Below are 57,201 nucleotides of genomic sequence, written 5' to 3'. Positions count from 1 at the left end.
ACTTGAGGCCCGCGGTATTCCACGCCTTGGACGTGGCGGTGACGGTGATGACGCGGTCGGACAAGGAACCCAGCGGGATGTGGCGGCCCTCGTAGATGAGCGGGGCATGGATCTCATCGGAGAGGATACGGGCATCATACTTATCCGCCAGTTCCACGAGCCCCCGCAGCCAGTCCTCGTCGAAGACGATGCCCAGCGGGTTATAAGGGTGGGAGAGCAGGATAGAGCCGGCGCCAGCCTTAAAGGCACGCTCGATATCGTCTAGCTCCAGCGAGGTCTCTATCTTCTCGCGCCCCGCGGTCTCCGGCAGCTCCAACAGCGGCGGGTAAGACGGAACCGGTACGGCCACCGCGCCCTCAGTAAAGTACTGCACCCCGAGCAGCAGCCCGCGCACGACGTCCCCAATCCAGAAGACGTGCTGTGGGCGCCAGCCGTAGCGCGATTCATAGAAATCCGCCAGGGCCGCGTTGAGCTCGGAGGCCTTGGGGGCTGGGGTGTAGCCGAAGGATTCGGCGTCGACAGCCTCCTGTATTGCTTCCTTCACCGCGGGGGCGGTGAGGAAGTCCGATTCAGCGATCCACAGGGGAATGATGTCCTCGTCATAGACGGTCCACTTGCGGGTGCCGCGGGCACTAAGTTCTTTCAGGCTAGGGAAATGCATGCGCCCCACCTTACTCGTCGTTGGGCTGCACAAATCCGTATTTTTTCAGCCGCTGGCGGTCGGCGGCGGAGGCGGATTGGGTCAAACGCAGCAGCTCGGCGTAGATGCCACCGGACTGCGCCAGCTCGGCCGGCGAACCAATTTCGGAGATGCGTCCGTGGTCGAGGGTGATGATGGTGTCCACGTCCGCGATGGTGGACAGGCGGTGCGCGATGATGAGCGTGGTGCGGTCCTTCATGAGCTCGTCCAGACCGGCCTGGACGGCGCGCTCGGCCTTGGTGTCCAGCGCCGAGGTGGCCTCGTCGAGCACGAGGATGGGGGCGTCCTTCAGCATGGCGCGCGCCACAGCCACGCGCTGCTTCTGCCCGCCGGAGAGCTTGAGGCCGCGCTCACCGATGACGGTGTCGTAACCATCGGGGAATTCCTCGATGAAGTCGTGCGCATTGGCGCGCTTGGCGACGTCTAAGATCTCCTCCATCGTCGCCCCCGGCTTGCCATAAGCGATGTTTTCCTTGATGGTGCCGGAAAAGAGATAGGACTCCTGGAAGACCACGCCGACCGAGGCGCGCAGGCGCTCGGCGGTAAGCTCTGCGGCGTCGTGCCCGAGCACCGTCAGCTTTCCCTCCGTGGGCTGGTACAGGCCCAGCAGCAGGTTGACCAAGGTGGACTTGCCGCCGCCGGATTCGCCGACAAGCGCGACCTTATGGCCCTCTTGGGCGGCGAAGGAAATATCGGCGACGACCGGCTTATCCGACTCATAGGAGAAGGACACGTCCTCGAAGGCAAAGACCGGGCCTTGCGTTGGGCGCAGAGGCTCGGCCGGGGTGAGATCGAGCTCGGGGACGTCGGAGGTGCCAGCGGCGGCGACCAGCTGCGGGTTTACCGTCGGTTCCGGGGTTTCCTCCATGACCTTGAAATAGTCCTTGGATCCGGCGATGGCGCGCTGGCTGACATCCACGATCCAGCTCATCATGAACACCGGCTGCTTGGCCATGTTCACTAGCTGCAGGAGCATGACCATGTCACCGATGGAGAAGTGGCCCTCCAAGGTGCGCCAGAAGATCAGGCCATAGATGCCTAAGAAGATCAGCGCCATGGCCGCGCCGCGCGCGGTATCCATGGAATGCCACCACCGCGATTGCGGCTTCGTCGTGTCCACCACCGTGCGGTAGCGCGAACTGAAGGAGGCCAACTCGCGGGCCTCGGCCACGAAGGACTTGGTCACCTTTACCTGGCCGATGACCTCCGCGAAGCGCCCATTGGCCACGTCGATGTTTTCGTTCTTGATCCCCTCATACTTCTGCCAGCGCTCCGAGGTCAGCGCGGTGAGCCACATATAGATGGGGAAGAGCGCTGCCAGCAAGATAGCCAGCGGCCAGTAGTACACCGCGGTGATGACCAACACCGCCGCGGCCTGGATCAGCATGACGAAGAAGTTATTGGAGAAGGACTGCAGGAACTGCGTGATATTCGCAATCGAGCGATCCAAACGCGCGATGATGGTGCCGGTGACCTGGTTGTCGTAATAGCCCTGCGGCACGGAGAGCAGCTTGGCAAAGTAGCGCGTGGACAGAATCTGGCGCAGGCGCGCCACCATGACATCGCCGATATAGCCGCCGATGTTTTTCACCACGTTGCCCAGCGCATCCGCCACAAAGAGCGCGACGACCCACCAGAGGATGGTGCGCAGCGGGCCTCCTGCGACGACGGTGTCGGTGGCCTCGCGGAGGATGAAGGGAGTCAGCAGCGAGAGAATCGCGGTAACTGACGCGGTGATTAGGACGCCGAGATAGAACTGCCACAACGCAGACGCGCTGCGGACGATGCGGAGAATAGAGTTCATCGTCGGCCGATGTTACGCCCTTAATAGGAATATCCAACCCGTCGACTAAGGTAAGGGAGAAACCGAAGTCGTGATGGAAAAGGATTCGCGGTGAAGAAGTACCTCCCCCTAGCGTGTGCCCCGCTGTGCCTGGCTGCCCTCTCAGGCTGCAGCATCCTCCAGCCGCCGGACGCGGGCCCGCAGGACAACATCGTGGTGTCCAGCTCGGAGCCGCCGACCTTTGAGGCTAAAGACGTGGACGCCGAAGAGGTGACCTCTAACCTGGCGGCACCGGTCAAGGACAAGGGCCTCAACGTGGAGTATGAGCTGCAGGGCCTGTACTCCGGCGGCGGTGGAACGGTGCTCACGGTAAAGATCCACAACCTCAACGAGGTGCCCATGCCTGCCGACGCCCTCCCGGAACCCACCCTCGAGCGCGCCGACGGCAACGGCGGCTGGGCCACCGTGGATTCGATTGATGTTGACCCCGCTGTCCACCCAGATGTAGCCGCGCCGGGCTTGGACCACCCGCTGGGGGCAGGCGCGTCCACCAACCTCCAGTATGTCTATGACGTTGCCCCCGGCAACCTGTGGAACGCGCGCTTTAGCATCGGCAACGTGCGTTTTGTAGGAGACCTCAATCTATGACGGAACTCGTCGTTCTAGCCTCGCCCGAGGGCAAACCCGCAGGCGTAGCTGAGAAGGCCGCCGTCCACACCGCGGATACTCCGCTGCACTTTGCTTTCTCCGCCTGGGTGGTGCGCGGAGGCGAGCTGTTGCTGACTCGCCGCGCCCTGTCCAAGCTGACCTGGCCTGGTGTGTGGACCAATTCCTTCTGCGGGCACCCGGGCCCGGACGAGCCGACTGCCGCCGCCGTCATACGCCGCGCCCAGTTCGAACTTGGCCTCAGCGGCACACCTCACTTAGTGCTGCCGGATTTTGCCTACCGCGCCGTGGATTCCTCCGGCGTGGTGGAAAATGAAATCTGCCCGGTCTATCTCTTCGAAACCGAAGACGATCCGGCTCCCAACCCAGAGGAGGTGGACTCCTTCGCGTGGGTCCCGGTGCGCGATGTCCTCGCTGCCGCCGATGCCACGCCATTCGCCTTTAGCCCGTGGATGGTTGAGGAGCTGGCCCACGAGCCGCTGCGCGAGGCCCTGTTGGCCTAAAGCAGGCTGCCATCCTGGGCGAAGGCCGCCGAGATGTAATCCAGGCTGGAATAGGCCACGCGGTTTTCGCCGTTATCCAGGTTGTATTCCCAGATAGCGTGCTCGGGGCGGTAGGCCTCGAAACCGGGCTCGCCGGTGCGCACGAAGTCCCGCAGCCACTGTGCTAGCTCCGTATCCCCGAAGAGCGGGCGCAGCTCTTCGCAGTGCAAGGCCGGGCCCGAGGAGCGGGTGAACTCCACCATCCAGGTCTTACCCGGTGCCTTCTCTGCCACCTCGGCCGCCCAGCGGCGGATGATGGCATCACCCACCAACCGTCCCATAGGGCGGTCCTTATCCATGTGCTGTGCCACCTGATACCACGGCTTGAAACCGTTGCGGGGAAAGCCAAAGCGCGGGGCCACATAGCGCAGGATGAGGCCGCGGAAAGGGGAGCGGTCGATCTTCTGCGTGGCCGGGATGTTGTAGAACTCGTCTCGGGTGCTGGCGAGGATGAGGGGGACGTCGGCAAGCTGCCCACACTCCAGTGGGGTGGGGCCCAGCGCCATATCGAGGCTGTACTTCTTGCGGAACTTGGCGTAGCCGGCCGCGAGCTCCTCCTTATCCATCGCCGCCAGGGAGGAGCGCGTGATGGGCTTCTTCATCACCTGGCGCAGCGTGGCCTTGCGCTCCTCGAAGCTCTCCCGCGGGAAGCCCGGGGAGAGCGCCACGGCGCGGCGAAAAGCCCCGCGGTAGTGATCGCGCCGACACAACCAGAGAACGGCATTAGCGCCGGCAGACTGGCCCACGACGGTGACGTTGGTGGGGTCGCCGCCGAAGGACTCGATGTTGCGCTGGATCCATTCCAAGCCCAGCTGCAGGTCCTCGATGGCGCGGTAGTGGTTGGGCTCATCATCGCGGAAGCGGGCCAGGCCCGGCAGGCCCACGCGGTAGCCCAGCTGCACGTGGACCATGCCCGCCTCCGCAGTCGGCGTGCCCTCCGCCCGGGGGTCCTCGTGGGAGCCGTGCTCGTAGCGGCCGCCGTGGATGTAGACCAGGGTGGGTGCTAGGGCGGCGGTGCGATTGCCGGGCGCGGGGGCGGTGATGGTCAGCGCGACCTTCTCCGGATGCGGTTCGCGCGCGTCCTGGTCACGCGGCGGGGCGGGCTCGGGGTTGTCGAAATCTCCCGGGATGTGGGAGTACTCGATGGAGTGGAAATGGGCCACGTCCCCATCGAGGTAGCCGGTGATGGTGCCCGCGGGGCAGGTGACGTCGAAAGGTGCACTGCTCATGGACAACAGGCTACCCTGAGGGCATGGAATGGCTCGTGCAGGCGCCAGTGTGGGCGCAGATGGCGGTGCTCGCCGTGACCGCAGTGCCGGCCGCGACCGTCATGGGGTGGGTGCTGATGTGGGGTATCGACCGTGTGAATTCGTGGCTAGCACCCGCGACTAGGATAAAGAAACATGACTGACGATGATCACCGCGAAGGCCTGTGGGACCCCGAGCGCCCGCAGCCTCCCCACCGCAAACGCGCACTGCCTAAGTCCCGAGTGAGCGTGACCCTCTGGCTGATGATCGCGCTCATCGTCGTGGTGGCCATCGTCGGCGTTGTTTTTTAAGGGGGTCTTCCTGAAGGGAAGACGCCGCTAGGGGCGCCGCGCTTGCCGACGCCCCTCCTAGCCCTAGCGCCCGGCACCCGGCCTCGTGGCGGCCTGGGCGAGGCGCTGGTAGAGCTCCTGCTTCGGCAGATCCTCCAACAACACCGGCTTGCCGGCGGTATCGCACAGCGGGATGCACCAGTTGGGGTATTGGTCCTTTGTCGTGCCCGGCTGGTTTTGGGCGCGCACGTCACCGACCATGTCCACCAGGTTGGTCACCGTCAGCGCCGACGGGGTTCCCGCGATGTAGCGGTGCAGGGCAACGAGCATGTCCTTTTCGCTCTCGCGGTTGTCCAACATGCCATAGGCCTGCAGGTTGTCCTTGACCTTTTCCTGCCACGCGCGGTCCTCGGCTTCTTCTTCCGCCACTGGGCGGGTCAGCAGACCCAAGCGGGCGCGCAGCGCGATGTGGTCGCCGCGCAGGAAGGCGAGCGTCGGCGGCAGATCGTGCGTGCCCACCGAGGACATGGCCATCTGGCGGTATTGATCCTGCGGGCGCGGGGTGGGGCCGTCCTCGGCGTGCTCAAACCAGATGATCGTGGTACCCAGCACACCCATATCGCGCAGAGCGTTTTGGACCCACGGCTCCAGGGTGCCCAGGTCCTCGCCCACGAGCACTGCGCCGGCGCGCTCAGCCTCGAGCGCGAGGATGCCGAGCATAGCCTCCCAGTCATAGGACACGTAGGTGCCGTTGAGCGGGGTGGAGTGGCGCGGGATCCAGTACAGGCGGAACAGGCCGAGCACGTGGTCAACGCGCAGGCCGCCGGCGTTGCCCAGCATCGTACGCAGCAAGTCACGCCACGGCTGGTAGCCGGATTCCGCCAGGCGGACCGGGTGCCACGGCGGCTGAGACCAGTCCTGGCCCTGCTGGTTGTAATCATCCGGCGGGGCGCCCACCGAACACTGCGGGGCGAGGTATTCCGCCAGGTTGACGGCGTCGGCACCGGCGGGGTGGATGCCCACGGCCATGTCGGTGATAAGCCCGATGCTCATGCCGGCGTCGAGCGCGCGGCGCTGGGCAGCATCTAGCTGCTCATCGCAGAGGAACTGCAGCCAGGAATAGAACTCAGCCAACTCGCTGACGTCAAGGCTCAGCGCGTGGCGACGGCCGCTGTGGCGTTCGAGCTCGGTCTCGGCGCACCACAGCGCGAAGTTACGCAGGCCACGGCCCTCGCGGCGCTGGTACTCGCTAAAGGCGGTGCGGCGCTCTGGGGTCATCCCCTTGTTGAAGAGCTCCTGGAGGACCTGCAGCTTGGCCTCGAAGATGGAATCACGATCAATCTCTTCTGCAGACAGGTTGCGCTCGCGGAACTCGGCGGCCAGCTCGGCCACGTCATCCTGGAGTTCCGGGCTGAGTAGTTTCAGCTCCGGGACGTCCTCGATGCGGATATAGATCGGATTGATGAATCGCCGCGTGGTGGGCAGGTAGGGCGAGTCTTCCACCGGCGGAATCGGCTCGCCAGCATGCAGCGGATTAATAAGGAGGAAGTCGTAGTCCGGCGCCAGCAGTTCCGCCAGCTCTGCCAAGTCACCGAAATCACCCATGCCCCAGGACTTCTCGGAACGCACTGAGTACAGCTGCGCCATCGCACCCGCCGCGGGGCGCTCAAGGTAGCGATCCGCCGTGCTCAGGTGGTTCGGCACGACGATGAGCGGGCACTCGTGCTCTCCGATGCCGGGAGAGGACAGGAGCAGCTTATGGAATCCGAGAGGCAGGTCGCCGGGGACGTGGAAGCTTGCCTCGCCCCACATGGTTCCGGAGACGTCGGCAGCCGGGGCATCGTTGGGGTCCTGGTAAGTCGGGCGGGTCTCGCCGCTTTCCAATTCGATGGTGACGGAGACCGGATCCCCGTCGTGGACGTGGACGGCGAAGGACTTTTCGGCGCCTTCGCGGGCCACCACGCAGGGCGGCAGCGGGCGGGAAGCCCGAGCGAGGTAGTCCTCGAAGAGGGCTTGGGTTAGCTCCTCATCGTCCGGACGGTCGGAGATAGAGACGCCGAGTGCGCGCAGCGTGTAGGTGATTGTCTCCTCGCTGACGTACACAGGCTGTCCGTTCTGGGCGGTGTACTCGCAGGCCACACCGTGGCGTTGGGCAAGTTCTTGAAGCAGATCACGGGTAGTCACATCCCCCAATTGTGCCACGCCCTCCCCACGCGCGTAATAAATCAGGTTGGTAGAGTGGGCTGGAATTTAGTTTTTGTGGGAAAGGACACAACTGTGACTTTGAATGAAGCGCACACCAAAGCGGAATTCGAGATCAAGGACGGCGAAACGTGCCTTACCGCCATGATGGCTACGGCGCACGCCCGCCCACATGGCGTGCTGTTTACCCGCCCGGCGAATTACGAGTGGGTCAACGTCACCGCCAAGGAATTCGTCGAGGAAGTCTACGCGGTGGCCAAGGGGCTCATCGCCTTCGGCGTGGAGCAGGGTGACCGCGTGGCGCTCATTTCCACCACCCGCTATGAGTGGTCCCTGCTGGACTACGCCATCTGGGCCGCCGGTGCGGTTTCCGTTCCGGTGTACCCCTCGTCGTCGATGTCCCAGGTTCAGTGGATTATCGAGGACTCCGGCGCAATCCTCGCCATCACGGAAACCCGCGAGCACTCCGAGCTGGTCAAGCACCTGAAGCTGCAGGAGGACGGCACCCCGCAGCTGCACGGTTCCCCCTCCCAGCTGCGCCGTGTTCTGGAAATCAACTCTTCGGCCGTCGATACGCTGAAGTTTGAGGGACGCGACATCAGCGACGACACCGTCAACCAGCGCATCGAAGCCACGCACACTGACGACGTCGCCTCCCTGGTGTACACCTCCGGCACCACCGGGCGCCCCAAGGGCTGCATGCTGACCCACCGCAACTGGCTGGCGGAAGCCCGCGGGTTGCTGACCAACCCGATTGGCGCCATCGCCGTGCCGGGCGCACACGTCCTGACCTTCCTGCCGCTGGCGCACGTCTTCAGCCGTGCGGTGTCACTGGCCGTCACCATCGGTGGTGCGTCCCAGAACCACTGGGCGGACTTCAGCACCATCACCGTTGAGTTCGCTCGTTCCCGCCCGAACCTGATTCTCGGCGTTCCGCGCGTGTTTGAAAAGGTGCGCAACGGTGCCTCCGCCAAGGCACATGGTTCCTCCGCGTTCAAGGGCGCGATCTTCGACAGCGCGGAGAAGGTCGCCATCGAATACTCCAAGGCACTGGACACCCCGGAGGGTCCCAACCGAGTCCTCAAGGCCAAGCACAAGGCCTTTGACAAGCTGGTCTATTCCGCCATCCGCCAGGCAATGGGCGGCGAGGTCAAGTACTGCATCTCCGGTGGCTCGGCCATCTCGCAGGATCTGCTGCACTGGTACCGCGGCATCGGCGTGACCATCTACGAGGGCTATGGACTTACGGAGACCGCAGCGGCTGCCGCCGTGGACTTCGTGGATCAGTCCATCGGCACCGTCGGCCCGCCGCTGGGCGGAACGACGATGCGCATTAACGAGGACGGCGAGATCCTGATCAAGGGCGATATCGTCTTCAAGGGCTACTGGCAGAACCCGGAAGCCACCGAGAATGCCCTGCAGGATGGCTGGTACAACACCGGCGACCTCGGTGAGATCAACGAAGAAGGCAAGCTCGTTATCACCGGCCGCAAGAAGGACCTCATTGTGACTGCGGGCGGCAAGAATGTCTCGCCCGGCCCGATGGAAGATATCCTGCGCTCCCACCCGCTGATCTCCCAGGCCATGGTGGTCGGTGACGGCAAGCCCTTCGTCGGCGTGCTGCTCACCCTGGATGAGGACGCGCTCAAGCGCTGGAAGGCGGACCACAACATCGCCGCGACCAAGGGGATGCGTGAGGTAGCTGCCGATCCGGCGCTGCGCGCGGATATTCAGGACGCCATCAACCAGGTCAACGCCACCGTCTCCCACGCGGAGGGTATTAAGAAGTTCGTCATCCTGGATCAGGACCTCACCGAGGAAAGCAACGAGCTCACCCCAACCCTGAAGGTCAAGCGCTATGTGGTGGCCCAGCGCTATGCGGCCGACATCGAGCGCCTCTACGCCGGCAAGAAATAAGGCTGGACGGAGTCTGTGAATTCCTTCGGAGTGTCGCGCAGCCGAATGCGAGGATCTCTAATAGAGTCAGCGGGGTCAGAAAAACTCTAAACCTCAACTAGAGGTTCTCACGGGAAGGGCGGCCTATGCACAAGATCGCAGCCGAGCTGCGCCACCGTGAGCTGACCCAAGAAATCTATAACATCGGCGATGAAGTCGTCGACTACATCGAGCACCTCATCGAGGCCATCGAGGACTGGGACGATGAACTCTCCCTCGACTGCTTGGCCGAGCTGGGGGATATCGTCGAAGACGCCCGCGTGGATTCCGGGCGCTGCGTCGGCGAGCTCATCGGCCTGCGCCAGGCGCTGGTCTCCGGCCTGAAGTCCGGCACTATCTCGGCTGCCTCCTCCGGCGACAATGACGTCGAGGAACCGAAACAGCTCACCGCCCGCGCGCTCGCTGAGGGCCTGCCCATCTCCGGCCCGCCTGTCGTGGTCTCCGAGCTGGCAGAAACCCTGCGCGGCCGTACCGCCGCGGTGGCTGCCTACCTGCGCGAGCTGGTGGAGTACGTGCTGGCGCAAACCGACGCGGTGGCCCGCAACCTCGACGTGGTCTCCCTGCCGAACCTGTACAAGCGCGCGGGAGAATCCTCTCTTATTGCCGTGCAGGCCTGGCGCCACACCGTCGTCGAGGCGCACCCCGCCTTCGTGCGCACCATGCGCGGGCACAATCCGCCGCCCTTCCTCGAGGAGCGCGCGCGTATCGACGCCGTCGTCGCCCGCGTCCGGGCTAAGCGCCAGAAGCAGGCCGCCACGACCGCTTAAGGAGCCGCATCACAGACTTCCTTGTTGCCAACACACAAGGACAAAAGGAAAGCGCCACCGAGATTCCCTCTCTCGGTGGCGCTTTTCGTTGCTTGGCGTGGCGCCTAGCGCGTACGCGCTAGGCCCCCGGGTTCTTGGCGGCCGGCGCGGCCTGGTCCAGCTGCTCCGTAATCTGCGGCCACAGCTGGCCCATGATGTCATCCCAGGTCAGGATCCACACGGTCTTGTCCTTGGTGGGCTTGCCCACCATGACGAGCTGCTCGTTGCGGGCGCGCATCTGATCCAGAGTCTTCTGCACGGTCGAGGAGGAGCTCACCGCCAACGCGGGGCGGGAGAACTCCAGCACCGGGGTTTCCGGATCCGCCAGCAGGGTATCGCGGACGTGGACGATGCGCGGAATGCGCGAGGCGCGAGGGTAGACCAGCACGCGCATGATGGACTTGTTTACGACGAGGTCGTGCAGCTCAGCCACCGTGGCATCGGAAGACAGAGGCAAGATTTCCGAGCCGTGCTCGCGGGCCAATTGTGCGGCGGTGGACGCTTCTAGCTCGATGACGCCGGTGATCTGGTTCGCGGAGTCGTCGTCAAGCGTGCCCGTCTGCCGCGAGTGCTCGACGAGGTGGCGCAGGGTCTCCGCGTCATAGCCGGCCGCACCGGCGCGGTCGACGGGTTCCTCGCCGGTCATGAGCACCAGCTTGTTCGCCATCTTGTTAATCCAGATCAGCAGCGGGCGGAAGAGCCAGATGAAGCCGCGGGCAGGAACCGCAATGAGCTGCAGGGCCGTCTCCGGGTGGGCGATGGCCCAGGACTTCGGCGCCATCTCACCGATGACCAGGTGTAGGAAGGTCACGACGAAAAGTGCGAGGAGGAAGGAGACGACGTCAGCAACGCCCAGCGGCAAGCCGAGGGCCTCCAACGGACTCATGAGCAGGTGATGGACCCACGGCTTGGTCACGGCACCGAGGACGAAGGTTGCGGCGGTAATGCCCAGCTGGGCGCCGGCCAACATGATGGTCAGCTCGTTGAGCGAGCGAAGGCCCGCGCGCGAGGCAGCGGAGGATTCCGCGGTTTCCTCCAGACGGTTGCGGCGCGCACCCATGAGGGAGAACTCGATGACCACGAAGAAGCCGGAGGCAGCAATGATGAGAATGGTGATGAGGGGGTTGAACCACCAGGTATCAGTCATTAGTCATCGTCTCCTTCCGGGAATTCCTCCACCAGCTCGAGGGCTAGGACGGAGGGCACGTGGCGGTCGATTTCCTCGACGCGCACGTTAAGCGTGCGGGTGGGGGCTTCGTCGCCGTCGACCCAGTCTTCCGGCTCGGCCTCCAACTCGATGGCGAGCTCTTCGCCTTCCTCCGGCAGCGTGCCGGACTGCGCGATGAGCAGGCCGGCGACGGTTTCGAAATCACCCTCGGGCAGGTCGTGGCCGATGGCGCGCTCGATCTCGTCAATGGGGGTGTCACCGTCGACGATCCAGTGCGTTTCGTCTTGCTCGGTGATCTCTTCGGTCTCTTCGAGGTCGTGCTCATCGGTGACATCGCCGAGGATCTCCTCGGCCAAGTCCTCCATGGTCACAATCCCGACGAAGCCGCCGTATTCGTCGATGACGCAGGCGAGTTTCTCGTCGGCGTCGCGAAGCTCTGTGACGACGTCGGGAAGCGGCATGAGCTCCGGCACTACCACGGGTTCCTTCATGATTTCGCGGGCCGGGGTGGCCACGGGCAGCTCGGTGCCCAGCACGTCGTAGAGGTGCACCACGCCGATGGGATTGTGCTCATCGTCGATGATGGGGTAGCGGGTGTGGTTCTCCGACATCATCTCGCGCACCTCGCCGATGGTGGTCTCCGGCTCAATGACATCCACGCGCGAGCGCGGAATCATGGCGTGTCCCACGTCGTGTTCGGGGAAGTCGAGGAGGCGGTCGAGCACCAGGTAGGTGTCCTCATCCAAGTCGCCGGCCTCGTGGGAGGCATCCACGATGGACTCCAGGTCATCGGTGGTGGCAGAGGAATCGACATCCTCCACCGGTTCGATGCCGAAGACCTTGAGGATGGCGTTGGAGGAATACTCGAAGAAGTGGATCAACCAGCCGAAGATCTTGAGGTACCACATCGTGGACGCGGACAGCCACAGCGCTGTCTTCATGGGGGCGGCGATGGTGTAGTTCTTCGGGAAGAGCTCGGCAAAGAGCATCGTGAGAACCGTCGACACGGCCAGCGCGGTCACCGTACCGATGGCAACGGACACGCCCGTGGGCACGCCCACGCCGCCGAGCAGCTGGCCCAGGCCTTGGCCCACGAGGGGCTCGGCCACATAACCAATAAGCAGGCCCGTAATCGTGATGCCCAGCTGTGCGCCGGAGAGCATGAAGGAGGTTTTCTGCGTGATTTTGAGCGCGCGCTCCGCTGGTTTATCCCCAGTCGCAGCGCGCTGGCGCAGCTGCGTGCGGTCCACGGACATGAAGGCGAATTCTTGCGCGACGAAGTACGCGTTGGCCACGATAATGAGAGCGATGACGGCGAAACCCGCCACAATCATCAGGATGGCAGATAACACGGCTTACCCCACCGCCTTAAGGAGACGGCGGGGACATCGACTCGGAGGTTCCACGAAAAAGGGGGCCTTTCTTCACTATCGGGGTTGCAAATCTGCACTATAGACTACCGCTTCAACGGTTTAGTCGGTTATTTTGTTCCCCATGGATCCCTTCGGTCTTTATATTCACGTTCCCTTCTGTGCCTCGCGCTGTGGCTACTGCGATTTCAACACCTATACGCCCGGTGAGCTGGGAGGGGATCTGACCAGCGATTATCTGGCTGCGCTGGAGAAAGAGCTGGAGATGGGGGCGGCCCAGGTAGGCCGTGAGGCCGAAACAGTTTTTATCGGTGGCGGCACGCCGAGCTTGTTGGGTGCCGAGGGGCTGGGCCGTGTGTTGAATCGGGTGCGCGACACCTTTGGCCTAGCCCCAGACGCGGAGGTCACCACGGAATCCAACCCGGAGTCGACCTCGCCGGAGTATTTCGCCGGGCTTCTCGACGCCGGCTTCACCCGCCTCTCCCTCGGCATGCAGTCCGCCTCACCGGGCGTGCTCGCAGTGCTCGAGCGAGCCCACACCCCGGGCCGTGCCTTCGATGCTGCCCGCGAGGCTAGTGCCGCGGGCTTCGAGCACGTCAACCTGGACATGATTTATGGCACGCCGACGGAAGAGGACGCCGACGTTGCCCTGACCTTGGAGCGCGCCCTGGAGACCGGGGTGGACCACATCAGTGCGTATTCGCTCATTGTGGAGGACGGCACGCGCATGGCCCGCAAGGTATCGAAGGGCCTGCTTCCGGCTCCGGACGAGGACGTTCTGGCCCGGCGCTATGAGATGATCTCCTCCACGCTCGAGGCCGAAGGCTTTGAATGGTACGAGGTCTCCAACTGGGCCAAGCCGGGTGGGGAGTGTCAGCACAATCGCATCTACTGGGTGGACGGCAATTGGTGGGGCGCGGGCCCGGGCGCGCATTCGCATTTGGGCAACGAGCGCTTCTTCAACGTGAAGAACCCGCGGACCTATATCAAGGCCGTGGGCGAGGGGGAGCTGCCCATCAAGGATCGCGAGGAGCTCAGCGCCGCCGATCGCCACACCGAGCGCATCATGCTGGGCCTGCGCCTGCGCGAGGGCATCCCCGCGTCCTGGCTAGCGCCGGCGGCGGAGCCAGTCATGGCTGACTACATCTCTCGCGGCCTGCTCGAGCGCGCCGGCGACCACCTCCGCGTGACCAAGGCGGGACGCCTGCTCGCGGATGGGATCATCACCGACCTCCTTGTCGCCGAAGATACCGCCGAAGGCACCGCTCGCTAGGGGCTTGCCCCGCCTGCGGGCCGACCTCCGGATCCGCATCAGCTGGCTCATTAGCGGCCGTACCCTGCTCGTGGCCTGTCCTCAGCCTTCCGCACATGGTTCCAGTGGAAAGGTTCTAGTCATAAGGTTTGTTTGGGGGCAAACAAACCTTCCTTAGGCTGCTAGAAGGTTCGTTTGGGGGCAAGTAAACCGTATGACCTGAACCATCTGAGTAGAACCAGCTGTGTGATGCAACCGCGAAGCTGCGAAGAAGTGGCTAGGCCTTGGCCTTTCGACGTCGAGGAGACATGGGGACTTAAGGTTAGCTCCGCCGGGAATTTGTTAGTTTTGCTCCTGTCGTCGGGAAGTTTGATAGCGGTGTTAGTTTCTCTCTCCACGTCGAGAAACCTGTTAGTCGCTCTCGATATTGCTAGTATTAGTGGCATGGATGACGCCTTAAACCCCTATACTCCTGGCTCGGGCATCGTGCCGACAGTTCTTACTGGGCGCGAGAGAGACCTTCATGCGTTTGACAATCTTGTCAAACGCGTCCAGAACGGATTGCTTGGCCGTCCAATGTTGCTCGTTGGCTTGCGTGGAGTGGGTAAGACCGTGCTGCTCAACCAATTAAAAAGGAAGGCTGACCAAGCCGACTGGCTAACGATTAAGTTTGAGGCTTCGCAGGGGGCACGTGGACGAGAAGGAGCCCGCCGTGCTCTAGCGCAAGGTTTAGCCAAAGCCTCTTTGCGCTATCGGACGAAAGCCAAGGTATCTGAGGGTTTTCACTTTATTGCTGCGGCCGTAAAATCTTTTTCGCTCTCGGTAGGACAAAGCATTATTGACCTTGGGGTTGAAGTAGGAGATATTCCTCCGGCAACAGGAAACCTCGAGCTTGATCTGCACGATGTGATCGAGGCCATCACTACGACGCTCCTCAAGGAGGATAAAGCTTTAGGAATCTTCATCGACGAAATGCAAGACCTTGATGAAGAGCTGCTCGAAGCACTCATTTCTGCACAACATGAAGCAGCGCAGCTGGGCTTGCCTTTTTACATTATTGGCGCTGGGCTCCCGAGTCTGCCAGGGATTCTGGCGGAGTCCCGCTCTTATGCAGAGCGAATGTTCGAGGTGCGCCAAATTGGCAGGCTCGAAATGTATGCCGCAGTTGCCGCCTTCCGTGAACCTGCGCGGACACAGAATGTGGAATTTGACGATGAAGCAGTTGAATATCTAGCTAATGTATCGGGGCAGTATCCGTATTTCATCCAGGAATTTGGTGCACAAATGTGGCGCACTGCGCGAACTTCACCTATGGATTCCGATGCAGCTCGACGCGCCGCGCGGCTTGGAATTGAGCAGTTGGACCGCGGGTTTTTCCAAGCCAGGTGGGATCGCGCTACTCCAGCCGAGCGGGACTACTTGACCGCGATGGCAAAGGTTGGCGGAGAGGAAATCTCGAGCAAGGACATCGCGGACATCTTAGGTAAAGACACGAAGAAACTGGGTCCTGTGCGAGCCAAGCTCATTAGTAAAGGATTGATCTATGCTCCAGAACACGGCAGGGTGAGCTACACTGTGCCAAATTTTGACGACTTCATCGCCCGCCAGAACGGATAGCCTTAAAGACATGTCCAGCTCCACCGATGCCCGCCGCCAAGAGGTCCTGCGCGCCATCGTCGCGGACTATATCGCCTCGCAATCGCCCGTCGGCTCCAAGGCCCTGCTCGAGCGCTACCAGCTGGGCGTGTCCTCGGCGACGATTCGCAATGACATGGCCGTGCTCGAAGCCGAAGGGCTCATCGCCCAAGAACACGCCAGCTCCGGGCGCGTGCCCACGCAGAAGGGTTACCGCCAGTTCGTCGATACGCTCCACGACGTCAAACCGCTGTCCACACCCGAGCGCCGCGCCATGCTCTCCTTCCTCGAAGGCGGGGTCGACTTGGAAGACGTTTTGCGCCGCTCCGTCCAGCTGCTGGCCCAGGTGACCAAGCAAGCTGCGGTGGTGCAAATGCCAAACCTCAAGGTCTCCCGCGTGAAGCATTGCGAGGTTGTCGCATTGTCACCGGTGCGTCTGCTCTTGGTGTTGATTACGGACAATGGGCGCGTCGATCAGCGCAATGTGGAGCTCGATGATGTCATCGACCCCGAGCAGACCCACCGCCTGCGCGATATCCTCAACACTGCTCTGGAGGGCAAGACGCTCACGGAAGCCTCGGTGGAGCTGGCCGCGCTTGTCGACGACTCCCCGGCCGACATCCGCCCCTACCTCCTCAAGGCGGCGACGACGCTGATTGAAACCCTCGTGGAGCAGCCCTCCGATCGCCTGATTATGGCCGGCACCTCCAACCTCACCCGCGTGGCCTTGCCCGAGGGCCTGCCCTCTATCATCGAGGCTCTTGAAGAGCAGGTCGTGGTGCTGAAGTTGCTGGCCCGCGTGCCGGACCTAGGCAATGTATCGGTCTCTATTGGCGAGGAAAACGAGGCCGATGAGCTGCGCCAAACCTCCGTCGTGGCCACGCGCTATGGTCTCGGCACCGGCTCGGAGGCTGCAGCACTCGGCGGGCTCGGTGTGGTGGGGCCGACGTATATGGATTATTCGGGAACAATCTCCAAGGTCTCTGCCGTTGCACGCTATGTGAGTGAAATTTTGGCGGGCGAGTAAGCTGGCCCGTCGGATTAGATTTAGTATCAACGAGATATAGAAGGATGACAGTACGTGGCTCGTGACTACTACGGCATTCTTGGTGTAGAAAAGTCGGCGTCGGATGCCGAGATTAAGAAGGCCTACCGCAAGCTGGCGCGCAAGTACCACCCGGACGTCAACCCGGGCGATGAGGAGGCCGCGGAGAAGTTCCGCGAGGCTTCCCTTGCACAGGAGGTTCTGCTGGATTCGCAGAAGCGCCGGGTTGTGGACATGGGTGGTGACCCCATGGAGGAGCGCGCGGCCCAGGGCGGCGGCTTTGGTGGTTTCGGTGGCGGCGGCCTCGGCGATATCTTCGCCGAGTTCTTCGGCGGGGGAGCTGCCTCCCGCGGCCCGCGTTCCCGCGTGCAGCCGGGCGATGATGCGCTCCTGCGCACCACCATTACCCTCGAGGAGGCCTATAGCGGCGTTAAGCAGCAGGTCAAGGTGGATACCGCTGTGGTTTGTGACCGCTGTGAGGGAACCGGTTCTGAGTCCAAGTCCAAGCCGGTGACCTGTGATCACTGCGGCGGCATGGGCCAGGTCCAAGAGGTCCAGCGCAGCATGTTGGGCAACATGATGACCACCCGCGATTGCCCGAAGTGCTACGGCTTCGGCGAAGTAGTCACCGATCCTTGTGGCCACTGCGGCGGTGATGGCCGCGTGCGCAAGCGTCGCGATATTACGGTGAATATCCCCGCCGGCATTGGTGATGGCATGCGCATCCGCATGGCGTCCCAGGGCGAGGTCGGCCACGGCGGCGGCCCCGCTGGCGACCTGTACGTTGAGGTGCACACCGAGCCGCACCCCGTCTTCGAGCGCAACGCCGATGACCTGCACCTGACCGTGCGCGTGCCCATGGTGGATGCCGCGCTGGGTGCTTCGTGCACCGTCGAGCAGCTCGACGGCGAGGAGCTCACCATCGATATCGCGCCGGGCACCCAGCCGGGCGAGTCCATCACCCTCCAAGGAAAGGGCATGCCGCGCCTGCGCACCGACGGCTTTGGCAACCTCCACGCCCACGTGGATGTTGTTGTCCCGACTGACCTGGATAAGAAGACCCGCGAGGCACTGGAGAAGGTGCGTGACGCCGGCCACGGCGGCACCGAGGTGCACCACGCCGGGGATGACCAGGGCGAGTCCCTCTTTAGCCGCTTCCGCGATAAGTTCCGCCGCTAATGTCTCTGCCCGTCTTCCTCCACCCGGACCTGTCCCACGCTGAGGTCGGCCAGCCCGTGGGCCTCGATGGTGCGGAGGGCCGCCACGCGGTCACCGTTAAGCGCATGACCCCGGGCGAGAGCCTGGTGCTTATCGACGGGTCTGGGCGCCGCGCTACCGCCACCATCACTGAAACGCAGGGCAAGGACACGCTGGTCGCGCTTGTCGACGACCTCGCGATCCTCCCCGAACCCTCCCCGAGGGTGGTCGTGGTCCAGGCTATCCCCAAGTCTGAGCGCGCCGAACTCGCCGTCGACCTGGCCACCCAGGCCGGGGCGGATGAGATCATTGCCTGGCAGGCGGATCGCTGCGTGTCCAAGTGGGATGCCAAGAAGGCCCCGAAGGCGCTAGCGAAGTGGGAATCTGCTGCCGTGGCGGCGGCGAAGCAATCGCGCCGAGTGCGCGTACCCGCGGTGCGCGGCCCGCTGACTACCCGCCAGCTATGCCAGGAGATATCTGGCGCCCGCGCCTTGGTCCTCCACGAGGACGCCACGCTACGCCTCAAAGACTTGAATGACCTTGACACCACCGACACGATCTACCTGCTGGTGGGGCCGGAGGGCGGCATCGGCGCGGAGGAACTAGCCCGCCTACAGGACGCCGGTGCGACGGCGATCAAGTTGGGGCCGGAGGTGTTGCGGACGGCGTCGGCAAGCATGGTGGCCTTGGCCAGCATCGGCACGTTGACTGGGCGCTGGTAGCCTTTTGGGCGTGCCTATTATCACCACCAAGTTTGATCTCGACTCCGCCTACCTCGCCACCGTGCTGGGGCCGGCGGACGATAACCTGCGCGTTTTGGGCAACCTCGTGGGTGTGGACCTCTTCGCTCGCGGCACCACAGTCACGGCTGCCGGACCGGATTATGAGGTGGCCCGCGCACGCAAGGTTTTAGAGGAGCTCGAGGCGATTGCCCGCCGTGGACATCCGGTGAGCACGGATACGGTGAAGCACACTCTGGACCTGGTGGCCGTGGAGGCCCCGGCGTCTGTGTCCGAGACGCTCGCGGCCGATATCGTCTCGCGCCGCGGCAAGGCTGTGCGGCCGAAGACTCTTGGGCAGTCGCGCTATGTGCAGGCCATCGATGAGAACACGATTGTCTTCGGTATCGGTCCGGCCGGTACCGGTAAGACCTACTTGGCGGTGGCCAAGGCGGTGCAGGCCCTGCGCGCCAAGCAGGTTAGCCGCATTATCTTGACCCGCCCGGCCGTGGAAGCGGGGGAGAAGCTGGGCTTTTTGCCGGGCACGCTCAACGACAAGATCGATCCTTATCTGCGCCCGTTGTACGACGCTTTGCGGGACATGATCGATCCGGAGATGATTCCGAAGCTCATGGAGGCCGGCATTATTGAGGTCGCCCCCTTGGCCTATATGCGTGGCCGCACGCTCAACGATGCCTTCGTCATCCTCGACGAGGCCCAAAACACCACACCGGCGCAGATGAAAATGTTCCTGACTCGTTTGGGCTTTGGCTCCACCATCGTAGTGACCGGCGATATTTCCCAGGTGGACTTGCCCGGCGGCCAGGTCTCCGGGCTGCGTCTGGTGCGCCGCATCCTGAAGGGCGTGCCGGATATCCACTTCGCGGAACTAGGCTCTGCTGATGTGGTGCGCCACCAACTGGTCGGGCGCATTGTCGAGGCCTACGATAACTTTGCTGAGCAGGAGGAGAAGAAATGAGCATCGAGTTTATTAACGAGTCCGGTTATGACGGCGTCAACGAGGAGATGCTGATCGACGTCTGCTCCTACGCCCTCGGCCGCCTCGACGTGAATCCGGATGCCGAGTGCACCATTACCGCGGTGGATCTGGATACCATCGCGGAGCTGCACGTGCGCTGGATGGACCTGGAAGGCCCGACGGACGTGATGAGCTTCCCCATGGATGAGCTCACCCCGGGCGCTACCGCAGGCCGCCCTGATGCGGTGGAGGCCGGCCCTGCGATGCTGGGCGATATCGTGCTTTGCCCGGAGTTTGCCCAGCGCCAGGCCACAGCCGCCGGCCACTCACTGGGCCACGAGCTGGCTCTGCTGACCGTGCATGGCTGCCTGCACCTGCTGGGCTATGACCACACCACTGCGGCGGAGGAGAAGGAAATGTTCGGCCTGCAGAACGAGCTGCTGGCGGACTGGTATGAGGACTTGGCGGCGCGTGGCGTGAGCTACCAGCCCAAGCCTTCTGGCCCGAAGGCCTTCCCGGATGCCGCTGAGCGTGCCGAGCTGGATAAGGAAGTTCCCGGCGGCGGCCTGTAATCCGGATGTGAGTGGGCCCACCGCCTGTGTCTGTTGCGGACAAACACAGGCAGTGCGTTTGCTTAAATGGGGCTAATCGTTGAGGTGCGTGGTGGGGCGTAGCACAATGGAGAGCTATGAATATCCTCTCCATCCAGTCCCACGTCACCTTCGGCCACGTGGGCAATTCCGCAGCAGTCTTTCCTCTTCAGCGCGCTGGCCATGAGGTATGGCCTATCCACACGGTGAACTTCTCCAACCACACCGGTTACGGCGATTGGGGCGGGCCGATGATCCCGGCAGACCAGGTCACGGCGATTGTGGATGGCATCGAGAAGCGCGGCGCCTTCCCACGCATCGATGCGATTTTGTCTGGCTACCAGGGCGGCCCGGACATCGCCGGTGCCATCGTGGATGCTGTGAACCGCATCAAGGCTGTGAACCCGAATGCCCTCTATGCCTGCGACCCGGTGATGGGTAACGCCAAGTCCGGCTGCTTCGTCTCCGATGAGATTCCGCCGCTGCTGCGCGATAAGGTCGTTCCGGTCGCGGACATCATCACCCCGAATCAGTTTGAGTTGGGCTACCTAACCGATTCCGAGGTGGGCACCTTGGAGCAGACCCTCGCCGCGGTGAAGCGCGCACAGGAGATCGGCCCGAAGACCGTGCTGGTGACCTCGGTGCAGCGTCCGGAAACCGGTGAGGATGAGATTGAGATGCTCGCCGTTGACGGTGAGCGCGCCTTCCTGGTGACCACCCCCAAGCTGCCGTTCAAGCGCAACGGCTCGGGTGATGTCACGGCCTCGCTTTTCACCGGCCACTACGTGGAGACGCATGATGCGAAGGAAGCGCTCAAGCGCACCGCGTCTTCCGTCTTCGACTTGCTGCAGAACACCTACGAGGCAGATTCCCAGGAGCTGCTGCTCATCGAGTCGCAGGACGTCTTTGCCAACCCGCAGCTGCAGTTCCAGGTCGAGGAGCTCTAGCTTTCACACCTCTTCCGCTGCCCGCGCGCCTTTGCAGCCTTGGGCTCTGTCTGGTTTTCTTGGCCTCGCGCACCAGCCTGAGCCTTGGTCTTGCTTGGTCTCGCGCGCCAGTCTGATCCTTGGCCTGCAAAAGGTGTCCGACAAATGGCATCCCCGCAGAAGGCATCTGTCAAAAGGCGTTTTCACGCCTGAAAACGCCTTTTGCGGCGTCCAGATGGCGTTTTTACCACCAAAGACGCCCTTTGACAGACGCCATTTGCAAGGTGCCATTTGGCGCAAGCTTTTTCGCAGTCGCCATGCGGCGGATACGCCCGCGCCATCAACTTTCACCCTCACCTCACCGCTGCTTTCGCGGATCCTCTCAACGATGTCGGTTCCAGCCATAAGGTGCTACTCACATGGTTCGGGTCAGAAGGTTCTCTTGGGGGCAAACAAACCTTCTGGAGGCCGCTAGATGGTTCGTTTGGGGGCAAGGAAACCTTATGACTAGAACCGCCTGACTCGAACCATCTGCAGGGCGGATGACCCCCGGAGGAGCACAGAAGGTCCCTTTAGTCTGGTCCCTTCGCACACTAAAGGGACCATTTAGCACGCGAAAACCGGCACCAGATAGTCCCTTTGCACAGAGAAGGGACCAGAGTAGAAGGACCAAACTACAAGGACCATCTGCCGGCGTATCGGCAGGAAGATTTGCGGGCCGCACGGCGAGAGCCCGAGCAGAGCGATACAACAAGAACGGGACTCGGCAGCTGTTGCGTTATGATATGAGGCAATATGAGCACTGATTTCGATGCCGCCTTCGCGGACCTACCAGCCGAGGGCGAAGCCACCGCCGCCGACTACTCGCAGTACACCGACACGCCCGAGGGTTTTCGCTCCGGCTTCGTGTCCTTTGTCGGCCGCCCCAATACTGGCAAGTCCACCCTGACCAACGCGTTGGTGGGGCAGAAGATCGCCATCACCGCTGACCAGCCGGAAACCACCCGCCATCCCATCCGTGGCCTAGTCCACCGCGAGGATGCGCAGATCGTCCTCGTCGACACGCCCGGCCTGCACCGCCCGCGAACTCTGCTTGGCGAGCGCCTCAACGAGGTGGTCAAAGACACTTACGCCGACGTCGACGTCATCGGCCTGACCATCCCCGCGGATGAGAAGATTGGCCCCGGAGACCGGTGGATCCTGGAGAACGTCCGCAAGGTCGCCCCGAAGACCCCCATCATCGGCATCGTCACCAAGCTGGATAAGGCCTCCAAGGACCAAGTCGGCGCCCAGCTGCTCGCCCTGCATGAGCTGCTCGCCGAAGAGAACCCCGATGCCGTGGTCATCCCAGTTTCCGCCACCGAGCGCGTGCAGCTGGATGAGCTGACCCAGGTCATCGTGGACCACCTCCCCGAAGGCCCCAAGTTCTACCCCGATGACCATGTCACCGACGAAGACCAGTCCAAGCGCATCGCCGAGCTGATCCGCGAGTCCGCGCTGTCTGGCCTGAAGTACGAGCTGCCGCACTCCGTCGCCGTCGAAGTCGATGAGATTCTGCCCAGCCAGGAGCGCCCCGACGTCCTCAACGTCCACGCCATCCTCTACCTGGAGCGCCCCGGCCAGAAGCGCATCATTGAGGGCAAGGATGGCCGCCGCTTCCGCCGCATCGTGGGCACCGCCCGCAAGGAAATCATTCAGCTGCTCGGCCAGAACGTCTATCTTGACCTGCGTATTAAGGTGCTCAAGAATTGGCAGTCGGACCCGAAGGCGCTGGGCCGCCTGGGTTTCTAAATGCGCGAAAACTTCCGCGACCGCGCCCTCGTCATCCGCTCCTATGATTTCGGCGAGGCGGATCGCATCATCGTGCTCTTGACCCGCCACCACGGCCTCGTGCGCGGGGTGGCCAAGGGTGTGCGCCGCGCCAAGTCGCGCTTCGGCTCCCGCCTGCAGCTCTTCGTCAACCTCGACGTGCAGCTCTACCCCGGCCGCAACCTCTACACCATCACGCAGGCAGACACGGTGGACTATTTCGGAGCGCGCATCATCGAGGATTACGAGCGCTACACCGCTGCCTGCGCCGCCCTCGAATCCGCCGAGCGCCTCGCCGCCGCCGACGCGCCCGGCGATCCCTACCTTTACGAGGCCTGCGTCGATGTCCTCGACAAGCTGCAGCACGGCGATCCGCTCCTGCTTCTCGACGCCTTCCTCCTCAAAGCCATGTCCCATGCCGGCTGGGCTCCCAGCCTTTTCGATTGCGCCCAGTGCCAAAGACCCGGCCCGCACCACGCCTTCCACCCAGCCGTGGGCGGCGCCGCCTGCCACCAATGCCGTCCACCAGGCGCCGCCGAGGTAGACCCAGAAACCCTGCACCACATGTGGCTCATCGCCCATGACCACCCCAGCCAGCCGACAAACGCCCAAGCCCAAGAGGCCCATCGCCTCACCCGCGCGCACCTGCAATGGCATCTTGAGCGAAGCGTTGGCGCGCTGGGGATCATGGAACAGTAGACTGTAACCCGTGATTACGCCTGACCCGAACCGAGTCCTCCACCCGCCCGCTATCCCGCAGGAGTTCCTGCCGCGCCACATCGCGCTGGTCATGGACGGCAACGGCCGCTGGGCAGAGGAGCGCGGCATGAAGCGCACCGAAGGTCACCGTCGGGGAGAAGCAGTGCTTCTCGACGTCGTCGATGCCTGCCTTTCCCTTGGTGTTCCTTACCTTTCCGCCTATGCCTTCTCCACCGAGAATTGGCGCCGCAGCGCCGAGGAAGTGCGCTTCCTCATGGGTTTTAACCGCGATGTGCTGCGCCGCCAGCGCCACTGGCTCAACGAGAGGGGAGTGCGCGTGGTCTGGGCCGGCCGCCGCCCGCGCCTGTGGCGCTCAGTTATCAAGGAGCTCGAGGCCGCCGAGGAGCTGACCAAGGACAACACCAAGATGACTCTGGTGATGTGCGTGAATTACGGTGGGCGCGCCGAGCTTGTCGACGGCATCCGGGAGCTCGCCGAGCAAGTCTCCCGTGGCGAGCTCGACTCGCGCTCCATCAACGAGAAGACGGTGAGCTCGGTGATGTATGACCCCGATATGCCGGACGTGGATTTGTTCTTGCGCCCCTCCGGTGAGAAGCGCACTTCGAACTTCCTGCTGTGGCAGTCGGCCTACGCAGAGATGATTTACCAGGACAAGCTTTTCCCGGACTTCACGCCGGAAGACTTGTTCGCCGCGGTGGAAGAGTACGCGCGGCGTGACCGCCGCTTCGGCGGCGTCAAATAGCCAGCATCGTTTCTAACGCCCGAAACTTTAGTTTCGGGCGCGGCACTCAGCGCAGATGCCGAAGATCTCGGCATCGTGCCCGGTGAGCTCGAAGTCGTGCTCCTTGGCTATAGAGGAGGCCCACTCTTCAATCGGGCCGCCATCGATCTCTTCGGTGCGGCCGCACTTGGTGCACACCAAGTGGTGGTGGTGCGCATCGCTCTCGCAGTGGCGGTAAAGGGTCTCGCCGGAGGGCATGTGGAGCGCGTCGACTGCGTCAATCTCCGAGAGTGATTGGAGCGTGCGATAGACGGTGGTGAGGCCGACTTTCTGGTTACCGTCGATAAGCGCCTGGTGAATGTCCTTGGCGGAGACGAACTTGTCGAGACTGCGCAGGACCTCAACGACGGCGGTGCGCTGGCGGGTATTGCGAGCGCCGAGTTTGGGAATACTGTCGTGGATGGCCATGGGGCTTAGTTTATCAACACACTTCCATTAAGAGGTGGCCAGTGAGGCGTCGCGAAGTAAAGGCAGCACCTTAGGGGCCACCAAAGAGTAACGGACTTCACGGCCGGTGCGTTCACTGTCGACGATGTTCGCGCGCTTGAGAACCCGCAGGTGCTGGCTGATAAGCGGCTGCGATTTGCCGGTCGCGGCGACCAGCTCGTGGACGTAGTGGTCGCGCTCGGAGAGGCGCTGAATGATATCGATGCGCAATGGTGAATCCAAAGCGCTAATCACGGTGGCAGCCGCCGCCAGATCAAAGGAAAGGGTGTCAGTCTGGGTGTTGGTCACGCCATTCACCTTCAGTCATATCTATTGATGGAGAGTTAAAAAGAGAGCTATCGGTACTATAGCCGAAGAATGCGGAAATGTGTATAAAATGCACCACACTTTTGGGGTGAAGGCACGCGGCGATGAGGGGCACGCTAGACTAGGCCGCACTGTATAAAGACTGTCCCCTACCAGAGGAGTCCCATTAGCTATGGCATCCGTCATTGATACCGTCGTCAGCCTGTGTAAGCGCCGCGGCTTGGTCTACCAGGCAGGTGAAATTTATGGCGGTTCCCGCTCTGCGTGGGACTACGGCCCGCTTGGCGTCGAGCTCAAGGAAAACATCAAGCGCCAGTGGTGGCGCCACATGGTGCAGTCCCGCGATGACGTCGTGGGCGTCGATACGTCCGTGATCCAGCCACGCCAGGTGTGGGTGTCCTCCGGCCACGTTGAGGTTTTCACCGACCCGCTGGTGGAGTCCAAGCACACCGGTAAGCGCTACCGCGCGGACCACCTGATCGAGGCCTACGAGGAAAAGCACGGCCACGAGCCGGCCAACGGCCTGGCTGACATCAACGATCCGGAGACTGGCCAGCCGGGTGACTGGACCGAGCCGAAGGCCTTCTCCGGTTTGCTTAAGACCTTCCTGGGCCCGGTCGACGACGAGCAGGGTCTGCACTACCTGCGCCCGGAGACCGCGCAGGGCATCTTTGTGAACTTCAAGAACGTGATGACCTCGGCGCGTATGAAGCCGCCGTTCGGCATTGCGAACATCGGTAAGTCCTTCCGCAACGAGATCACCCCGGGTAACTTCATCTTCCGTACCCGCGAGTTCGAGCAGATGGAGATGGAGTTCTTCGTCAAGCCGGGCGAGGACGAAGAGTGGCACCAGTACTGGATCGATGACCGCTTCAACTGGTACATCGACCTCGGTATCAAGGAAGAGAACCTGCGCCTCTACGAGCACCCGCAGGAGAAGCTCTCCCACTACTCCAAGCGCACCGTGGACGTCGAGTACGCCTATAACTTCAAGGGCTCCAAGTGGGGCGAGCTGGAGGGCGTGGCCAACCGCACGGACTATGACCTTTCCGTGCACACCAAGGGCTCGGGCGAGGACCTGTCCTACTTTGACCAGGAGGCTGGCGAGCGCTGGACCCCGTACGTTATTGAGCCGGCTGCCGGCCTGGGCCGCGCCATGATGGCCTTCCTTATCGATGCCTACGACGAAGAGGAGGCCCCGAACGCCAAGGGCGGTACCGATAAGCGCGTGGTGCTGCGCCTGGACCGCCGTCTGGCTCCGGTCAAGGTGGCCGTGCTGCCGCTGTCGAAGAAGGAAGAGCTGTCCACCCCGGCCCGCGAATTGGCGAACAAGCTGCGCGCCAACTGGAACGTGGAGTTCGATGTCTCTGGTGCGATCGGCCGCCGCTACCGCCGCCAGGATGAGATCGGCACGCCGTTCTGCGTGACCTATGACTTCGACACCCTCGAGGACAACGCGGTCACCGTGCGTGAGCGTGACTCCATGGAGCAGGAGCGCGTCAAGCTCGACGAGCTTGAGGCTTACCTGGCCGCCCGACTGGCTGGCTGCTAATGCATTACACCAGCTGGGACCGCAGCGACCGCAAGAACCCGGTCCTCCTCGTGGGGGAGGGGCCGGCGTCGTTGGGCATGTTCCAGGAGCGCTCGGCGGACGTGGAAGGCGAGCACTGGCGCTTGGGACTCGATGACCTGGGCGCGTCGGTGACCTTGGAAGATGACCGCGTCTACCGCCTGGCGGGCAACCCCAAGCGCGATAAGCGTTTGGAAGCTTCCCTGGATGGGCGCACGTTCGCCTTCATCAACGAGTCCGGTGGCGACTGGATTGTCGAGGACCACGAGGGGCTGAAAATCGCCCAGTTCTCCTCTAAGAATTCTGGTGTGCGTAAGGCCATCCTCGAATTCGAGGGCGAGGACAGCGATGATTCCGATGACCTCAGCCACTCGGAGATTGCTGCCCTGAGCTGGTTTACGCGCGTCATTTTGGAGGCGCGGACGCAGAAGACTGCGATTCCGATCATCGCGACGCTGCTGCTCATGACCATCGTTGCCATTGTTGCGGTGCTTCTCTGATGCAGCGCTGGGTGTGGCGCGATGAGGCGCTGGTGGATGGCGCGGGCGTGGTCATCGCCCGCGTGAGACCGACGGGCCTGCTGCTGCCCGGGACGGACACCACCATCGCCTTCGAGCACATCCCGGGCGCGCGCCGCTTTACCGTGCGCGGGCCCGACTTTTCCGCGGAACAGACCAGCTTCACAGTGAACAAGCTGCGCGCGGCGTGCGAGGGCCGCGAGTACCTGCTTGAGCGCACGAATCCATTCCGCCGCGAGCGCCGCATCCTCGCTCTGTCTGGCCCCGCCGCCGAGGTCGCCCGCACCACCCCGCGGGGCCGCGACCTCGAAGTCGCGGTGGGCGAGCTCCCCCTCACGGACGCTGCCTTCACCAGCTACTGTTGCCTGCTTCTCGACGGCTCCGTCCGCCCCTTTCGCACCTAACCTACCTTCCGCGATATAGCCAGAACTGGCGTGGAAACTTGGGTGATTTCATCAAAAGGGGAGCTCTTCTGGCATCCTTGCTCGGCTTGGTATGCCAGTAGAGGGTTCTAGTTAGATGGTTGCAGTCATAAGGTTTGTTTGCCCCCAAACGAACCATCTAGCTCGGTGCAGAAGGTTTACTTGCCCCCAGGTAAACCGTTTGACTGCAACCTTGTGAGAGAAGCCTTTTGACGAGAACCATGTGCATGACCGTGTTCCACCTACCGTGCATTCGCACCACCCCGTATCCGAGGAGCTGATTGGCCGGCTACCGAGACGCGGTCCAATCGCCGGATGCGTGCACAGGAAATCCGGCCGAAGGCATCTCGCAAACGGCATCCGACAGAAGGCATCTGGCAAATGGTGTCTGACAAAAGGCGCCTTTGGGGCTGAAAACGCCATGTGGAGGGCTCAAAAGGCGTTTTTAGCTGTGAAAACGCCTTCTAGAAGATGCCTTGTGCAAGGCGCCTTTTGTGAGATGCCATGCGGGACCGCCCCGGTTATGAGATGCCGGGTGTGGGCCGCGGGCTTCGAGGCCTAGGCGCCGGGCAGGGGAGAAGTATGAAGGCGGCTGGGGGAGCCGCCGGCGGAAAAGGGGAGAAGGCGAGGAATCGGAGCAGGGGAGGGGGCGGCTAGAAGGAGCCGCCGCGGAAACCGCCTCCGCCTCCGCCGCCCGAGAAGCCACCGCCGCCGAAGCCTCCACCACCGGAGAAGCCGCCACCGAAGCCTCCACCACGGGAGCTGCCGCCGCCGAGGATTTGGCCAATGACCATGCCGGTGAGGATGTTGCCCGCGGCATCGGTGGCCTGGCGGCGCTGCTCCCGGCGGCGATAAGCCTCCAGGTCTTCCTTCGCGCGGTTGAGCGAAGTCTGCGCAGCAGAAGCGGCATCGCGGGAATAGTTGAGCGCCGCGCGCAGGTCCTTGGAGGCGGAGTTCTGGGCTTGGGCGAAGAGGCGGGAGGCATCGGCAAGCGCGACGCGCGCATCGGGGCCCACCACGCGGCCGCGCGAGGACAGCAGGTCTTCCGCCGCCTGGATGGCGGACTCGGCCGCGGCAATCTGCTGGCGATAGAGCGCAATCTGTCGCTCGCGGGTGGCGTTGGTTTCGCGGACGGTATCGAGCTGCTCGTCCAGCTTGCTATCGAGCGCCGTCAGCGCGGTGTACTGCCCCAGCGGGTCGGCCTTGCCCTGCTGGCGAGCCGCACTGAGCGCCTCCCGCGCCTGAACGAGCAGCGACTCCAGCGCGGACCAATCGGCAGGGGAGCCCTGCGCCTTTCCTTGCTGCTCGAGTTGCTGTGCTTCGGCGATTTCTTCCTCGACCTCATCGATGAGCGCCGGCAGGTTATCCTGCGCCGCGGTGATCGAGTTCTCCGCGTTCTCCACGGCGCTGAGCAGGCGGTCGGAGACCTCGAGCGCATGCTCGGCATCGCGGATATAGCCCACCAAAGGGCCCTGCTGCCCGGCGGGCTGGGACTGCAGCTCGCGACCGCGCGACAGCAACTTCTCAGCCTCGTCGAGCGAGACCTCTGCCATCTCCGGGTTATCCGCAATCGAGGACAACGCCTCCGCGGAATGAGAAGCACTGAGGGATGACAATGTCGTGCGCGCCTGCGGCAGACGCCCGCGCAGATCGACGGTGCGCTGGGTCAGCTCATCCAGCTTGGAACCGGCGTTGATGAGCAAGTCACGCATCTTGGCAAAGTCCGCCGCCTGCTCATCCAACGCATCATCTGCCTGCCCGCAGGAAGAGATAATCTCCACCAGCATTTGACGGCGCTCCGAAGTCGATTCCGGCAGGTTGTCCTGCAGCCTCTGCTGCAGCTGGAATGCCTTCTGCAGTGTTAGCGTGGAGTGGTTCATCGCGCGCGTGAACGGGCGGGTGCGCTCGGGGCCGAACTCGGCCACCGCGATGTCGAGCTCCTCCTTGCCGCGGCGGATCGACTCATCGGTGGAGACCAGCTCCTCCTGCGCCAGTTTCTCCAACGTATCCATATCCAGGCGGTCGAGCTGCGCGGTATTGCCCGGCTCAATCTGGCGCGCGGACTCCAGAGTGGCCGCCGAGTCCTTCTTTGTCTTGCGCCTGTTGGCCACCGCGATTCCGCCACCCGCCAAAGCCAGCGCGCCTGCGCCGCCAGCTAGCCACAGGCCTCCGGAGCCATCGGAGTCAGAAGCAGCAGAAGCGCCAGAAGACGACCCCGCAGAACCGGAAGCGGCAGCGTCGACAAGCGCAAGTGCGGAGGGGCCGTACTGGTGACCTTCGGCAAGCTTGGCGTAGGCCGCGTCATACATCGCATCCAGGCGCCCACGCGGCCAGTCTTTACCCGTCTGCACGCCCACGGTGGAATCATCCACGCCCACCACATAGGCCGCGGAGTTCGGGCCCTTGGACTGCACAATCTCACCTGCATAGCTCTCCGCGCCCTCCGACAGCGAGGAGGCAAAGACCACGAAAATCACCACGTGGTTCTCCTGCTGCAGCGCGGCAATCTTGTCCTCCAACTCGGACTTCTCCGAGTCCGAGAGCACCCCCGCCTCATCCGTCACCTTGTCCTTAATGGAGGCCGCCTCGGGTGCGGCGAGAACGAAGTCCGCCGCCACGGCGGGGCTAGCAGTGGCCAACCCCAACACCACAGCGGCAAGGGCGGCGCGACCAAAACGAGCAGCAGTAGTCATGCGCACCACGATACCTTCCCACCCAGCGCTAGAGTGGTCAGACAGTGAAGTACGTTATTGTCCTCGGCGCCGCACAGTACGACGGGCGCCCCTCCCGCATCCTGTCCGGCCGCGTGCGCTGTGCCGCCGAGTACGCCGCCGCGCACGACCTGCCCATCATCACCGTGGGCGGCAAGCTGCCCGGCGATAGGTTCACCGAGGCCGGGGTGGCTAAGCGCATGCTTGACGACGATCCCCTCAACGTCACCGCCCTCGAGGAAGGCCTGGACACCCGCAGCGAGCTGATTGCCGCGCGCGAGAAGCTGGGCGTGACCGAGGCCGTCATCATCACCGATCCGCTCCACCGCCTGCGCACCTTCCTTATCGCCCGCCAAGAAGGAATCACCGCGACCGTTATGGGCACGCCCTATTATCCTTCCCCGCGTTTCTCCATCCCGTGGTGGCGCTACCTGGCCCACGAGACCGGCGGCTTGGCCTACCTGGGCCTGCGCACCCTGCTGGGGGAGGAGCGCACCGATGGCGTGCGCGCGGCCTTCTACCGCATCGAGCGCATTATTCGCCCCAACCAGGCCCTGCGCCACCGCGTCATTGGCGCGAGGCAGACCCAGGAAGGCCAGGACTCCGCCTAAACTTAAAACCCGTGAGCTATTCCTACCGCGCAGAAGACGTCGCCCGCCTCGCTTCCGAGTCACCCAAAGGCTCGGCCTTGCTCAAATCCGAGGAGCACCGCGGCGCCTTCTCCCGGGACCGCGCCCGCGTTCTGCACTCCGCGGCGCTGCGCCGCCTAGCGGATAAGACCCAGGTGGTGGGCCCTCGCGATGGCGATACCCCGCGCACCCGGCTCACGCACTCCCTGGAGGTCAGCCAGATCGCCCGCAGCATCGGTGCCGGCTTAGGGCTGGATCCAGACCTGTGCGATATGGCGGGGCTAACCCATGACATCGGCCACCCGCCCTACGGCCACAACGGCGAGAATGCGCTTAACGAGGTAGCCCTCGGCGGCTTCGAGGGCAACGCCCAGACCCTGCGCATCCTGGCCAAGCTGGAGCCCAAGGTGGTCCTGGATACCCCGGCGGGCCCGCGCAGCTATGGTTTGAACCTCACCCGCGCCTCGCTCGATGCGGCTTGCAAATACCCCTGGACCAAGACCAACCCGGATGGCACGACCAACCGCAAATACGGCGCCTATGACGAGGACGTGGACATTCTGGAGTGGCTGCGCCAGGGGCATAGCGATAAGCGCAAGTCCATGGAGGCGCAGGTGATGGACTGGTCGGATGACATCGCCTATTCCGTCCACGACGTCGAAGACGGCATCATCTCCCGCCGCATCTCTTTGAACGTGCTGTGGGACCTGGTGGAGCTGGCCAACCTCGCGGACAAGGGCGCCAAGGCCTTCGGCGGCACTGCCGACGAGCTCCTGGAGGCCGCCGACCGCCTGCGCCAGCTGGACGTCATCAACGCCATCGGCAACTTCGACTACTCCCTGGGCTCCTATGCCAACTTGAAGAAGATGACCTCCGAGCTCGTCGGCCGCTACGTGGGCGCTACTGTCTCCGCCACGCTCGCGGCTAACGACGGCCCACTCGGCCGCATGCACGGCGACCTCGCCGTCCCGCCGGGCGCGGTGGCTGAGGTAACGCTGCTGAAAACCATCGCCGTGCTCTACGTCATGGATGAGCCCGCCCACCTGGCCCGTCAAGACCGCCAGCGCGAGCGCATCTACCGCGTCTACGACTACCTGGTGGCCGGCGCGCCGGGCTCTCTCGACGCCACCTTCGCCCTGTGGTGGAAACAAGCCGACACCGATCTGGAACGTGACCGCGCCATCATCGACCAGATCGCCTCCATGACGGAATCACGCCTCGAGCGCCTAGCACAGCGCAGCGCCGAGCTCTTCGGCTTCTTGAGCTAGGGCTGAGCTAGCGCATCCGGCAACTGGCAGAAGGCGGGGAAGGGGCGTGCTGCGCGCAACGGCCGGGGAAACGGGAGATATCCGTCACTCGATAGTTGAACACCGTTTACTTTGGCGTCATGCACCTGACAACTCGTTGTTAAACGAGCAGCTTAGCCTCGGGCAGGCCGTAAGCTGTGCGGCTCCTTTGGAGCCCTCAGAAGCGGACGTCTCTTCATTTTGCTATCTGTCAAGGAATTTTTGTGTCTCAAAAGAAGTCTCGTAAAAAGCTGCATCAAGCCGCGCTGATCGCCTCCATCAGCCTCGTTGGCTCCAGCCTTGTTGCTCCCGCATTCGCCTCCGCCCAGGACCTGCCCAAGGCAGACATCCTGGACTTGTCCTTGGAGAACGGGACCATCAGCAACTCCGCTTCCGATGTCGCACCGCTGAAGATCGGCGAGCCCACCGTGGAGCAAGACAGCGTGCTCGAGCGCCCCGTGGCCCACTTCGACGGCCGCAAGGATGCCGTCGGCTTCGACATCGGGGACAAGTTTGACCAGATCAAGGACGGCTTCACCGTCGAATGCGTCTTCCGCTACGACGGAGAATTCGACGGCAACGAAAAGAGCCTCTGCGCCAACAAGGAAGCCGGCGGCTGGGCCATGGTCATCTACGGCGACCAGCTCACCTTCACCGTCAACGGCAGCGATGGCTACAAGAAGGCCCAGCAGCAGGTGGAGCCGGGCCAGTGGTACCACGCGGTGGGCGTCTATGACGGCACCAAGAGCGAGCTCTATGTCAACGGCGCCAAAGTGGCTGAGAACACCGAGATCAACGGTGAGGTGACCAAGCCCAAGTCCAACTCCACCGCCGTGATGATCGGCGCGGACTCCGGCCGGGATAACGCCGCCCAGTTCTACTCCGATGCCGTGGTCAGCGAGGCCCGCATCTTCTCCGATCCGCTGGGCGAAGATGAGGTTTCCGCCCTCTATGAGGACTCCAACCTGAGCACCGACAAGAAGGCGGAAATCACCGGCTCCACCCCGAGTGCCGGCCAGCACCTGACGGGCCCGGTGACTTTCGACGTCCAGTTCAACGACGCCGCCCTCATCTCCCGCGAGCTCACCTACACCCTGGATGGCGAGGAGATCGAGCTGGGGCAGGAGATCGGCGCCGGCCTCAAGGAAGGAAACCACTCCATCCAGGTCGAGGGCCGCGATGTCTTTGGCAACCCCATCTCCCAGGCCATCGACTTCGCCTCCGGCAACCTCCCGGGTGCTGCCGGCACCGACTCCACTCCGAGCGGCGAGGGCGTGACCATCTCTGCTCGCGCGGATAATCCGAGCGGTGGGGAGGTAGAAACCACCTTCACCGAAGCCGATGTGGCGGTAGCAGAGAAGGGCTTCCAAGGCACCTTCACTGATATCCCGGAAAGCCTGGACTTTGAGTACGAGGACGGCGAGGACTTTGACAAGGCCTTCAACCCGGACAACGAGGACGCCCAGGAGACCAGCTCCACGGAGGACATGCCTTTCCAGCGCTTTGACCTCAAGGTCAAGGATGCGGAGAAGAAGGCCCACGACATCGCCTGGTCCGGCACCGTGGACCCCAAGCGCTCGGTGCGGCTTATGGCCTGGAATACCAAGAGCAATAGCTGGGAGAAGCTGGCAGAAACCCGCGGCACGGCCGACGCCCAGGTCAGTCTGAGTGCGGAGGTCAACCAGGACTTCGTCGACGGCGGAAGCATCCACACCATGCTGGTGGGCTATGACGTCTTTGCCGATGACCTCAACGAGCCCGTCAACGAGCAATTCGCCGACACCAGCGACTATGACTTCTCCATCGCCCACCACACCGATACCCAATACCTCTCCGAAGGCGCGGTAGAAAAGGCCACCGCCGAGGAACGCAAGAAGTGGGAAGACGGCTACACCGCCGCCACCCAGTGGATCGCGGACAACGCCGAGAAGCGCAAGATCGCCTACTCCGCCCACACCGGAGACATCATCGAGAACTGGATTGGCAAGGACAATGACCGCCCCAATGCCAAGAAGGAATTCGAGGTAGCCTCCAACGCCCAGAAGATTCTGGAGGACGCCGGCGTGGTCAACGGCGTGCTGCCCGGCAACCACGACAACCAAAGCGGCGCGGACGTCGGTGCCGACAACCTCTACAACGAGTACTTTGGCCCGGAGCGCTACGAGGCGCAGCAGGGCACGGGCAAGTGGGCTGAGCAGGATGCCTCCTACCACCCTTATGCTGAGGGCGATAACGACAACCACTATGACTTGTTCTCCTCCAACGGCATGGACTTCATTGCCCTGCACCTGGGCTATGACGTCACTGAGGAGGAAGCCGCGTGGGCGGATAAGGTGCTCAAGCAGTACTCCGACCGCAACGCCATCCTGCTCACCCACGCCTACCTCAAGCCTTCCGCTAACCCGGATGGCCGCGGCTCGGACTTCTCCCACGACGGCGTGATGGTCTATGAGAACGTCATTGAAAAGAACCCCAACGTGGCCCTGGTGTTGGCCGGCCACGAGCACGGCGTATCCATTGTCACCCGCAAGGACGTTGGTCACACCAACAACCACGTGGTGGAGCTTCTCGCGGATTACCAGTTCTACGAGGTCGGCTCCGATGAACTGGGCCTGACGGAGCTAGGCAAGTATGACGACGACACCGGCCTGCGCTTTGGCTCCAGCTACCTGCGCCTCCTGCAGTTTGACCTGAAGAACTCGGAGATGGTCGTGGATACGTATTCGCCGCTTCTCGACGACCACAATGCCACCGAGTACGACGACCGCCACCGCTACAACGGCCACGAGGACGAGTTCCGTGTGCCGATCCAGTTCCAGACCCGCAAGACCAGCTTTGCGACGAACTCCATGCTCGCCCTGACCGATACCGGCAAGGAGATTGGCAAAGACACCGCCAAGTCCGGCTGGCCCGCCAGCGTGACCTACAAGGACGTCAAGGCCGGCCAGGCCTATGGCTGGTACGCCACCTCCGCCGATGCCTCCTCCAAGGAGGACACCAAGCCCGGCATCGTGCGCCAGTTCGGCGTCTTCACCGCGCAGGAGCAGCAGGAGAAGGATAACGAAGCCCCTGAGCTCACCGTTCCGAGCGACAAGCTCACCATCACCAAGGGTGAAAAGGCCAACCTCCTCGAAGGTGTTAGCGCCAAGGACAATAAGGACGGTGACCTCACCGACAAGGTGAAGGTGGTGGGCAACATCGACACCGCCAAGCCGGGCGTGTACTCCGTCACCTACGCCGTGACCGACTCCGCCGGCAACCAGGCCCTGGCCTCCCGCGTCGTGGAAGTCACCGCCGGCAGCGCGGACGACAACACCGACAGCAGCAGCGAGAGCAGCAGCGGATCAAGCAACAGTGGCTCCAGCGGCTCGAGCGACCACTCGAGCAACAGCTCGAGCCGCGGAAGCGTCCTCCCCGCCATCCTCGGCGCCCTCTTCGGCGCCGCAGGCGCCACCGCGGTTATCGCCGGCCTGCTGAACTACCTCGCACCGGAAGTGCGCGATACCGTCAAGCGCGCCCTCGGCCTCTAAGGTCTAAGGCCCCGGCTGGGCCACCACCCGCCGGTCCATCACCGCAGCCGGCCCACAACCTCACTAGCGCACTAGCGCGACGCCCTGGTCCTCCAGCACGGCTGACACCCGCGCTAAGTCTTCCTCCACCATGTCGAAATCCGCGGCAATAATCGCCACGATGTGTTGCTCGCGGAGGAAGTCCGCCAGGGCGTCGAGGTTGCGCGGGGCACCGGACGTGCAGCCGCGCAGGCGCCCGAGCGCGCCGTAGAAGTCCTCGCGCGTGCGGATGGGTTCGGTGATGAGAATGCGTTGCATGCCTTAGTCCTCCGCGTCCGGGATACTGCAGAAGCTGTCGTAGTGGTCGTCGGTGTAGTACCAGACATCCGGGTCGGTCTCGCTGCCGCCGCCGGTGACGATGCGCTTTGCCCCGCGGTGCCCAATCCCCGGGGTTTCCACGGTGTATTCGCGGTAGTAATTCTTTGACTGCTGCGGCAGCGCGCCCTCATAGTTGCCGAAACGCACGTTGTCGTTATCGGGGTAGTCATAGGGCCCGCCGGCCAGGATATCCTCGGCAGTCTCGTGCGCCTCCTGCGGCAGGGAATCCATAGCGCAGGTGGGCAGGTCTGACTCGCCCTGCTTTGCGACGTCCCCCTTATCCCCATCGCCGCCACCGGATGCGCCGGATGCAGCGGACGAAGCAGCCGCAGCCGATGAGGGCGCTGCCTTCTGGTCCGCGCCATCGCCGGAGCCACCGAGGTCAATGCCGAAGTAGCCCGCGACGAGGACTAGAACCGCGCCACCGATGATGGCCGGCAGCGATTTTTTGGAGGGGGAGGATTGGGACATGGCCCCCATCATTGCAGGTATAGGGCCTGAACCAGAAATCCGGACCAGGCCTTTTCCCAATCCCCACTGCAGGTTGTTGGAGGATGTGGGAACAAGCATCAAGGATCCACCCAGCCGTGGGTACCTGTAGCTCCGGCGGGCGGGGTAGTCTGTACGCATGGCACGAGGCAGAATTCCGGACAGCGATATCCAAGCTATCCGTGAACGCGCGCCTATTGATGAAATCGTGGGCGAGTACGTTCAGCTCAAACCCGCTGGCTATGACTCGCTGAAGGGCTTGAGCCCCTTCAAGGATGAGAAGACTCCGTCCTTCCACGTGCGCCCGCAGCGCGGCTATTATCACTGCTTCTCCACCGGCAAGGGCGGAGATGTCTTCAGCTTCCTCATGGAAATGGAGCAGGTTTCCTTCCCAGAGGCCGTTGAGGCAGTAGCCCAGAAGATCGGCTACCACATCAACTACCAGGGTGGCTCCACCGGTGCGCGCGATGAAAAGCCCGGCACTCGCCGCCGCCTCATCGCCGCCAACAAGGCCGCGCACGAGTTCTACCGCCAGCAGCTGGAAACCCCGCAGGCCGCCACTGCTCGTGAGTTCCTCCTCGACCGCGGCTTCTCCAAGGAAATCATCTACGCCTTCGAATGCGGCTATGCACCGGAAGGCTGGGACACTGCCACTAAGCACTTGCTGCGCATGGGCTTTTCCTTTGAGGAGCTCGACGCCGCCGGCATCTCAAAGATGGGCAAGCGCGGTCCCATCGATCGCTTCCACCGGCGTCTGCTGTGGCCCATCAAGGACCTGTCCGGCAACGTTATCGGTTTCGGTGCGCGCAAGCTTTTCGACGATGACAAGCTGGGCAAGTACATGAACACCTCCGAAACCATGCTCTATCACAAGTCCAAGGTGCTCTTCGGCCTGGATTTGGCCAAGCGCAACATCGCGGAGCAACACCAGGCCGTGGTGGTGGAGGGCTATACGGATGTCATGGCCATGTATGCCGCGGGCGTGAAGACCGCCGTGGCCTCCTGCGGTACCGCCTTTGGCGCGGATCACCTACAGGTGTTGCGCCGCCTGATGCTGGATGATTCCTACTTCCACGGCGAGCTCATCTACACCTTCGACGGCGACGAGGCCGGACAGAAGGCCGCCATGCGCGCCTTCGAGGGCGAGCAGAAGTTCACCGGCCAGTCCTTCGTCTCCGTAGCCCCCGATGGAATGGACCCGTGCGATCTGCGCCTCGCGCGCGGTGATGCCGCGGTGCGTGACTTGGTGGCGGACCGCATCCCCATGTTCGAGTTCGTCATCCGCTCCGTCATCTCAGACTTCAGCATCGATACCGCGGAGGGCCGCCTCCAGGCCCTGCGGCGTGCGGTGCCCGTGGTAGCCCAGATCCGGGACCAACCTCTGCAGCGCGAGTACGCCCGCCGCCTTGCCGGCTGGGTGGGCTGGCCCGACCCGGAGGAAGTACTCCACCAGGTACGCCAAGAGGCGCGCAAGCCGAAGAAGGAGCAGCGCCCGCGTTTTGCCTCACTGGAGCAGACCTCCTCTGTGCCCGCGCAGACCAACGCCCCTGTCATGCACATCCCCGGCCCCCGCGAGCCCCACCTATGGCCGCAACGCGAGGCCCTCAAGCTGGCCCTGCAATTCCCGCAGATCGCCGGCAGCTACTTCGACGGGATTACGGAGGATGCCTACTCCAACGAGGCCTACCGCACCATCCGCCGCGCCATCTCGACCCTCGGCGGCGTGACCGCCGGTGCCGAACAGCCCGGCGTGGAATGGCTGGCCGCTGTAGCCGGCGAAATGCCGGACCTCATGGCCCGCAATTTCGTCTCTGAGCTCGCCGTGGAGCCCATCAAGCTGGGGGAGACCGGCAACCCCGATACCGACCTTGAGGCCTACGCCGATTCCGTGCTCTCCCGCCTCCAAGAGGCCCGCGTGGGCGACCAGGTAGCCCAACTCAAAGCACAGCTAGGCCGCATGCGCCCCTCCGACGACGAGGAATCCTACAACTCGCTCTTCGCGGACCTCGTTGCCCTCGAACAAGCCCGCCGCGAGCTCAACGACCGCGCCTTCCGTGGCGTGCGCTAATCCTCGTCCGGCTCGTAAATCCGGTCTGGTTGCACACCATCCGCGGTGCCGCGCTTGCCGCGGCGCCCCTTGTTGTAGTCCTTAAGCTCACGCATACGCGGTTCCGGGTCCAAGCGGTTGGCCACGGCCTTGCGTGCGGAGCGCACCGCGGCCTTGGTGGCGGGGGAGTTGACGGCCTTCTCGTAGGCACCCTTAATTTGGTGATAGCGCTTGCGCCCCGCCTTGGTTCCAAAGACGTATCCGGCGGCAGCACCCACAACAAATTGGATCATTGGAAACTAGTCATCCCCTTACTTCGGGCCAGCGCAACAGCCGGCGTTTGCGTACAACGTACGGGCAACGTGCAATTCTCATGAATAGCCTACCTGCCAAACCAATCCGGGGCAGGTGGCCTCTTGGCAGCGGAGCGAACAGGGATGCCGAATAGATATGGCGAGAACTCTTCCCATAATGCATTCGCTTCAGTTAACTTAATACCTGTGAAGACTTCGAAGCGTACGCATGCGGTATCGGCGGCCGTGGCCATGTCGGCGCTGCTAACAGCCAGCGTGGCGGCAGCTGAGCCCCGCACCAATTGCCTTGAAGAACCGCGCGAAGTCACCGTGAGCGAGGACTAACGTTCATCTCCTCGATACCTCCGGGCCATGTGCGGGAAGCAAGGGCATTGTAGACTCTTATGGAGATTCTCTCCCAGTAGTCAACAAAGGAAGTCTATGTCTAAGCCAAAGATAATGACCGTGTACGGTACCCGCCCTGAAGCCATCAAGGTGGCACCGGTCATCAAGGCTCTGGAGAAGGACGATCGTTTCGAATCTGTCGCCGTCTCCACTGGCCAGCACAAGGAAATGTTGGAACAGGTCAATACCATGTTTGGTATTGAGCCAAAGCTGGATCTTCACCTTATGAAGCCAGGCCAAGGTCTCAATGAGATTGTTTCTCGTGCGCTGATGGGCTTGGATGAGATCATTGACACCGAACAGCCTGATGTCATCATTTCCCAGGGAGATACCTCGACTGCGATGGCTGCAGCGCTTGCTGGTTTCCACCGTGGCGTGAAGATCGTTCACCTCGAAGCTGGTCTGCGTACCGGTGACATTCACTCTCCGTTCCCGGAGGAAGCCAACCGCAAGCTCATTGGCCAGGTGGCAGAGCTGCACCTCGCGCCGACTGCAGGTTCGATGGAAAACCTGCGCCGTGAGAACGTCCGGTCCAAGGATATCGCGGTCACCGGTAATACCGTCATTGATGCTCTTCTGGAGGCCGCCAGCTGGGATACCGAATTTGAGGATCCTGCCCTGCAGGAAGCAGCTGAATCTGGCAAGCGCCTCGTTGTGGTCACCACCCACCGCCGTGAGAACCTCGAGGCGATGAAGGAGATCGGCGGCGCGGTTAAGGATCTTGCAGAAGGATACTTGGACATCAACTTTGTTCTTCCGCTGCACCTGAACCCAAAGGTTCGTGAAGCCGTGCTTCCGGAAGTAGAGTCGTTGCCCAATGTCGTCATCACGAACCCACTTCCTTATGACCAGTTCACCAAGCTTCTTGACTGCGCAACCATCATCCTGACGGATTCCGGCGGAGTCCAGGAGGAAGCCCCGGCACTTGGCAAACCAGTCTTGGTGATGCGCCAAAACACCGAGCGGCCAGAGGCAGTTGTCGCCGGCACCGTGAAGCTTGTAGGAACCAACCGCAGCCTCATCGTGGCGGAAGCCAAGCTGTTGCTTGATGACGACGCCGCGTACCACTCCATGGCCAACGCCGTGAACCCCTACGGCGATGGCAAAGCTGCCGAGCGTGCCGTTGCCGCTATTGCCGAGCTCCTAGAAGTAGGGGAGCGCCTGCCGGATTTCGATCCGGGCATTGAGGCTTAATTCAACTGCGCTGGCGGGCAGGGGTGAGTGTTTGGCGCGCCTGCCCGATCAAGCGGTGCCACGAAAAAAGATACTGTAGAAACACATGTCCTCAGATTTACTGTTTCCTGGGGCGGCTAGGTTCCTCTAGTTGTGTTGGATGTGACTTCGACTATGTGATTCCGAGCTTGGCCAACTGTGCATGGAGCTTGGCGGGTCTAAGCGGTACTTCCGGGGTTTGCTGCGTAGGGAAAGGGAATAGGTCTAATTGCCGGCAGAGACATCAGGAACGGCCACAAAACATATCGTGGACGGAGTTTCCTAGGTGCTCCGCAGAAACCGCTGTGAGAATTTCTTTTAAAGTGCGTTCGTCATATAGGTCATGGAATAGTTTGCGACAAAAGGGTTAAAAACCAATTGTTTTCTGAATAGAAGACTTTTGGGATGCGAAAGCTGGCTTCGCAGAGTCATAAAACACCAATGAGCACTTTGAGGCAAAGGCCGCCCTTTTATGTCGAAACTGAAGCATAAAACCTAAAAACCCACCGACCGGCCTATGGACGATTGGTGGGTGTTGATTGGCTCCTCCAACTGGGCTCGAACCAGTGACCCTTCGATTAACAGTCGAATGCTCTGCCAACTGAGCTATGGAGGAATAAATATAACGGAGAGTATTGGTATCTGCTCTCTGCGACGTTTAGTAACTATATAGACGAACCAATGAACCTGCAAATCGCCACCTAATGCGGGGTTTTTAAGATCTTGGGGACTAGGAATTGGCGGCCATCCTAGGTCCTTCCTTTTAAAGAATCTTGTCTATCAGGGTGTGCTGACAATGGAAGGTGGCTTATGTTGTGTCGCGAAGTTAGGTGTAAGGTAGTTGTGAGAATATCCCCAGAAGCTATTTGGAGTGAATGCTGTGAGTGAATCCCCGGCAAAATTTGAGAGCGTTTGCGTAGTTGGACTTGGCTATATTGGTCTTCCTACGGCGGCGTTCATAGCATCAAAAGGCATCAAGGTAACTGGCGTCGATGTAAATGCTGCGTTTGTGGAATCAATCAACCGTGGTGAGGTGCCATTCGTTGAGCCGGGTTTCGATGTCATGCTGAAAAAAGTAGTTGACGAGGGATTGCTGGTCGCGCAATCTAAGCAGATTGAAGCTGATGCTTATATTGTGTGTGTGCCCACTCCGTTCGCTGATGACTACAAGGTTGACACCAAGTACATCAACGCCGCAGTTGAGGAGATGGCCCCGCATCTTCGACCTGGTGCCTTGGTCGTTCTGGAGTCCACTTCTCCCCCAGGAACCACCGAGGCAATGGCAAAGCACATTGTTGAACTCCGGCCAGATCTCTCCCTCGATGAAGATGCGGAAAATGCCATTTTCGTCGCTCATTGCCCGGAACGCGTTTTGCCCGGCCGAATCATGGAGGAAATGGAAAGCAACGATCGAGTTATTGGTGGCTTAACTCCACGTGGAACGCAAATGGCTGCCGATTTGTATAGCACTTTCTGCACGGCGGAGCTTTTGCAGACCAACGCAACTACTGCGGAAATGGCTAAACTGACTGAGAACTCGTTTAGGGATGTCAATATTGCATTTGCCAACGAGTTGTCGTTGATTTCTGATCGTTTAGGAATCGACGTATGGGAGCTGATCGATCTTGCCAATCACCACCCAAGAGTAAATATTCTGCAGCCAGGACCTGGTGTAGGCGGCCACTGCATTGCTGTGGATCCCTGGTTTATTGTTTCGTCTGTACCAGAGGAAGCTCGAATCATTAAGATGGCTCGAGACATTAATGACGGCAAGCCACAGTGGGTTATTGACCAAGTGACTAAGGCAATCGAAGGTAAAAAGGCGCCAGTGGTCGCGGCTCTTGGAATTGCTTTCAAGAACGATATCGATGATCTACGTGAGTCTCCATCTTTGAATATCGTGAAGCGCTTGGGAGAAGAGCATCCTCAGCTAGACATCCGTGTTGTTGAGCCCAATGTTGAGGAGCTGCCGCCGTCCCTTTCATCGGTTCCAAACCTTCGGAAGCAGGACTTGGGCGAAGCTTTGTCTGATGCGGAAGTAGTGTTGCTACTGGTTAACCATAAGGAATTCATCGCATTGGACCGCTCCGAGTTGACGGGGAAGACGGTCATCGATACTAAGGGAATTTGGCGCTAGCAGACGGAATGGCTGGCGGAGGCGTGGGCCTCTGCCAGCCTTCGTACCTTCCATGTTTACGCGTTCGACTATTGTCCTGCGCGTGTTTTGAAACCTTTTACGAGGCCTAAAGCATGAGGGAATTACTGAGGAGGAAACCCTTGAGAGTTCTAGTAGTATCTCAATACTGGTTTCCTGAAAACGGGGTGCCTCAGCGCCGCTGGACTTGGCTAACAAGGATTCTAAGAGATTCGGGTGCTCAGGTGAGTGTTGTAGCTCCTTGGCCAAGCTACCGAATGAAGGTTGGCGTTAGTGACTGGTGGAAAGCCGGACACTATAGACCAAGCAAAGGTGCCGAAACCGGAAATTCCGAAGAGCAGATATATAGGACACCTTACTTGCCTATCGGGTCTTCATTGACTCAAAGAGCACTCAACCAAGCATTAATTGCCCTGTGTTCTTTGACAAAAGTAGTTAGCCTCATGATAGTTAAAAAGGAGAGGCCCGATGTAGTTATTGGTACGGTGCCGGCCCTTCCGACGGCAATCGTTGTTTGCGTTGCAGCAAAAACACTTAAGGTTCCGTATGTCATAGATTTAAGGGATGCGTGGCCTGATTTACTGGCAGAAGCTCCAAGGTGGAATCGTGGAACCAATAGAAGCGGTTTTCTTCAGTCAATGCTGTTTAGCGGACCTTTTAGAGTTGTTTCACTGATTACAGAAAAAGCACTAAACATTGCATTGTCGAATGCAGCAGGTATATTAGTGACCTCGCATAGACTTCAACTACAGCTTGAACGAACGTATCCCGAAATGGCTAGAGCGGGAACGATTCAAACTGTTCGAAATGTGTTTCCTGTCGAGTCCTCTGTCGAAAAGGGGCGGCCGTCTAGCTGTCAAGGCAATAGTCTAAACGTGCTTTATGCTGGAACCTTGGGACGCGCACAAAACCTTGAAAATGCGATTCGCGCTGCTGAGATTGCCAGGGAGATGGGGACTAGCATCCATTTGCGTTTCGTAGGAGACGGGGCGGCCAGGCAGGCATTGGGTGAGCTGGCTGCTGCTTCTCCAGTTGACATTGAATTTAGTGATCAGAAGGATGCTGAGTCACTTCACCTGGACTACCAGTGGGCGGATACTGCATTGGTGCACTTAACTAATTGGGAACCACTTGACAGAGCTATACCGTCGAAGACTTATGAACTAATGACTGCCGGTGTTCACATTTCAGGGGTTTTGTCTGGGGAAGCTGCCGATCTAATCACTGAATTGAAGTCAGGAGACGTTGTTCCACCAGAAGACCCGCTAGCATTGGCGTGTCTTTGGACTGAACTTGCTCAAGAACGCTGGCGGTTGATTGTGGACGATACTGGCAAACGATGGGTTGAGAATGAACGTTCAATACGAACCCCGAGAGTCTTCTCTGAATTCTTTCGAGCAATTTCGAAACTTGGGTAGTTATTTGTATTTCTTTCGTAGCGTTGCTTGCCTTCTAAGCGGATCCGCTAGTTTCTTGATCAGAGATCCAAAATTGTTCTTTAGAAATGTGGTTTTACGCCTCAAGACTGGACTTTTGAATCGAGTACTACCCGCAAAACTAGTCCGTCTGGCTGAAAGAGTTAGCGTAGCTGAAACGAACAAATCGGCAGATCCGATGGTTGAAGCTGCAACTGAACTTGGAATTACAAGCTCACCTTTAGCATCTAACGATGGAGTAAGTGGAGAAAAGCTTAAGATAGCGTTTCTTCTAAATAACTCATTGCCCTTTACTAGATCGGGGTACACGGTTCGGACGCAGCAGATATTATCGAACCTAGCGCGTATGGGGGTCGAAGTCTTTGCCTTCACCCGTCTAGGCTATCCAGCTGTTGTAGGAAAGCTCACTGTTCATGAGGCAGAAGAAGTGAATGGCGTGAGCTATCAAAAGCTTATGCCGAGGTTTCTTCCCTTTGGTCATACGGCGAGATTTGAAAAAGAAATCGAGCTTCTAAAAAAGCAATGCCTCAAGAACTCGGTCCACGTTATTCATACGACTTCTGGGTACAGGAATGCTGTGGTTGCTTCTCATGTGGCCGCGGAAATAGGAGTACCTTGGTTATACGAAGTTAGGGGAGAGCCCTATAACACGTGGCTATCTAAGGTGCCTGAATCGCTACAGTCTAAAGCGCGAGAGAGCAGACACTATCGCGCCCTTCTAGACCTAGAAGTCCAGGCGATGAGAGCTGCATCTGCGGTTATTTGTTTGAGCGACGTTTCCAAACGACGAATAGTCAAGTTGGGGATCGACGATTCGAAGATATTTAATTTGCCGAATTGCTCCAGTGTAGATGTTTCCGCAGACAGCAGAGAGCGACCGAGAGCTGTTAGCTTGTTCAATCAATCAGAACGTCGTCCAATTGTGGTGGGTACGGTAACCAGCATCGTTGACTATGAGGGGTTAGATACCCTAGTCGAGGCTGCGAAGTACGTCGACGATTCAATACATTTTCTAATAGTGGGATCTGGCGATTCAGAAGAATCGTTGAAACATAAAGTCGACGAAAACGGTTTGGAAAAGAGGTTTCATTTTGCTGGGCGGAAGCCTGAGAACGAAATCTTGGAGTGGTATAAACGCCTTGATGTGTTCGTGGTTCCAAGAAAAGACCGCGATGTCTGTCGAAACGTAACTCCGATCAAGCCAATGAACGCCATGGCGCTTGGGATACCAGTTGTTGCGTCAGACTTACCTGCATTACGGGAAGTTACTGGGGGATTTGCTTGCTACTGTGATCCAGAAAACCCTCTCGCTTTGGCTGAATCGATCAATAGGGTTTTGGCGGCGCCGGACAAATTCACAGCTCCGCAAGAGTGGGTCGAAGAGAAAACTTGGCCGTCGAACTGCGTTAGGCTTGAAGAGCTTTATAGAAGCTTGCTTACTTAAGCCGATGTCTTCCGCCGTCGAGGTGTTTGATGATCTCACTGTCGAATACGATTTCAACTGGTGAGAACTTTGACGCGGTGTATTGAAGGACTTCTAGAGCTCGCTCTTTATTTCCGCTAGATACACTTCTACTCCATGAGCGATAGAGCTTAACGATAGTGCTGGGGGAACCGTCAGCGATTAGCTGGCCTTCATGAATCCAAATGGCTCTCGAACAGTGCTCCTGAATCACTTTCGCTCCGTGTGAAACGAGGAACACGGTACCAGCGCTTTGGATAAACTCCTGCATTCGCTTTTGGGCTTTATCGGTGAAAGAAGAATCTCCAGTGGACAGGGCTTCATCGACTAATAGGATTTTGGCTGAGACTGCGGTTGCTATTGAAAACTTTAGTCTCGCTGTCATACCAGAAGAATAGGTGTTTAAGGGCCTGTCGATGGCATCCTTAAGTTCCGCCCATTCAATAATTCCAGGCTCAAGTTGCTGGACCTCCTTGGGGGTGAGTCCCATCGCATATAGCCCTAATTGGATGTTTTGTCGTCCAGAAAGCTGGCGTTGCAGAGCAGCGGAAACACCCAATAGGGTAGGGGTTTCCGAAACCAAAACTTCGCCCGTTGTAGGAGTCTCAGAGCCGGCGATAAGTCTGAGTAGGGTGGATTTTCCTGACCCGTTTTTGCCAAGCACGCCAATAGACTCTCCAGCCTCTGCGACCAATGACATGGGGTGCAGGGCCCGCACTTCTTGGGTATTCCGCCTGAATAGACTTTTACCGGAGCCATTCTTCGATATGCGATAAGTCTTCGATAGGTCCCTGATAGCGACAGTAGTGTTACTTGACACCCGTGTACCTTTCCTCGGCTCGCCAGAAGAATACAAACCCCACCAACAAGACTAACCCCGTAGAAATAACAATATTAAGCGTTGTGTATAGCTCTGGAACTCGGGCGTAAATAGAAACGTCTCTCGCTGCAGTGAGGTATTGGTATACAGGATTAAACTTCATTACTTCCAGAAGCACTGGATGCCCTTCAAATCTCTCTAGGGAATAGAAAATTCCCGAGGTAAAGAATAGAGCTCGATTAAGGAGCGAAACTAGCGACTTAATGTCGGGAACGAATGCTGTCAATCTTGCGATTATAAATATTATCCCAAGTAAGAAGACATGTAAGAAGAGGAAAACCGGGACTATTAGTACAAGGGTCCAAGAAATCTTTAAAGAATCCTGTAGGGAAAACGCGGTTACAAGTGCAACGATTGCAGGGATAATATTGTCATATAGTTGCCGCTTAATGGCTGAACAGGCGACTGCAGCTCGTGGGAAATTGAAGGAGGATATTAATGAATGGTTTGATTGAATCAAACCAGATCCGGAATTGATACCACGCGAAACGAAGCGAAAGAATACAACGCCAATAATCAAATACCCCACATAGTTTTCAATGCCGCGGGATACCTTAAGAATTACTCCAAAGATAAGTGCATAGACGAGGATCTCTAGCAATGGTTGAAGAACGAGCCAAGCTCGGCCTAAAAACATTCCGCGACCATTGCTAAGTGCTCGACTCCTTGCATCGGCGTTTATGAAGTAGCGACGCTTGTGCAATCGAGCGAGGTATTCTCTCATATTAGGAGCAGAGTTGACGGGCTGAAGCCCAGAGTCGTCAACCATTATCTTGGTTGAATCCATGAAATGGTCTTTCATTGCCTGTCCTTTACGGGAAACCTCCATTGGTCATCATCGCAGGAATCGTCGAGACCCGCTGAATGCGGTTATTGATGCCGTTGCAAAGGCTACCTACAAAACTGTTTATCTTTCGGCCGAACTAAAACGGGGGATCACAATAGATTGATCGGTTAAGAACCCATTTGAAGACACGATGATACTATCTTCCGACTGGAAGATGCTACCCGTAAAAGGCGTACCGAGGGAAATGACAAAGAGGCGGTTCGTATCGAGGCTTTCCTTACCTCGAAATACCAATTGCGATGTTTCAATGGCTTTGTTGCTTGCTGGTGAGATTATTGCCTCTACGGGATCCTCAGATCGATCTCCCTTAATGACCTCAATTTCAGTATCCTCTGGATCCGTCATTGAGAGGTAGATGACTTCGCCCTGGTTCTCAATTCGTACTGAACTATCGGCTCGAATGATTGCATTTGCAGTAGGAGGGAGCATGAATCGCTCGGTCCAAGCTTGTCCCGTCTTATCAGTTGAGTGGCCGACATCGTTTAATAGAATGATATTGAACTTTGGGACAGAGATTACGGTGCGGCGTAGCTTCGCACCGGGAAACCCGTGATTGTAGCCTGAGGCTAGAGAATAGTTTTTAGCCTCTAGATACTTGTCGGTGGCAATCACTTTGGTGTATCGGTTGTCGGGTGGGCGGTTGTAGCGCGTATTAGGCGTGAAAGAGTTATGCGCTCTGTAAGAAACTACATAGCGCCGATACTTGTTCTTTCCATAGTTGTACTTCCCTGCGTCTACAAAGAAGTTCTTACCTCGATAGTTTAAGACGACGCTTAAATCGTCAGAATGTTTGTGTGCGGTGGCAGAATAGCCGCATACAAAACCGATGTAGCTTTGAGACGATTCGCTCTTGAGGGCCGTAAAGCCACTCATTGAGTCGTGAAAAGATTCCCAATTCGGTTTGGCGGAAACTGTGCGAGCCGAACTATCGCCAATTCCTGGCAATTCGCCATTTGGCATAACGATGCGGCTAAAGTGACCGGCTGCTACTTCCAGCTTTCTTAGAATATCTTGGCCCAATGAGAATCCATTATCGTTTAGATATGACTCGATCTCACGATACATCCGATAAACCATCCCGTGATACTCGGGAGAGTTTTCTTGATGCATACCGGTTTCACTAAAAGTTTGCCAGAAGATGCTTTCGACTCGGCCAAGGGCGTGGTAGAGGTATGCAGGTTCGTCCAAACCAATGCCTAAAGACATTAACGCCATGTCCATCATAATGCCGTGATTGTTCATTCGATGGTGACTATCATCCAGCAATACATCGGCGTGTTTCTTCAAAATACGCTCGATACGCGCGCTCTCGAAGGGGAGCCCTTCGGATTGCATAAGGTACAGATATTGCATTAGAACTCGCACGCGCGCGCCTACAGCATGATCGTACCAAGTCATTTCTGTTTCGCCGCCAGCCTCAACGTAGTCGAGCCAGCTAGTGACGATTTCAGAGGCCTTATCTAGGAGGGCACGGTCGTCGCTGTTTTCATATACTGCTAGGAGTGTTCCTACAACTCTAAGGTTCTGAAGGTAGAGCTGATAGGTAGTCTCGAGTTGCGGTTCAAGATGTTCCCAATCGAAGGATGGTCCAAATTGAATATCGGGATAACCAGGGAAAGGCTCGATAGTATTGTCGAGGGCTTTAGTCGCAATCCGCTTAACATCTTTGTTGAGCTTGGAGGACGAATCCCCGATGAGGGGCATTACGGCGGATTTTTCAAACATATTACTCCTTTATGCTGAATGTTCCTATTGGGAGAAGTGGTTTCCTATTGCATCGACCCTGGTCGACCACAAAGAGTCTTTCAGTGTCTCTGAGAAGCCTTTATTAAACTGCTCTTTCATTTCATCGACATTGACAGCAGAGCCGAAAGATTTCACTAGTCGGTGAAAACGGATACTTCCGGGAACAGTGATAACCTCCTGGGACGATAAGTTGGATAAGTATCGTGTAGGGATGAAGCTCGGGAATTCGGCATTTGCGGTTCCGAGAAACGAGTAGAGGCTGCTGCTATCTTTGATGAACCAATAAATCTCGCCGTAGTCTCTATCGGGTTCATCGAAGATTTGCTCAAAAGTTTTAGCAGAATCCGTGATGAAAATAATCGTGAAGGGAAGAAAACGAGATAGCTGAGCTAGCTTAGCTAGGAATTCAGCATGGTGTGGTTTTAGCTGTTCCGTAGCCTCGACGGACAAAATATGTTGTTCGAAGGTGAAATCTGACCCGCTAACGAGATTGGTTGCAGCTTCCAGGACTTCAAGAACCGCTCGATCGTCATACGTAATTACTCGGTTTGCGATTTGAAGCTCGTCTTTTCGGAGAATGAGATGAATTGGGGCGGCTACTGCTGCGGGGCTTTCGAAGCTTAGCTTACTGAGCTGATTTCGGCGCTTAATTTGCCAGGCGGCAGAGGAATCGGTGATGCCCTTTTGTGCGTAGATTTTACCCGCCCAGGGATAGCTTGAGTTTGCAAAAGCGTCGCAGGTAAATCGGCAGCGTTTAGGTGATTGATCCCATAGGCATAGACTTACCAGGGAACCTAGCATCAAGGGTTCGTGGGGAACACTGTAAACAAGCGCTGCGATTCTCCGGGATAGATCTGTCTTGTCTGCGTGTGCGTTCCTAGCGTTGGCACTCAGTGATGAAAGCTTAGTTAGAAACTCTGGTATAGGCACATTGGGCATTAGTCTTCTCCGGAAATCCGTGACAGCGCGTTGTTGATGATGGTCAGAGTCTTGTCTTTGGGCATGGGCGTATGGCCGCTGCGTGTATCAAAATAGTAATGAGTGGCGAAATCTAGGTTTTCGGAATTCTGAAGTCTCGCTCGGTTTGCAATAAAATCGTTGACGACTGGGAGTTGTGCAGCGTAATCGATTTTGCTTGCTGTGTTGACCCAATAATCTCCACAAAAAGGTATGTCTAACTCTAGGAATTGATTCAATGCATTAATCGAAGAGGGATCTTGCTCGCGCAGTTTATTGAGGGATATACCGGGATGGGAATTCCGCATAATCGTATCAACAAACTTTTTGTGATACTTTGACCAATCGAATTGCGCATTATTCACTAAAAACCGTGAGCCTGGAAAACGGGAGTGCATTTGTACAGCTTGAAAGCCGCCCGCTGAACTGCCGAAAAACAGTATGCGCCTGTTGGATTCGATTTCTAAATTCTCGCGTATGAAATCGACGCATTGTGCCATTGTTGTGAAAGGTTTTGAGAACGCAGATCCTTGACCCCAACCAATCTGGATTTCGTTGTCCTGATGGAGGGTGGGATCTGAAATGAACAGACAGGATGCCTCGATGGATTCAGCCCATGTCCTGCGCTGAAATACTTCCCTTGGATCTTTTTCTGCTTCTCGTTTTACTGCGCCATTAAATCCCACAAATAGCCGGTCACAATATTCGCGCCGATGATAATAGATCGCCGATATTTTGCATCCTCCAAATAGAAAACTGAAGCGGATGCTTTCGCCATCTGTAGGTTTCGGTAGTCGCGCTCCGGGGTACAGAATTGGAGGCAACGCGCTAGTAGACATACTTTCCCCTCCGCGCGTCATCTAGTAGGCTCTTTATCTCCTGATCATTCTGGATATCAATACCGTATAGAGAAGTGATCTCTTCGATAATTGTCACACATTCTTGACGATCTTCGGCTGAAACATACTTAAGTTTCTCAATATACCAAAGCTTCAAGAAGTCTCGGAAGCGAGTTTCTATATAGTGCTCTTTAAGCCCGATTGAGTCTAACCATGAAGATCTTGATTCTTCCAACGGGATATACTTCCAATAGAACTTTGGAGAAATTGAGTTAACTGTCGAATTGGAAACCTCAGCATAATAAACGTGTACGGGGAGAGTTGTGACGGAAACACTATCAGCGTAGAAGAGCATCTGCTGGAAGAAGTATGAGTCCTGCCCAACAGCCCCCACTGGCTGAATTAGTCCTAAGCTCTTCAACCAGTGAGTATCGGCAACGAGTGCCTGGATACTCATGGGCTTATAGTTTAGTTGCTTCAAAAGCTCGGCATTCTCACCGTTCAGGCTTGGACTCTTTGCCATGGCGTTTTTTAGGAAGCGGGAGTTATTAACCGTAGATCGCCGGCCCTTGAATCGGATCATGTTTCCAATTGCAAAATTACGATTGTTCTTTTTGGCGAGAGCTAGCAATTGGTCGAAGGCATCATTTAGCTGCTCGTTGTCGGGATCTAGGTACGTTACGTAAGGCGTTGAAGTTAATTCAAGCCCTTTGTTTCGCGGACGAGACGCACTTCCTGAGCCGCCGACAGGGTAACGGTAAACCTTTACGTTTGGATACAGCTGTTCGATAAGATCTACGGTTTTCTGAGTCTTAAGATCTGTGGAGCCGTCATCTACAATAATGATTTCGCTCTTCGGGAAGATGTTGCTTCTGACGAGCGATTGGAAGCATTTGTGGATGAGATGTCGTCCGTTGTTGTATGTGGGGACGATGATCGATATCTCAGGTTCCTTGCGTCCGACAATATTTACGGGTCGCGTCGCCACACTTGTTTTGATGAGCATCGCCTTCTCAACGGCTAGGGTGGGAAACGTTTGCCCTTCAGCGAGCCAGTAGACGTGTCCGCTGTCCTTGCTCAAGTCATTTGAAGTTGGTTCATACGCGATCTGGTAGTCGTCGAAGGCTGCAAACTTCAAAATATCTGCATCCGAGTAGCGGAAGGCTGCTATTGCATCGTCTACGAGATCTGGTCCATTGAACGGGATCCGATCAATGAAAATCAGGACATCGCCGTTCTTGGAGCCTTCTACCCGATCTAGGTCATTCGGTGTTATCCACTTCAGCTCTGATTCGGTTGCTTGTGAATCGCGAAATTCCTCAAAGCGTCGTTTGCTATCACTGACGATATAGACATTGTGATCGGGTTTGGTTGCTTCTATTCCGACCGCCTCTAGTATTTCGTCGACTCGCTCGAAGGCGGTGTCGTTGAGGAACACTTCGCGAATACCTTCAACCTGGCAGTAGCTCAAGTATTCGTCGGTCAGAGTGTCGAGGAATAGCTCGGTATCTACTTCAGAATCGAGCATGGTTATTTGTGGGTAGCGTGAATTTAGGCCAGCGCTGTAATTGGAGAGCACTAGTGTCCCCATTGCTTGGAGTTCAACGGCGCGGTTTGCAAACATTGTTTGGCTTGTAACCACTGAATTGAGGTTTATCGCCAGCGGAAGCAGCTTCTGTAGTCGTAAAACCTGATCGTGAGAAAGTGGCCCATGAAGATTCTTGAGATATTTGGACGGGTAAAGATACCTCTCCACGTTTTTAAACTTGTTCGGATCAAGCTCTAGATTCCGATCGATAATGAAAAGATCCGAGTCTGACTGATTGACGCCATCGAAAATCTTTTCTGCAGCTCCTGCGCGCTCGGGGTACTTATGCGACATCCAAGAGCCCGCGAATACAACCTCTCGCCCCTTGTGTCGTTGACAGCCTAAAGGATTGTGCTTTTTGTAGTTAACGCCAAAGCGGAGCGCCTTGATCGGAGTGTCTGGTCCGATGTCTTCCCTGTACTGGGGGATCATTTCCTCAGCTGAAGTGAATACAAAGTCTGCAAGCTTTGCCAGGCTAAGAAAGGCCTTATAGTTAGGCGGGTCTTCCTTGGAATAGAAAACAACGGGTATTTCGTTGGCTTTTGCAAGAGGGATAACCGCATCTTCGATTAGGCGACGGTTAGGTGAGTTTTTCTGCGCAGCGCCATACCATTCGTCGTTGAGACCGCGCCAAGCTGATACTACGAGAAGGATATCAACTGTGGGTACTACAGCCTCAAAATTCTCGGGAGTTAAAGGTACAAAATCGGCAGCAACCTCTATGGAGTCAAAGAGAAAGGCGTCGGCGATAATTGCAATCTTGACGTCGCGCGGTTTGTCCCACTTTTGAGTAGTTGCTACGGGCAGAGAAGCGGCTTCAGCAAGCAATTCTTCTATGCAAGCTTCAGTGTTTGTACGATACTGGGCGTACTGTTTCATATACTCCGCACGGTTTTTGATTGGTTCAACGAACCCGCCTGAGTGAGCTTGGTATCCAGCTTTTCTTCCCGTCGGATGAGCATTAAGGATTGCTTCCGCTTTTAATTTGGCCGCCTTAACTTGTTTCTTGAGGCTGCGCAGACGTTTTAATTGCTTGTTGATAGCTGATTCCTGCATAGTTAGTTGTTTCCTAAAATCTTTTTCCGAAGGTTCCAGTAGCGGCGTTGAAGGCGTAGAGACTTAGTGCTTTCAAGCTTCCGGATTTGCGATTTTAACCTCCGAATTTCTTCGTCACGACGTTGGATGCCCTTTAAGAGCTTCTCATCGCGATCAATCTCAAAGAGTAGATCAGAATATGCCTTTACTAGCTCGGTAGCTAGCCTCGAGGTCAGATCGCTGGTTATTTCCTCAGTTTGCTTTGCACGTTTTCTCATGAAGAGGACCTCTGCTCAACGGGGTGAAGTTCACTATATGGGCTTAAGTTACCAGATCCGTGCACAGAAAACTTCTGAAGGATCCGAGGACACTTTTGCCATAGTCTAATAGAAGCCGACCCCACCACGATTTTCTAGCAACTTCATCTCATTTTGATTCCTTTTGCGTGGTTGTCAATTGACGAATTGACTATCATTGTGTTGGTTAGGAATAATCCGTAAACGGAGTAGCCTTAAGTCATACGCAAAATTTGCTGCTCGACCCTCATCCTGGCTACTCGCCGGTGAGGGTCTTTTTGTGGGTAGAGGGTCCGAAGATCTCTGGCTCTCTAATTTCCGCGTTTGCGTACACAAACAGAACCCGGCTCCTATTTAATGCGTAGCCGGCCTTGGTTGAAGAAAAAGCGAAAGGCGCGCTGTTCTTCGGCATCGAGAATGACAAAGCCGGCAGCATCAAAACTGCCCCAGTAGGTGATGTCGGCTCGCTGCAACCAGCCCAGTGCGTGAAGTTGGCGGGCGGCGGTGCCGGAGCCGAGGACGGTGATGGTGGTTGGGGAGGCGTCGGCAAGCGCAGGCAGTGCCAGGAAGGTTTGTTTGTTCATCCACGGCGAGAATCCGTGGTGGTGTGTAGGTGAAGAGGGCGGCGGCGTGGGCGGCCGGCACGCATATCCTCGTTACGGTGGTGGTGATCGTCGCGTCGAAGTTGATCTATTACGTCGTCGAGTGCCCGGAGCTTGCACTCGCTTTCCCGTCGGTGTTCCGCCAGCGGCAGCCATCAACGGCGTAATGAGGCCTGCCGGTTTGGTGCTCATGGTTGTAGCCGTCAGCGCTGGAGTCCGTACTGGGCTTAACGGGTTCTTCACTGCAGCAAGCCGTGTGTTGTTTACCCTTGGTCGCGCCAACCTGGTCCCTAGTCGGTTAGGCGAGCTAAACGGCGAGGAGCGTACCCCTCGGAATGCGATTCTTCTGGTGTGCGCAGTGTGCCTGGTGACTCCGTGGTTTGGGCGCGCGGCCTTGACATGGGTCGTCGATATGTCGAGTGCTGGTATCACAGTGGCGTATTTCTATACGTGCTTCTGCGCATGGAAGATTGCGCGCACTGGGCAGGTCCCCGGGATGCCCAAGCCCATTGCGCCGAACAAGTTTTATGAGTGCTTTGCGCTGGCCGGGTGCATTCTCTCCGTCGGGTTCTTGGCGCTGCTCTTTGTCCCGGGCTCGCCTGGCATGCTGGGAACGGCTCCGCTCGTCGCGCTGGTGGTCTGGATTGTGCTGGGGCTGGCGTCGTGGGCTATCAAGAGTCGTCAGTTGAAGAATGTGCCGCCGGAGGAGACGGCGGCGTTGGTTTTGGAATAGTTGAAGCGGCTGGACGGCAGTAGCTGCTGGATGGGGCGGATGACTACATGGCGCCTCGGTAAACCGAGCGGTCATTTAGCCGAGTGGTCTCGAATGGGACGAAGACATCGAATCTTGAGAGCTTCTCCCACACCTTGCGGGATTGTCCACGGTCGGTAAGGATACCGAGCTTCACACAGCGGAAGAGTACTGCTTCGGTGCTAAAGGCCCTTGCTGCCTGTCGCTTGCGTATGAGGGCTTTCGCGTCTTCGTCATCGATAATGACGGCAGTACGCACCGAAGGGTCCTCATCAAGGAGTGCTAGACAGTGAGCGATTGCGACGTATTCTCCCAGATTCTTCGCCATTCCACCCTGGATCGAGAATCTGGGGCCCGCGAATAGGCGGATGTATTTGAAGAGGCGATCCATGTCGTCGTCAAGCACGTGCACGTGTCCATGAGTAATGAGTGATGCCCATGTTTGGGCTCCGCACTGAAACCGCGGAGCTTTCAGTTTTCTCTCTACTTCGTCTCTGACCGCCGCAGGCACGTGAAGCTGCTCATCGTCTACGAACTTGAGAAGCAGGTCCTGCTCACCGGCGCAGATGAAGTTTAGTAACACGCTGGTGTCCGCAACGATGAACCTTCTAGTCATGGCGAACCTACTCGTTGGCGAAGAAGTCATCCAGGTCTGCCTCTATATCGCGCTGATCTGTGAGATTCTGGCTGACAGAACTTGGAGCGGTTTGCATTGAATCTGCTACTTCCTCGGGGCTTACCTGCTCGGCGAACGCTACGGTTGACAGGGTGATGAGTCCTTGGGAGTAGGCCTTGTAGGCATCGGCAACGAGCCTTTCGGAAGCCCGTGGCAGAGCAGCAATTTTGCGTGCGTGGTCATACGAGGCTTTCCATCCGAAGCGGGAGGCGAGTCCCTTGGCGGTGTGTTCCCTTAGCTCTTCCTTTGTTTCTTTCGAAATAAGTCCAGCTTGGTGCAGTTGGATAGCTGCTACATGCGGAGAGACTTGGAATCGTTGGACAACTGCAGACAATAGCTCTTCCGCATCTGCGTATGGAGGCAGCTCTTGCAACGCTTCTTCAGGGCAGAGTACGCAGCGCGCAAAGGTGTTTGCGCGTGTTTCGGAAGGCAGAGTCTTGTCACATTGCAAGGAAGCGCCATCCTCCGTGATGTCCCCGGCCACGATGTGCCCGATTTCGTGGGCGACGGTGAAACGTTGTCGGAAAGGATTGTTGCTCGTGCTAATCCCTACGGTTAGGGCACCTGAAACAGGATCGCGAAGAGTCAGTGCATCGAGGTCATCCGTCAAGTCGAGCACGATGAAGTCAGCGTCAACGAGCTTCATGAGATTGTTGATGTCGCTGACAGGTTCTAATCCGAGGTCGTGCTTCGCGCGAAAATCAGCAGCCAGCTCAACGCCCTGTTGTGAGGGGCTCGTTGAATTAGGCATGTGCGCTATCCAGGTTCACTCGTAGCTGGAGATAAGGCAGAAGAGTTTGTGTTGCTTCCTCGGTTTTGGCCTGGTGGCCACGGGCCGCAACGCGTACACGCTGGGAGAGCGGGGTGGCGTCCACAAGCTCAGCGGCATCTATACCAAGAGCCCACGCGAGGGCCATGATGTGGTGGAGAGTTGGCGTGGCTGTGCCTTTCTCTAGGCGAGCCAGGGTGGGCTGGGACAGAATTTCATCGGTCATGGCGGCGAGCTCTCTTTGGCTGAGTCCGCGAAGTTGACGCTGCGCGCGGACACGCTCACCGAAGTCGGTGGGGATGTTCATTTTGTGCTCCTTGTTGACTTCGATTAAACACGTGAATCAGGTTTTAGTCAAAGTGATTCAGCGTGTCTGATGATCGGGAGAAAGCTTTCCTTAGCGCTGTGTTTGCATGCGCACACGGAATCCGCTCCTGCTCAGTGCGCAGCCGACACTGGGCAATACTTTGGGCGCTCCAGCAGGCGTTGACTAGCGCTGTGCTCAATGGGGCTCTTCCGGTTTTGGGGTGAGGTAGAAATCGATGGGTTCAGCGGG

General features: G+C 59.0%; 51 protein-coding genes and 1 tRNA gene (1 of these 52 only partly in view). 29 read left to right on the top strand and 23 right to left on the bottom strand.

The features are described 5' to 3' along the window. On the bottom strand, nt 1-661 hold the 5' portion of the coding sequence (locus HMPREF2808_RS09035; RefSeq protein ID WP_070624494.1) for a MalY/PatB family protein. It extends 437 nt beyond the left edge of the window; only the first 661 of its 1,098 coding nucleotides appear in the window; it begins with the start codon at nt 659-661; its stop codon lies off the left edge, out of view. Nucleotides 662-671: 10 nt separating this feature from the next. Next, nucleotides 672-2,504 (bottom strand): ABC transporter ATP-binding protein, encoded by a 1,833-nt coding sequence (locus HMPREF2808_RS09030; RefSeq protein WP_070624493.1) that lies wholly within the window; start codon nt 2,502-2,504, stop codon nt 672-674. A 90-nt stretch (nt 2,505-2,594) separates the two neighbouring features. Here HMPREF2808_RS09030 and HMPREF2808_RS09025 point away from each other — a divergent pair, with 90 nt between their 5' ends. Further along, nucleotides 2,595-3,131, top strand: coding sequence for a hypothetical protein (locus HMPREF2808_RS09025; RefSeq protein WP_070624492.1), 537 nt, complete (start codon nt 2,595-2,597; stop codon nt 3,129-3,131). Next, on the top strand, nt 3,128-3,652 hold the full coding sequence (idi, locus tag HMPREF2808_RS09020; protein WP_070624491.1) for an isopentenyl-diphosphate Delta-isomerase: 525 nt from the start codon (nt 3,128-3,130) through the stop codon (nt 3,650-3,652). Before HMPREF2808_RS09025 ends, idi begins: the two co-directional genes overlap by 4 nt. On the opposite strand, the gene HMPREF2808_RS09015 is transcribed toward idi, so the two are convergent. Next, nucleotides 3,649-4,920, bottom strand: coding sequence for a carboxylesterase family protein (locus HMPREF2808_RS09015; protein WP_070519574.1), 1,272 nt, complete (start codon nt 4,918-4,920; stop codon nt 3,649-3,651). The two genes, idi and HMPREF2808_RS09015, sit on opposite strands and share 4 nt — an antisense overlap. A 174-nt stretch (nt 4,921-5,094) precedes the next feature. On the opposite strand from HMPREF2808_RS09015, the gene HMPREF2808_RS13540 reads away from it, so the two are divergent. After that, nucleotides 5,095-5,250 (top strand): hypothetical protein, encoded by a 156-nt coding sequence (locus HMPREF2808_RS13540; RefSeq protein ID WP_167595632.1) that lies wholly within the window; start codon nt 5,095-5,097, stop codon nt 5,248-5,250. Between the two features lie 63 nt (nt 5,251-5,313). Here the strand turns inward: HMPREF2808_RS13540 and malQ are convergent, their stop codons facing one another. Next, nucleotides 5,314-7,413: a 4-alpha-glucanotransferase gene (gene malQ, locus HMPREF2808_RS09010; protein ID WP_198530941.1), complete on the bottom strand. Its 2,100-nt coding sequence runs from the start codon at nt 7,411-7,413 to the stop codon at nt 5,314-5,316. 93 nt (nt 7,414-7,506) lie between these two features. On the opposite strand from malQ, the gene HMPREF2808_RS09005 reads away from it, so the two are divergent. Both HMPREF2808_RS09005 and HMPREF2808_RS09000 read left to right on the top strand, forming a co-directional pair. Beyond that, the gene (locus HMPREF2808_RS09005) at nt 7,507-9,348 is read left to right on the top strand and encodes an AMP-dependent synthetase/ligase (protein ID WP_070519578.1); all 1,842 of its coding nucleotides are present in this window, start codon (nt 7,507-7,509) and stop codon (nt 9,346-9,348) included. A 125-nt stretch (nt 9,349-9,473) separates the two neighbouring features. After that, a complete protein-coding gene (locus tag HMPREF2808_RS09000) occupies nt 9,474-10,154 on the top strand; it encodes a hypothetical protein (RefSeq protein WP_070519581.1) in 681 nt (226 codons plus the stop codon). A gap of 118 nt (nt 10,155-10,272) precedes the next feature. On the opposite strand, the gene HMPREF2808_RS08995 is transcribed toward HMPREF2808_RS09000, so the two are convergent. Both HMPREF2808_RS08995 and HMPREF2808_RS08990 read right to left on the bottom strand, forming a co-directional pair. After that, complete coding sequence (locus HMPREF2808_RS08995) at nt 10,273-11,340, bottom strand: CNNM domain-containing protein (protein WP_070624490.1); 1,068 nt, start codon at nt 11,338-11,340, stop codon at nt 10,273-10,275. Next, entirely contained in the window at nt 11,340-12,713 is a 1,374-nt protein-coding gene (locus tag HMPREF2808_RS08990; RefSeq protein WP_070519585.1) for a hemolysin family protein, read from the bottom strand. The genes HMPREF2808_RS08995 and HMPREF2808_RS08990 overlap by 1 nt, the downstream gene beginning before the upstream one ends. A gap of 142 nt (nt 12,714-12,855) precedes the next feature. On the opposite strand from HMPREF2808_RS08990, the gene hemW reads away from it, so the two are divergent. The 11 genes from hemW (at nt 12,856) to HMPREF2808_RS08935 (ending at nt 24,345) form a co-directional block, all read left to right on the top strand. Then, on the top strand, nt 12,856-14,004 hold the full coding sequence (gene hemW / locus HMPREF2808_RS08985; RefSeq protein ID WP_070519587.1) for a radical SAM family heme chaperone HemW: 1,149 nt from the start codon (nt 12,856-12,858) through the stop codon (nt 14,002-14,004). A gap of 423 nt (nt 14,005-14,427) precedes the next feature. Beyond that, entirely contained in the window at nt 14,428-15,600 is a 1,173-nt protein-coding gene (locus HMPREF2808_RS08980; RefSeq protein ID WP_070520134.1) for an ATP-binding protein, read from the top strand. A gap of 10 nt (nt 15,601-15,610) precedes the next feature. After that, nucleotides 15,611-16,645: a heat-inducible transcriptional repressor HrcA gene (hrcA, locus tag HMPREF2808_RS08975; protein ID WP_070624489.1), complete on the top strand. Its 1,035-nt coding sequence runs from the start codon at nt 15,611-15,613 to the stop codon at nt 16,643-16,645. 54 nt (nt 16,646-16,699) lie between these two features. Then, the gene (gene dnaJ / locus HMPREF2808_RS08970; protein ID WP_070519590.1) at nt 16,700-17,842 is read left to right on the top strand and encodes a molecular chaperone DnaJ; all 1,143 of its coding nucleotides are present in this window, start codon (nt 16,700-16,702) and stop codon (nt 17,840-17,842) included. Then, on the top strand, nt 17,842-18,582 hold the full coding sequence (locus tag HMPREF2808_RS08965) for a 16S rRNA (uracil(1498)-N(3))-methyltransferase (protein ID WP_070519592.1): 741 nt from the start codon (nt 17,842-17,844) through the stop codon (nt 18,580-18,582). Before dnaJ ends, HMPREF2808_RS08965 begins: the two co-directional genes overlap by 1 nt. Before the next feature lie 10 nt (nt 18,583-18,592). After that, nucleotides 18,593-19,558 (top strand): PhoH family protein, encoded by a 966-nt coding sequence (locus HMPREF2808_RS08960; RefSeq protein WP_070519594.1) that lies wholly within the window; start codon nt 18,593-18,595, stop codon nt 19,556-19,558. Then, nucleotides 19,555-20,130, top strand: a complete 576-nt coding sequence (gene ybeY, locus HMPREF2808_RS08955; protein ID WP_070513587.1) for an rRNA maturation RNase YbeY — start codon at nt 19,555-19,557, stop codon at nt 20,128-20,130. The genes HMPREF2808_RS08960 and ybeY overlap by 4 nt, the downstream gene beginning before the upstream one ends. Nucleotides 20,131-20,246: 116 nt before the next feature. Further along, nucleotides 20,247-21,095 carry a pyridoxal kinase PdxY gene (pdxY, locus tag HMPREF2808_RS08950; RefSeq protein WP_070519596.1) on the top strand — a complete coding sequence of 283 codons (849 nt, stop codon included), beginning with the start codon at nt 20,247-20,249 and terminating at the stop codon, nt 21,093-21,095. Nucleotides 21,096-21,869: 774 nt separating this feature from the next. Continuing rightward, nucleotides 21,870-22,865 (top strand): GTPase Era, encoded by a 996-nt coding sequence (era, locus tag HMPREF2808_RS08945; RefSeq protein WP_070519598.1) that lies wholly within the window; start codon nt 21,870-21,872, stop codon nt 22,863-22,865. Then, nucleotides 22,866-23,582, top strand: a complete 717-nt coding sequence (recO, locus tag HMPREF2808_RS08940; protein WP_070519600.1) for a DNA repair protein RecO — start codon at nt 22,866-22,868, stop codon at nt 23,580-23,582. Nucleotides 23,583-23,592: 10 nt separating this feature from the next. Next, nucleotides 23,593-24,345 carry an isoprenyl transferase gene (locus HMPREF2808_RS08935; RefSeq protein WP_070519602.1) on the top strand — a complete coding sequence of 251 codons (753 nt, stop codon included), beginning with the start codon at nt 23,593-23,595 and terminating at the stop codon, nt 24,343-24,345. Nucleotides 24,346-24,372: 27 nt separating this feature from the next. Here the strand turns inward: HMPREF2808_RS08935 and HMPREF2808_RS08930 are convergent, their stop codons facing one another. Both HMPREF2808_RS08930 and HMPREF2808_RS08925 read right to left on the bottom strand, forming a co-directional pair. Continuing rightward, nucleotides 24,373-24,792, bottom strand: a complete 420-nt coding sequence (locus HMPREF2808_RS08930) for a Fur family transcriptional regulator (protein WP_070519604.1) — start codon at nt 24,790-24,792, stop codon at nt 24,373-24,375. A 27-nt stretch (nt 24,793-24,819) separates the two neighbouring features. After that, a complete protein-coding gene (locus tag HMPREF2808_RS08925; protein WP_070519606.1) occupies nt 24,820-25,119 on the bottom strand; it encodes an ArsR/SmtB family transcription factor in 300 nt (99 codons plus the stop codon). Between the two features lie 190 nt (nt 25,120-25,309). Between HMPREF2808_RS08925 and HMPREF2808_RS08920 the strand changes: the two genes are divergently transcribed. Genes HMPREF2808_RS08920 through HMPREF2808_RS08910 form a run of 3 tightly spaced genes read left to right on the top strand, consistent with a single transcriptional unit; the run spans nt 25,310 to nt 27,629 of the window. Further along, entirely contained in the window at nt 25,310-26,689 is a 1,380-nt protein-coding gene (locus tag HMPREF2808_RS08920) for a glycine--tRNA ligase (RefSeq protein WP_070519608.1), read from the top strand. After that, nucleotides 26,689-27,207 carry a hypothetical protein gene (locus tag HMPREF2808_RS08915; RefSeq protein WP_070517870.1) on the top strand — a complete coding sequence of 173 codons (519 nt, stop codon included), beginning with the start codon at nt 26,689-26,691 and terminating at the stop codon, nt 27,205-27,207. Before HMPREF2808_RS08920 ends, HMPREF2808_RS08915 begins: the two co-directional genes overlap by 1 nt. Then, complete coding sequence (locus HMPREF2808_RS08910; protein WP_070517869.1) at nt 27,207-27,629, top strand: hypothetical protein; 423 nt, start codon at nt 27,207-27,209, stop codon at nt 27,627-27,629. Before HMPREF2808_RS08915 ends, HMPREF2808_RS08910 begins: the two co-directional genes overlap by 1 nt. Nucleotides 27,630-28,300: 671 nt before the next feature. Here HMPREF2808_RS08910 and HMPREF2808_RS08905 read toward each other — a convergent pair. After that, the gene (locus tag HMPREF2808_RS08905; protein ID WP_070624488.1) at nt 28,301-30,340 is read right to left on the bottom strand and encodes a TPM domain-containing protein; all 2,040 of its coding nucleotides are present in this window, start codon (nt 30,338-30,340) and stop codon (nt 28,301-28,303) included. 44 nt (nt 30,341-30,384) lie between these two features. On the opposite strand from HMPREF2808_RS08905, the gene HMPREF2808_RS08900 reads away from it, so the two are divergent. From HMPREF2808_RS08900 to HMPREF2808_RS08890, 3 genes are all read left to right on the top strand, one after another. Beyond that, entirely contained in the window at nt 30,385-30,969 is a 585-nt protein-coding gene (locus HMPREF2808_RS08900) for a YdcF family protein (RefSeq protein ID WP_070597387.1), read from the top strand. Nucleotides 30,970-30,980: 11 nt separating this feature from the next. Further along, on the top strand, nt 30,981-32,255 hold the full coding sequence (locus tag HMPREF2808_RS08895; RefSeq protein WP_070624487.1) for a deoxyguanosinetriphosphate triphosphohydrolase: 1,275 nt from the start codon (nt 30,981-30,983) through the stop codon (nt 32,253-32,255). Between the two features lie 242 nt (nt 32,256-32,497). Further along, nucleotides 32,498-35,803 carry a LamG-like jellyroll fold domain-containing protein gene (locus HMPREF2808_RS08890; RefSeq protein ID WP_070624486.1) on the top strand — a complete coding sequence of 1,102 codons (3,306 nt, stop codon included), beginning with the start codon at nt 32,498-32,500 and terminating at the stop codon, nt 35,801-35,803. Between the two features lie 63 nt (nt 35,804-35,866). Here the strand turns inward: HMPREF2808_RS08890 and HMPREF2808_RS08885 are convergent, their stop codons facing one another. Together HMPREF2808_RS08885 and HMPREF2808_RS08880 are read right to left on the bottom strand one after the other, a co-directional pair. Beyond that, entirely contained in the window at nt 35,867-36,100 is a 234-nt protein-coding gene (locus HMPREF2808_RS08885) for a barstar family protein (RefSeq protein ID WP_070624485.1), read from the bottom strand. 3 nt (nt 36,101-36,103) lie between these two features. Then, the gene (locus tag HMPREF2808_RS08880; protein ID WP_070624484.1) at nt 36,104-36,631 is read right to left on the bottom strand and encodes a guanyl-specific ribonuclease; all 528 of its coding nucleotides are present in this window, start codon (nt 36,629-36,631) and stop codon (nt 36,104-36,106) included. 157 nt (nt 36,632-36,788) lie between these two features. On the opposite strand from HMPREF2808_RS08880, the gene dnaG reads away from it, so the two are divergent. Further along, nucleotides 36,789-38,717 (top strand): DNA primase, encoded by a 1,929-nt coding sequence (dnaG, locus tag HMPREF2808_RS08875; protein ID WP_070624483.1) that lies wholly within the window; start codon nt 36,789-36,791, stop codon nt 38,715-38,717. Here dnaG and HMPREF2808_RS08870 read toward each other — a convergent pair. Next, nucleotides 38,714-38,989 carry a hypothetical protein gene (locus tag HMPREF2808_RS08870; protein ID WP_070519625.1) on the bottom strand — a complete coding sequence of 92 codons (276 nt, stop codon included), beginning with the start codon at nt 38,987-38,989 and terminating at the stop codon, nt 38,714-38,716. The genes dnaG and HMPREF2808_RS08870 overlap by 4 nt on opposite strands. Nucleotides 38,990-39,196: 207 nt before the next feature. Here HMPREF2808_RS08870 and HMPREF2808_RS13535 point away from each other — a divergent pair, with 207 nt between their 5' ends. After that, nucleotides 39,197-39,334 (top strand): hypothetical protein, encoded by a 138-nt coding sequence (locus tag HMPREF2808_RS13535; protein ID WP_154736808.1) that lies wholly within the window; start codon nt 39,197-39,199, stop codon nt 39,332-39,334. A gap of 96 nt (nt 39,335-39,430) precedes the next feature. Beyond that, on the top strand, nt 39,431-40,588 hold the full coding sequence (gene wecB / locus HMPREF2808_RS08865) for a non-hydrolyzing UDP-N-acetylglucosamine 2-epimerase (protein WP_070624482.1): 1,158 nt from the start codon (nt 39,431-39,433) through the stop codon (nt 40,586-40,588). A gap of 558 nt (nt 40,589-41,146) precedes the next feature. On the opposite strand, the gene HMPREF2808_RS08860 is transcribed toward wecB, so the two are convergent. Beyond that, a tRNA-Asn gene (locus HMPREF2808_RS08860) sits at nt 41,147-41,222 on the bottom strand. Between the two features lie 264 nt (nt 41,223-41,486). Between HMPREF2808_RS08860 and wecC the strand changes: the two genes are divergently transcribed. The 3 genes from wecC (at nt 41,487) to HMPREF2808_RS13105 (ending at nt 45,641) form a co-directional block, all read left to right on the top strand. Beyond that, entirely contained in the window at nt 41,487-42,743 is a 1,257-nt protein-coding gene (gene wecC, locus HMPREF2808_RS08855; RefSeq protein ID WP_210386967.1) for a UDP-N-acetyl-D-mannosamine dehydrogenase, read from the top strand. A gap of 140 nt (nt 42,744-42,883) precedes the next feature. Beyond that, nucleotides 42,884-44,179 carry a glycosyltransferase family 4 protein gene (locus tag HMPREF2808_RS13110; RefSeq protein ID WP_083309056.1) on the top strand — a complete coding sequence of 432 codons (1,296 nt, stop codon included), beginning with the start codon at nt 42,884-42,886 and terminating at the stop codon, nt 44,177-44,179. Beyond that, nucleotides 44,112-45,641, top strand: a complete 1,530-nt coding sequence (locus HMPREF2808_RS13105; protein ID WP_083309054.1) for a glycosyltransferase family 4 protein — start codon at nt 44,112-44,114, stop codon at nt 45,639-45,641. The genes HMPREF2808_RS13110 and HMPREF2808_RS13105 overlap by 68 nt, the downstream gene beginning before the upstream one ends. Here HMPREF2808_RS13105 and HMPREF2808_RS08845 read toward each other — a convergent pair. From HMPREF2808_RS08845 to HMPREF2808_RS13795, 7 genes are all read right to left on the bottom strand, one after another. Next, nucleotides 45,634-46,359 carry an ABC transporter ATP-binding protein gene (locus HMPREF2808_RS08845; protein WP_083309053.1) on the bottom strand — a complete coding sequence of 242 codons (726 nt, stop codon included), beginning with the start codon at nt 46,357-46,359 and terminating at the stop codon, nt 45,634-45,636. The two genes, HMPREF2808_RS13105 and HMPREF2808_RS08845, sit on opposite strands and share 8 nt — an antisense overlap. A 109-nt stretch (nt 46,360-46,468) precedes the next feature. After that, complete coding sequence (locus HMPREF2808_RS08840; RefSeq protein WP_168165075.1) at nt 46,469-47,326, bottom strand: ABC transporter permease; 858 nt, start codon at nt 47,324-47,326, stop codon at nt 46,469-46,471. Between the two features lie 120 nt (nt 47,327-47,446). Further along, a complete protein-coding gene (locus HMPREF2808_RS08835; RefSeq protein ID WP_070624477.1) occupies nt 47,447-49,111 on the bottom strand; it encodes a heparinase II/III domain-containing protein in 1,665 nt (554 codons plus the stop codon). Between the two features lie 24 nt (nt 49,112-49,135). Then, nucleotides 49,136-50,071, bottom strand: coding sequence for a hypothetical protein (locus HMPREF2808_RS08830; protein ID WP_070624476.1), 936 nt, complete (start codon nt 50,069-50,071; stop codon nt 49,136-49,138). Then, nucleotides 50,071-50,928 carry a hypothetical protein gene (locus HMPREF2808_RS13360; protein WP_141752596.1) on the bottom strand — a complete coding sequence of 286 codons (858 nt, stop codon included), beginning with the start codon at nt 50,926-50,928 and terminating at the stop codon, nt 50,071-50,073. Before HMPREF2808_RS13360 ends, HMPREF2808_RS08830 begins: the two co-directional genes overlap by 1 nt. Continuing rightward, complete coding sequence (locus tag HMPREF2808_RS08820; RefSeq protein WP_070624474.1) at nt 50,918-53,572, bottom strand: glycosyltransferase family 2 protein; 2,655 nt, start codon at nt 53,570-53,572, stop codon at nt 50,918-50,920. The genes HMPREF2808_RS13360 and HMPREF2808_RS08820 overlap by 11 nt, the downstream gene beginning before the upstream one ends. Before the next feature lie 625 nt (nt 53,573-54,197). Further along, entirely contained in the window at nt 54,198-54,431 is a 234-nt protein-coding gene (locus HMPREF2808_RS13795; RefSeq protein ID WP_070624472.1) for a Wadjet anti-phage system protein JetD domain-containing protein, read from the bottom strand. 184 nt (nt 54,432-54,615) lie between these two features. Between HMPREF2808_RS13795 and HMPREF2808_RS08805 the strand changes: the two genes are divergently transcribed. Next, entirely contained in the window at nt 54,616-55,182 is a 567-nt protein-coding gene (locus HMPREF2808_RS08805) for an amino acid permease (RefSeq protein ID WP_070624471.1), read from the top strand. 43 nt (nt 55,183-55,225) lie between these two features. Here the strand turns inward: HMPREF2808_RS08805 and HMPREF2808_RS08800 are convergent, their stop codons facing one another. The 3 genes from HMPREF2808_RS08800 to HMPREF2808_RS08790 are packed head-to-tail and all read right to left on the bottom strand — an operon-like array spanning nt 55,226 to nt 56,952. Beyond that, the gene (locus HMPREF2808_RS08800; protein WP_070624470.1) at nt 55,226-55,816 is read right to left on the bottom strand and encodes a PIN domain-containing protein; all 591 of its coding nucleotides are present in this window, start codon (nt 55,814-55,816) and stop codon (nt 55,226-55,228) included. A gap of 7 nt (nt 55,817-55,823) precedes the next feature. Beyond that, nucleotides 55,824-56,627, bottom strand: a complete 804-nt coding sequence (locus HMPREF2808_RS08795; protein WP_070624469.1) for an ImmA/IrrE family metallo-endopeptidase — start codon at nt 56,625-56,627, stop codon at nt 55,824-55,826. Further along, nucleotides 56,620-56,952 (bottom strand): helix-turn-helix domain-containing protein, encoded by a 333-nt coding sequence (locus HMPREF2808_RS08790; protein WP_070624468.1) that lies wholly within the window; start codon nt 56,950-56,952, stop codon nt 56,620-56,622. Before HMPREF2808_RS08790 ends, HMPREF2808_RS08795 begins: the two co-directional genes overlap by 8 nt. Between the last annotated feature and the right edge of the window lie 249 nt (nt 56,953-57,201).

The sequence above is a fragment of the Corynebacterium sp. HMSC078A10 genome, from assembly GCF_001811565.1.
GTDB classification, from domain to species: Bacteria; Actinomycetota; Actinomycetes; order Mycobacteriales; family Mycobacteriaceae; genus Corynebacterium; species Corynebacterium hesseae.
The sequence above is the reverse complement of the archived record's forward strand: the minus strand, read 5'-3'. Positions and strand labels throughout refer to the sequence as shown.

What these genes read in the sequence shown, in the direction of transcription:
- era (WP_070519598.1), top strand. Translation starts at nt 21,870, where the DNA reads ATGAGCACTGATTTCGATGCCGCCTTCGCGGACCTACCAGCCGAGGGC.
- dnaG (WP_070624483.1), top strand. Translation starts at nt 36,789, where the DNA reads ATGGCACGAGGCAGAATTCCGGACAGCGATATCCAAGCTATCCGTGAA.
- hemW (WP_070519587.1), top strand. Translation starts at nt 12,856, where the DNA reads ATGGATCCCTTCGGTCTTTATATTCACGTTCCCTTCTGTGCCTCGCGC.
- HMPREF2808_RS08800 (WP_070624470.1), bottom strand. Translation starts at nt 55,816, where the DNA reads ATGACTAGAAGGTTCATCGTTGCGGACACCAGCGTGTTACTAAACTTC.
- HMPREF2808_RS08980 (WP_070520134.1), top strand. Translation starts at nt 14,428, where the DNA reads ATGGATGACGCCTTAAACCCCTATACTCCTGGCTCGGGCATCGTGCCG.
- HMPREF2808_RS09000 (WP_070519581.1), top strand. Translation starts at nt 9,474, where the DNA reads ATGCACAAGATCGCAGCCGAGCTGCGCCACCGTGAGCTGACCCAAGAA.
- hrcA (WP_070624489.1), top strand. Translation starts at nt 15,611, where the DNA reads ATGTCCAGCTCCACCGATGCCCGCCGCCAAGAGGTCCTGCGCGCCATC.
- HMPREF2808_RS08920 (WP_070519608.1), top strand. Translation starts at nt 25,310, where the DNA reads ATGGCATCCGTCATTGATACCGTCGTCAGCCTGTGTAAGCGCCGCGGC.
- idi (WP_070624491.1), top strand. Translation starts at nt 3,128, where the DNA reads ATGACGGAACTCGTCGTTCTAGCCTCGCCCGAGGGCAAACCCGCAGGC.
- HMPREF2808_RS08880 (WP_070624484.1), bottom strand. Translation starts at nt 36,631, where the DNA reads ATGTCCCAATCCTCCCCCTCCAAAAAATCGCTGCCGGCCATCATCGGT.
- HMPREF2808_RS08795 (WP_070624469.1), bottom strand. Translation starts at nt 56,627, where the DNA reads ATGCCTAATTCAACGAGCCCCTCACAACAGGGCGTTGAGCTGGCTGCT.
- HMPREF2808_RS08830 (WP_070624476.1), bottom strand. Translation starts at nt 50,071, where the DNA reads ATGCCCAATGTGCCTATACCAGAGTTTCTAACTAAGCTTTCATCACTG.
- HMPREF2808_RS08820 (WP_070624474.1), bottom strand. Translation starts at nt 53,572, where the DNA reads ATGCAGGAATCAGCTATCAACAAGCAATTAAAACGTCTGCGCAGCCTC.
- HMPREF2808_RS13795 (WP_070624472.1), bottom strand. Translation starts at nt 54,431, where the DNA reads ATGAACAAACAAACCTTCCTGGCACTGCCTGCGCTTGCCGACGCCTCC.
- HMPREF2808_RS09015 (WP_070519574.1), bottom strand. Translation starts at nt 4,920, where the DNA reads ATGAGCAGTGCACCTTTCGACGTCACCTGCCCCGCGGGCACCATCACC.
- HMPREF2808_RS08930 (WP_070519604.1), bottom strand. Translation starts at nt 24,792, where the DNA reads ATGGCCATCCACGACAGTATTCCCAAACTCGGCGCTCGCAATACCCGC.
- HMPREF2808_RS08835 (WP_070624477.1), bottom strand. Translation starts at nt 49,111, where the DNA reads ATGTTTGAAAAATCCGCCGTAATGCCCCTCATCGGGGATTCGTCCTCC.
- HMPREF2808_RS08915 (WP_070517870.1), top strand. Translation starts at nt 26,689, where the DNA reads ATGCATTACACCAGCTGGGACCGCAGCGACCGCAAGAACCCGGTCCTC.
- HMPREF2808_RS08790 (WP_070624468.1), bottom strand. Translation starts at nt 56,952, where the DNA reads ATGAACATCCCCACCGACTTCGGTGAGCGTGTCCGCGCGCAGCGTCAA.
- HMPREF2808_RS08905 (WP_070624488.1), bottom strand. Translation starts at nt 30,340, where the DNA reads ATGACTACTGCTGCTCGTTTTGGTCGCGCCGCCCTTGCCGCTGTGGTG.
- HMPREF2808_RS13105 (WP_083309054.1), top strand. Translation starts at nt 44,112, where the DNA reads ATGAACGTTCAATACGAACCCCGAGAGTCTTCTCTGAATTCTTTCGAG.
- pdxY (WP_070519596.1), top strand. Translation starts at nt 20,247, where the DNA reads ATGAATATCCTCTCCATCCAGTCCCACGTCACCTTCGGCCACGTGGGC.
- HMPREF2808_RS13360 (WP_141752596.1), bottom strand. Translation starts at nt 50,928, where the DNA reads ATGTCTACTAGCGCGTTGCCTCCAATTCTGTACCCCGGAGCGCGACTA.
- ybeY (WP_070513587.1), top strand. Translation starts at nt 19,555, where the DNA reads ATGAGCATCGAGTTTATTAACGAGTCCGGTTATGACGGCGTCAACGAG.
- HMPREF2808_RS09030 (WP_070624493.1), bottom strand. Translation starts at nt 2,504, where the DNA reads ATGAACTCTATTCTCCGCATCGTCCGCAGCGCGTCTGCGTTGTGGCAG.
- wecB (WP_070624482.1), top strand. Translation starts at nt 39,431, where the DNA reads ATGTCTAAGCCAAAGATAATGACCGTGTACGGTACCCGCCCTGAAGCC.
- HMPREF2808_RS08910 (WP_070517869.1), top strand. Translation starts at nt 27,207, where the DNA reads ATGCAGCGCTGGGTGTGGCGCGATGAGGCGCTGGTGGATGGCGCGGGC.
- HMPREF2808_RS13540 (WP_167595632.1), top strand. Translation starts at nt 5,095, where the DNA reads ATGACTGACGATGATCACCGCGAAGGCCTGTGGGACCCCGAGCGCCCG.
- recO (WP_070519600.1), top strand. Translation starts at nt 22,866, where the DNA reads ATGCGCGAAAACTTCCGCGACCGCGCCCTCGTCATCCGCTCCTATGAT.
- HMPREF2808_RS08805 (WP_070624471.1), top strand. Translation starts at nt 54,616, where the DNA reads ATGAGGCCTGCCGGTTTGGTGCTCATGGTTGTAGCCGTCAGCGCTGGA.
- HMPREF2808_RS08995 (WP_070624490.1), bottom strand. Translation starts at nt 11,340, where the DNA reads ATGACTGATACCTGGTGGTTCAACCCCCTCATCACCATTCTCATCATT.
- HMPREF2808_RS08840 (WP_168165075.1), bottom strand. Translation starts at nt 47,326, where the DNA reads ATGGATTCAACCAAGATAATGGTTGACGACTCTGGGCTTCAGCCCGTC.
- HMPREF2808_RS08845 (WP_083309053.1), bottom strand. Translation starts at nt 46,359, where the DNA reads ATGTCATTGGTCGCAGAGGCTGGAGAGTCTATTGGCGTGCTTGGCAAA.
- HMPREF2808_RS08870 (WP_070519625.1), bottom strand. Translation starts at nt 38,989, where the DNA reads ATGATCCAATTTGTTGTGGGTGCTGCCGCCGGATACGTCTTTGGAACC.
- HMPREF2808_RS08965 (WP_070519592.1), top strand. Translation starts at nt 17,842, where the DNA reads ATGTCTCTGCCCGTCTTCCTCCACCCGGACCTGTCCCACGCTGAGGTC.
- HMPREF2808_RS08885 (WP_070624485.1), bottom strand. Translation starts at nt 36,100, where the DNA reads ATGCAACGCATTCTCATCACCGAACCCATCCGCACGCGCGAGGACTTC.